Origin of the sequence: Pseudarthrobacter raffinosi (assembly GCF_023913735.1) — a bacterium.
Classification (GTDB): Bacteria; Actinomycetota; Actinomycetes; order Actinomycetales; family Micrococcaceae; genus Arthrobacter; species Arthrobacter raffinosi.
Genome location: NZ_JAMXBH010000027.1, coordinates 1 through 56,362, shown reverse-complemented (window position 1 = coordinate 56,362; position 56,362 = coordinate 1). Strand labels below are relative to the sequence as shown.

General features: G+C 62.8%; 61 protein-coding genes (1 of these 61 cut by a window edge). 28 read left to right on the top strand and 33 right to left on the bottom strand.

Annotated elements, in window-relative coordinates; all coding sequences use genetic code 11:
* The 6 genes from NG698_RS19775 to NG698_RS19750 form a co-directional block, all read right to left on the bottom strand.
* Positions 1–706 carry the start of a hypothetical protein gene (locus NG698_RS19775; protein ID WP_252611850.1) on the bottom strand. The gene continues 1,580 nt to the left of window position 1, outside the view, so 706 of the gene's 2,286 nt are visible here — the first part of the coding sequence; the start codon lies at positions 704–706; its stop codon lies off the left edge, out of view.
* A gap of 128 nt (positions 707–834) precedes the next feature.
* Positions 835–2,625 (bottom strand): malto-oligosyltrehalose trehalohydrolase, encoded by a 1,791-nt coding sequence (gene treZ, locus NG698_RS19770; protein WP_252611848.1) that lies wholly within the window; start codon positions 2,623–2,625, stop codon positions 835–837.
* Positions 2,622–4,976, bottom strand: coding sequence for a malto-oligosyltrehalose synthase (gene treY, locus NG698_RS19765; RefSeq protein ID WP_252611846.1), 2,355 nt, complete (start codon positions 4,974–4,976; stop codon positions 2,622–2,624). The genes treZ and treY overlap by 4 nt, the downstream gene beginning before the upstream one ends.
* Positions 4,973–7,228: a glycogen debranching protein GlgX gene (gene glgX, locus NG698_RS19760; RefSeq protein ID WP_252576151.1), complete on the bottom strand. Its 2,256-nt coding sequence runs from the start codon at positions 7,226–7,228 to the stop codon at positions 4,973–4,975. The genes treY and glgX overlap by 4 nt, the downstream gene beginning before the upstream one ends.
* Positions 7,229–7,294: 66 nt before the next feature.
* Positions 7,295–8,914: an NAD(P)H-hydrate epimerase gene (locus NG698_RS19755; protein WP_252611844.1), complete on the bottom strand. Its 1,620-nt coding sequence runs from the start codon at positions 8,912–8,914 to the stop codon at positions 7,295–7,297.
* 37 nt (positions 8,915–8,951) lie between these two features.
* Positions 8,952–9,299: a holo-ACP synthase gene (locus tag NG698_RS19750; RefSeq protein ID WP_252567578.1), complete on the bottom strand. Its 348-nt coding sequence runs from the start codon at positions 9,297–9,299 to the stop codon at positions 8,952–8,954.
* A 136-nt stretch (positions 9,300–9,435) separates the two neighbouring features.
* Here NG698_RS19750 and NG698_RS19745 point away from each other — a divergent pair, with 136 nt between their 5' ends.
* A complete protein-coding gene (locus NG698_RS19745) occupies positions 9,436–9,663 on the top strand; it encodes a helix-turn-helix domain-containing protein (RefSeq protein WP_200950725.1) in 228 nt (75 codons plus the stop codon).
* Positions 9,656–10,951, top strand: a complete 1,296-nt coding sequence (locus tag NG698_RS19740) for a type II toxin-antitoxin system HipA family toxin (protein WP_252611842.1) — start codon at positions 9,656–9,658, stop codon at positions 10,949–10,951. The genes NG698_RS19745 and NG698_RS19740 overlap by 8 nt, the downstream gene beginning before the upstream one ends.
* On the opposite strand, the gene NG698_RS19735 is transcribed toward NG698_RS19740, so the two are convergent.
* Together NG698_RS19735 and glmS are read right to left on the bottom strand one after the other, a co-directional pair.
* Positions 10,944–12,098: a hypothetical protein gene (locus tag NG698_RS19735; RefSeq protein ID WP_252611840.1), complete on the bottom strand. Its 1,155-nt coding sequence runs from the start codon at positions 12,096–12,098 to the stop codon at positions 10,944–10,946. The two genes, NG698_RS19740 and NG698_RS19735, sit on opposite strands and share 8 nt — an antisense overlap.
* A gap of 10 nt (positions 12,099–12,108) precedes the next feature.
* Complete coding sequence (gene glmS, locus NG698_RS19730; RefSeq protein ID WP_252611838.1) at positions 12,109–14,001, bottom strand: glutamine--fructose-6-phosphate transaminase (isomerizing); 1,893 nt, start codon at positions 13,999–14,001, stop codon at positions 12,109–12,111.
* A gap of 43 nt (positions 14,002–14,044) precedes the next feature.
* On the opposite strand from glmS, the gene coaA reads away from it, so the two are divergent.
* From coaA to mscL, 3 genes are all read left to right on the top strand, one after another.
* On the top strand, positions 14,045–15,055 hold the full coding sequence (gene coaA / locus NG698_RS19725; RefSeq protein ID WP_252611836.1) for a type I pantothenate kinase: 1,011 nt from the start codon (positions 14,045–14,047) through the stop codon (positions 15,053–15,055).
* A gap of 5 nt (positions 15,056–15,060) precedes the next feature.
* Complete coding sequence (locus NG698_RS19720; RefSeq protein WP_252611835.1) at positions 15,061–15,924, top strand: M15 family metallopeptidase; 864 nt, start codon at positions 15,061–15,063, stop codon at positions 15,922–15,924.
* A 65-nt stretch (positions 15,925–15,989) separates the two neighbouring features.
* A complete protein-coding gene (gene mscL / locus NG698_RS19715) occupies positions 15,990–16,379 on the top strand; it encodes a large conductance mechanosensitive channel protein MscL (protein ID WP_104062597.1) in 390 nt (129 codons plus the stop codon).
* Between the two features lie 59 nt (positions 16,380–16,438).
* Here the strand turns inward: mscL and glmM are convergent, their stop codons facing one another.
* The 3 genes from glmM to rplM form a co-directional block, all read right to left on the bottom strand.
* Positions 16,439–17,800: a phosphoglucosamine mutase gene (gene glmM, locus NG698_RS19710; protein WP_252611833.1), complete on the bottom strand. Its 1,362-nt coding sequence runs from the start codon at positions 17,798–17,800 to the stop codon at positions 16,439–16,441.
* Positions 17,801–17,940: 140 nt separating this feature from the next.
* Entirely contained in the window at positions 17,941–18,447 is a 507-nt protein-coding gene (gene rpsI / locus NG698_RS19705; protein ID WP_056344277.1) for a 30S ribosomal protein S9, read from the bottom strand.
* 38 nt (positions 18,448–18,485) lie between these two features.
* The gene (rplM, locus tag NG698_RS19700) at positions 18,486–18,929 is read right to left on the bottom strand and encodes a 50S ribosomal protein L13 (protein ID WP_058931751.1); all 444 of its coding nucleotides are present in this window, start codon (positions 18,927–18,929) and stop codon (positions 18,486–18,488) included.
* Between the two features lie 339 nt (positions 18,930–19,268).
* Between rplM and NG698_RS19695 the strand changes: the two genes are divergently transcribed.
* The 19 genes from NG698_RS19695 (at position 19,269) to NG698_RS19605 (ending at position 35,447) form a co-directional block, all read left to right on the top strand.
* Positions 19,269–19,892 (top strand): prepilin peptidase, encoded by a 624-nt coding sequence (locus tag NG698_RS19695; protein ID WP_252611832.1) that lies wholly within the window; start codon positions 19,269–19,271, stop codon positions 19,890–19,892.
* A 275-nt stretch (positions 19,893–20,167) separates the two neighbouring features.
* On the top strand, positions 20,168–20,371 hold the full coding sequence (locus NG698_RS19690; protein WP_252598373.1) for a Flp family type IVb pilin: 204 nt from the start codon (positions 20,168–20,170) through the stop codon (positions 20,369–20,371).
* Between the two features lie 102 nt (positions 20,372–20,473).
* On the top strand, positions 20,474–20,677 hold the full coding sequence (locus NG698_RS19685; RefSeq protein ID WP_252598375.1) for a Flp family type IVb pilin: 204 nt from the start codon (positions 20,474–20,476) through the stop codon (positions 20,675–20,677).
* Positions 20,678–20,772: 95 nt separating this feature from the next.
* On the top strand, positions 20,773–21,120 hold the full coding sequence (locus NG698_RS19680; protein ID WP_252598376.1) for a TadE/TadG family type IV pilus assembly protein: 348 nt from the start codon (positions 20,773–20,775) through the stop codon (positions 21,118–21,120).
* Positions 21,108–22,187: a pilus assembly protein TadG-related protein gene (locus NG698_RS19675; RefSeq protein ID WP_252598377.1), complete on the top strand. Its 1,080-nt coding sequence runs from the start codon at positions 21,108–21,110 to the stop codon at positions 22,185–22,187. Before NG698_RS19680 ends, NG698_RS19675 begins: the two co-directional genes overlap by 13 nt.
* 47 nt (positions 22,188–22,234) lie before the next feature.
* Complete coding sequence (cpaB, locus tag NG698_RS19670; RefSeq protein ID WP_252598378.1) at positions 22,235–22,993, top strand: Flp pilus assembly protein CpaB; 759 nt, start codon at positions 22,235–22,237, stop codon at positions 22,991–22,993.
* On the top strand, positions 22,990–24,186 hold the full coding sequence (locus NG698_RS19665) for a CpaE/TadZ family protein (protein ID WP_252598660.1): 1,197 nt from the start codon (positions 22,990–22,992) through the stop codon (positions 24,184–24,186). The genes cpaB (NG698_RS19670) and NG698_RS19665 overlap by 4 nt, the downstream gene beginning before the upstream one ends.
* On the top strand, positions 24,183–25,628 hold the full coding sequence (locus tag NG698_RS19660; RefSeq protein ID WP_252598379.1) for a TadA family conjugal transfer-associated ATPase: 1,446 nt from the start codon (positions 24,183–24,185) through the stop codon (positions 25,626–25,628). Before NG698_RS19665 ends, NG698_RS19660 begins: the two co-directional genes overlap by 4 nt.
* Positions 25,625–26,572 carry a type II secretion system F family protein gene (locus NG698_RS19655; protein ID WP_252611828.1) on the top strand — a complete coding sequence of 316 codons (948 nt, stop codon included), beginning with the start codon at positions 25,625–25,627 and terminating at the stop codon, positions 26,570–26,572. The genes NG698_RS19660 and NG698_RS19655 overlap by 4 nt, the downstream gene beginning before the upstream one ends.
* Positions 26,573–26,583: 11 nt before the next feature.
* A complete protein-coding gene (locus NG698_RS19650; protein ID WP_252611826.1) occupies positions 26,584–27,474 on the top strand; it encodes a type II secretion system F family protein in 891 nt (296 codons plus the stop codon).
* Positions 27,475–27,755: 281 nt separating this feature from the next.
* Positions 27,756–27,986, top strand: a complete 231-nt coding sequence (locus tag NG698_RS19645) for a Flp family type IVb pilin (protein WP_252598382.1) — start codon at positions 27,756–27,758, stop codon at positions 27,984–27,986.
* A 104-nt stretch (positions 27,987–28,090) separates the two neighbouring features.
* Positions 28,091–28,465, top strand: coding sequence for a TadE/TadG family type IV pilus assembly protein (locus NG698_RS19640; RefSeq protein ID WP_252598383.1), 375 nt, complete (start codon positions 28,091–28,093; stop codon positions 28,463–28,465).
* A complete protein-coding gene (locus NG698_RS19635; RefSeq protein ID WP_252611824.1) occupies positions 28,453–29,484 on the top strand; it encodes a pilus assembly protein TadG-related protein in 1,032 nt (343 codons plus the stop codon). The genes NG698_RS19640 and NG698_RS19635 overlap by 13 nt, the downstream gene beginning before the upstream one ends.
* A gap of 43 nt (positions 29,485–29,527) precedes the next feature.
* A complete protein-coding gene (gene cpaB, locus NG698_RS19630) occupies positions 29,528–30,298 on the top strand; it encodes a Flp pilus assembly protein CpaB (protein WP_252598385.1) in 771 nt (256 codons plus the stop codon).
* On the top strand, positions 30,295–31,500 hold the full coding sequence (locus tag NG698_RS19625; RefSeq protein ID WP_252598386.1) for a CpaE/TadZ family protein: 1,206 nt from the start codon (positions 30,295–30,297) through the stop codon (positions 31,498–31,500). Before cpaB (NG698_RS19630) ends, NG698_RS19625 begins: the two co-directional genes overlap by 4 nt.
* The gene (locus NG698_RS19620) at positions 31,497–33,068 is read left to right on the top strand and encodes a TadA family conjugal transfer-associated ATPase (protein ID WP_252598387.1); all 1,572 of its coding nucleotides are present in this window, start codon (positions 31,497–31,499) and stop codon (positions 33,066–33,068) included. Before NG698_RS19625 ends, NG698_RS19620 begins: the two co-directional genes overlap by 4 nt.
* Complete coding sequence (locus tag NG698_RS19615; RefSeq protein WP_252611822.1) at positions 33,065–33,997, top strand: type II secretion system F family protein; 933 nt, start codon at positions 33,065–33,067, stop codon at positions 33,995–33,997. The genes NG698_RS19620 and NG698_RS19615 overlap by 4 nt, the downstream gene beginning before the upstream one ends.
* Before the next feature lie 8 nt (positions 33,998–34,005).
* On the top strand, positions 34,006–34,890 hold the full coding sequence (locus NG698_RS19610) for a type II secretion system F family protein (RefSeq protein WP_252611819.1): 885 nt from the start codon (positions 34,006–34,008) through the stop codon (positions 34,888–34,890).
* A gap of 92 nt (positions 34,891–34,982) precedes the next feature.
* Complete coding sequence (locus tag NG698_RS19605; RefSeq protein WP_252598391.1) at positions 34,983–35,447, top strand: Hpt domain-containing protein; 465 nt, start codon at positions 34,983–34,985, stop codon at positions 35,445–35,447.
* 4 nt (positions 35,448–35,451) lie between these two features.
* Here NG698_RS19605 and NG698_RS19600 read toward each other — a convergent pair whose 3' ends face one another.
* Positions 35,452–36,255: a response regulator transcription factor gene (locus tag NG698_RS19600; protein ID WP_252598393.1), complete on the bottom strand. Its 804-nt coding sequence runs from the start codon at positions 36,253–36,255 to the stop codon at positions 35,452–35,454.
* Between the two features lie 252 nt (positions 36,256–36,507).
* Here NG698_RS19600 and NG698_RS19595 point away from each other — a divergent pair, with 252 nt between their 5' ends.
* Positions 36,508–38,175 carry a sensor histidine kinase gene (locus NG698_RS19595; protein WP_252611817.1) on the top strand — a complete coding sequence of 556 codons (1,668 nt, stop codon included), beginning with the start codon at positions 36,508–36,510 and terminating at the stop codon, positions 38,173–38,175.
* A gap of 73 nt (positions 38,176–38,248) precedes the next feature.
* On the opposite strand, the gene NG698_RS19590 is transcribed toward NG698_RS19595, so the two are convergent.
* From NG698_RS19590 to NG698_RS19555, 8 genes are all read right to left on the bottom strand, one after another.
* On the bottom strand, positions 38,249–39,142 hold the full coding sequence (locus NG698_RS19590) for a tRNA pseudouridine synthase A (protein WP_252611815.1): 894 nt from the start codon (positions 39,140–39,142) through the stop codon (positions 38,249–38,251).
* A gap of 32 nt (positions 39,143–39,174) precedes the next feature.
* Positions 39,175–39,858, bottom strand: a complete 684-nt coding sequence (rplQ, locus tag NG698_RS19585; RefSeq protein WP_252611813.1) for a 50S ribosomal protein L17, sunset domain variant — start codon at positions 39,856–39,858, stop codon at positions 39,175–39,177.
* A 77-nt stretch (positions 39,859–39,935) separates the two neighbouring features.
* A complete protein-coding gene (locus tag NG698_RS19580; protein ID WP_056344331.1) occupies positions 39,936–40,946 on the bottom strand; it encodes a DNA-directed RNA polymerase subunit alpha in 1,011 nt (336 codons plus the stop codon).
* A 132-nt stretch (positions 40,947–41,078) separates the two neighbouring features.
* Positions 41,079–41,480 carry a 30S ribosomal protein S11 gene (gene rpsK / locus NG698_RS19575; RefSeq protein WP_018769149.1) on the bottom strand — a complete coding sequence of 134 codons (402 nt, stop codon included), beginning with the start codon at positions 41,478–41,480 and terminating at the stop codon, positions 41,079–41,081.
* Positions 41,481–41,531: 51 nt separating this feature from the next.
* Positions 41,532–41,906, bottom strand: a complete 375-nt coding sequence (rpsM, locus tag NG698_RS19570) for a 30S ribosomal protein S13 (RefSeq protein WP_028275004.1) — start codon at positions 41,904–41,906, stop codon at positions 41,532–41,534.
* A 176-nt stretch (positions 41,907–42,082) separates the two neighbouring features.
* A complete protein-coding gene (gene rpmJ, locus NG698_RS19565) occupies positions 42,083–42,196 on the bottom strand; it encodes a 50S ribosomal protein L36 (RefSeq protein ID WP_009358722.1) in 114 nt (37 codons plus the stop codon).
* 69 nt (positions 42,197–42,265) lie between these two features.
* On the bottom strand, positions 42,266–42,487 hold the full coding sequence (gene infA, locus NG698_RS19560; protein WP_009358723.1) for a translation initiation factor IF-1: 222 nt from the start codon (positions 42,485–42,487) through the stop codon (positions 42,266–42,268).
* A gap of 179 nt (positions 42,488–42,666) precedes the next feature.
* Positions 42,667–43,626: a P1 family peptidase gene (locus NG698_RS19555; RefSeq protein ID WP_252611811.1), complete on the bottom strand. Its 960-nt coding sequence runs from the start codon at positions 43,624–43,626 to the stop codon at positions 42,667–42,669.
* Between the two features lie 221 nt (positions 43,627–43,847).
* Between NG698_RS19555 and NG698_RS19550 the strand changes: the two genes are divergently transcribed.
* The 3 genes from NG698_RS19550 (at position 43,848) to NG698_RS19540 (ending at position 47,141) form a co-directional block, all read left to right on the top strand.
* Complete coding sequence (locus NG698_RS19550) at positions 43,848–44,807, top strand: carbohydrate ABC transporter permease (RefSeq protein ID WP_252567634.1); 960 nt, start codon at positions 43,848–43,850, stop codon at positions 44,805–44,807.
* On the top strand, positions 44,804–45,724 hold the full coding sequence (locus NG698_RS19545) for a carbohydrate ABC transporter permease (protein WP_252611809.1): 921 nt from the start codon (positions 44,804–44,806) through the stop codon (positions 45,722–45,724). The genes NG698_RS19550 and NG698_RS19545 overlap by 4 nt, the downstream gene beginning before the upstream one ends.
* 70 nt (positions 45,725–45,794) lie before the next feature.
* The gene (locus tag NG698_RS19540; RefSeq protein ID WP_252598400.1) at positions 45,795–47,141 is read left to right on the top strand and encodes an ABC transporter substrate-binding protein; all 1,347 of its coding nucleotides are present in this window, start codon (positions 45,795–45,797) and stop codon (positions 47,139–47,141) included.
* Between the two features lie 99 nt (positions 47,142–47,240).
* On the opposite strand, the gene map is transcribed toward NG698_RS19540, so the two are convergent.
* The 13 genes from map to NG698_RS19475 form a co-directional block, all read right to left on the bottom strand.
* Entirely contained in the window at positions 47,241–48,068 is an 828-nt protein-coding gene (map, locus tag NG698_RS19535; protein WP_252611852.1) for a type I methionyl aminopeptidase, read from the bottom strand.
* A 70-nt stretch (positions 48,069–48,138) separates the two neighbouring features.
* Entirely contained in the window at positions 48,139–48,708 is a 570-nt protein-coding gene (locus tag NG698_RS19530; RefSeq protein WP_181037244.1) for an adenylate kinase, read from the bottom strand.
* 5 nt (positions 48,709–48,713) lie between these two features.
* A complete protein-coding gene (secY, locus tag NG698_RS19525; protein WP_252598402.1) occupies positions 48,714–50,024 on the bottom strand; it encodes a preprotein translocase subunit SecY in 1,311 nt (436 codons plus the stop codon).
* 220 nt (positions 50,025–50,244) lie between these two features.
* Positions 50,245–50,727, bottom strand: coding sequence for a 50S ribosomal protein L15 (gene rplO / locus NG698_RS19520; protein ID WP_104062629.1), 483 nt, complete (start codon positions 50,725–50,727; stop codon positions 50,245–50,247).
* Positions 50,728–50,934, bottom strand: coding sequence for a 50S ribosomal protein L30 (gene rpmD / locus NG698_RS19515; protein ID WP_056344352.1), 207 nt, complete (start codon positions 50,932–50,934; stop codon positions 50,728–50,730).
* A 3-nt stretch (positions 50,935–50,937) separates the two neighbouring features.
* A complete protein-coding gene (gene rpsE / locus NG698_RS19510; RefSeq protein WP_252598403.1) occupies positions 50,938–51,666 on the bottom strand; it encodes a 30S ribosomal protein S5 in 729 nt (242 codons plus the stop codon).
* On the bottom strand, positions 51,663–52,046 hold the full coding sequence (gene rplR / locus NG698_RS19505; protein WP_056344358.1) for a 50S ribosomal protein L18: 384 nt from the start codon (positions 52,044–52,046) through the stop codon (positions 51,663–51,665). Before rplR ends, rpsE begins: the two co-directional genes overlap by 4 nt.
* Positions 52,047–52,048: 2 nt before the next feature.
* Positions 52,049–52,585, bottom strand: a complete 537-nt coding sequence (rplF, locus tag NG698_RS19500) for a 50S ribosomal protein L6 (protein WP_056344361.1) — start codon at positions 52,583–52,585, stop codon at positions 52,049–52,051.
* An 18-nt stretch (positions 52,586–52,603) separates the two neighbouring features.
* The gene (gene rpsH, locus NG698_RS19495; protein ID WP_056344363.1) at positions 52,604–53,002 is read right to left on the bottom strand and encodes a 30S ribosomal protein S8; all 399 of its coding nucleotides are present in this window, start codon (positions 53,000–53,002) and stop codon (positions 52,604–52,606) included.
* A 78-nt stretch (positions 53,003–53,080) separates the two neighbouring features.
* A complete protein-coding gene (gene rplE / locus NG698_RS19490) occupies positions 53,081–53,662 on the bottom strand; it encodes a 50S ribosomal protein L5 (protein WP_056344366.1) in 582 nt (193 codons plus the stop codon).
* Complete coding sequence (gene rplX, locus NG698_RS19485) at positions 53,662–54,021, bottom strand: 50S ribosomal protein L24 (RefSeq protein WP_056344369.1); 360 nt, start codon at positions 54,019–54,021, stop codon at positions 53,662–53,664. Before rplX ends, rplE begins: the two co-directional genes overlap by 1 nt.
* Positions 54,022–54,024: 3 nt before the next feature.
* Complete coding sequence (rplN, locus tag NG698_RS19480; RefSeq protein WP_024366126.1) at positions 54,025–54,393, bottom strand: 50S ribosomal protein L14; 369 nt, start codon at positions 54,391–54,393, stop codon at positions 54,025–54,027.
* A 530-nt stretch (positions 54,394–54,923) separates the two neighbouring features.
* Positions 54,924–56,192 carry an IS110 family RNA-guided transposase gene (locus NG698_RS19475; RefSeq protein ID WP_252611807.1) on the bottom strand — a complete coding sequence of 423 codons (1,269 nt, stop codon included), beginning with the start codon at positions 56,190–56,192 and terminating at the stop codon, positions 54,924–54,926.
* Between the last annotated feature and the right edge of the window lie 170 nt (positions 56,193–56,362).

Sequence of the window (56,362 nt, the reverse complement as noted above, 5' to 3'; positions counted from 1 at the left end):
CCAGGACGGCCACCGACACGATGGGCATCAGGGCAAACATGACGACGCGTTGTCCGCGGGTCCTGCCGGCCAGGCCGTCCAGGAAGGCCGGCAGCGCGGAGCAGACGCGGCGTTCCTGGTCCGGGACGTCGGCGGGAAAACACTGGACCGCGATCAGGTCCATCGAGACCACGGCCGCCGTCACCACAAAGTACAGGGTCAGACCCAGCGCGAAGAGCCTGATCCGTCCCGCTCCGTCGTGCCCGCGAGGCTTGTTGTCCGCGTAGTCGATGCGCGGTTCCGCCTGCCTGGTCACTGGATCGGTAACCGCCTGCTGCTTAACGGCGGGCAGCGGCCGGCTCCAGTAGGCGGCGTTGGTCAGCCCGAAGGGCATCAGCAGGAACCAGGCCGTCCGTACCGCGGCGTCGGCGACCTTCCCGGCCATTCCTACTCCAGTGAAGCGAGCCAGCCGCCCCCACGAATACGCCTCCACCACTCGGCGGCTGCCACCGTTTGCCGCGGCACCGGCACCTGCGCTTGCACCGGCATCGGAGTCCACAACGGCGCCTTCGGCCCCGGCGCCCACCCCGACTTTGGCCCGGTAAAAGCCCGCGAGCTCGTCACCCCAGGAGAGCTCCACGTCGTCGGGCTTGAGTGACCGCTTCCCCGATCGGAGGAGCTCGTGGGGCGGGGTGTTGCGGATGCCATGGATCCGCAATTCAAGCATGGGCGGAACCTTCGACGCGCTATTCGCTGGGTCACCCATGACGGCCTCCATCGCCCGCACACCACCGAGCCGCCCATCACGGCTGGTCAGTACGCGAATAGTACGCCCGGGTAACTCCAGTGTCTACGTTAACTCGAGGTTACTTCTGCCCCAGTAGTCAGAACCGCCCCACTGTGTGCCGAAAGCAGGAACGCATCCCCGTCCAGCAAAGTGTCCTGGTCCGTTGAAAACAGCACCGTGCCCCGCACACCGTCCACGCGCACAGGCGACGCCGAGAAATTCAGCAGCACCTCCACGGACCCTCGCCGGAAGCGCAGCCAGCCGGCGTCGTCGTCGAACGTCACGTCCGTTTCCGCGAACCCCAGGCCGGCCAGCTCGGGATAAGCGCGCCGCAGCGCGGTCAACGAGCGGTAGAGCGAGAGGAGGCGCGCATGGTCACCGTCAGCAGCCTCCGCCCAGTTGAGCTTGGAGCGCCGGAACGTTTCGGGATCCTGCGGATCGGGGACGACGGCGGGATCCCACCCCATGCGCTCGAACTCGCGGATCCTGCCCTCCGCCGTCGCCTTGCCCAGCTCCGGCTCGGGGTGCGACGTGAAAAACTGCCAGGGCGTGGAGGCACCGAATTCCTCACCCATAAACAGCATGGGCGTAAACGGCGAGGTCAGCGTCAGCACTGCGGCCACGGCCAGCGGACCGTACGGCAGGGACTGGGACAGCCTGTCCCCGATGGCCCGGTTGCCGATCTGGTCGTGGTTCTGGCTGCACACCACCAGGGCAGCAGGGTGGACCAGCGAGGTGTTGATGGGCCGGCCGTGATGGCGTCCGCGGAAGCTGGAGTAGCTGCCGTCGTGCAGGAAGCCGTCCTTGAGGACCTTGGCCAGGACGCCGAGCGACGCGAAGTCGCCGTAGTACCCAGCGGTCTCGCCGCTGACGTTGACGTGCACCGCGTGGTGGAAGTCGTCGCTCCACTGCCCGGCGAGGCCGTAGCCGTTGGCGTCGCGGGGGTAGATCAGCCGCGGATTGTTCAGGTCCGATTCCGCGATGAGGGTCTTGGGAAGCCCGGTCTCCGCGGAGATCGCATCGCCCAGCGCGCCGAACTCTTCCAGGAGGTGCACGGCCCGCTCGTCGCGCAGCGCGTGGACGGCATCCAGGCGCAGGCCGTCCACGTGATAGTCGCGAAGCCACAGCGCGGCGTTGTCCAGGATGTATTCACGCACGACGTCGGACCCCGGGCCGTCGAGGTTGACCGCATCGCCCCACGTGTTGGCGTCGCCCTGCTTGAGGTACGGGCCGAATCTGGACAGGTAGTTGCCGCTGGGTCCCAGGTGGTTGTAGACCACATCCTGGATGACGCCCAACCCGGCGGCGTGGGCGGCGTCCACAAAACGCTGGTAGGCCGCAGGACCGCCGTAGCCTTCGTGGACCGCGAACCACTGGACGCCGTCGTAGCCCCAGTTGTGGGTTCCGTTGAATCCGTTGACCGGGAGCAGCTCCACAAAATCGATGCCGAGGTCCGCGAGGTAGCCGAGTTTGTCCGCGGCTGCATCGAGTGTTCCCGCGGGCGTGAAGGTTCCCACGTGGAGTTCGTAGATGACCGAGCCGCGCAGTTCCTTTCCCTGCCAGCCAGCGTCCTGCCAGGCGTAGGAGGCGGGATCGTACGTGCGGGACAGCGCGTGGACGCCGTCCGGGAGGCGGCGGGACCGGGGGTCGGGCAACGGGTGGGCGTCGCCGTCGAGCAGGTAGCCGTAATCCACGTCGGCGTCAGCCGGCGCGTCCGGCGCGGACCACCAGCCATCCGCGCCGGGGGCTCCCGCCACCTGCTTCATGGGGTAGTGGTGCCCGTTGGCGAGCAGCGAGACGGCCGAGGCGTCCGGGGCCCATACGTCGAACCGGCCGGAACCGTGGTGCGTCAGGCTCATGCGTTGTCTCCGTTCACGGGCGCGAGCAGCGCCACAGGGTATTGCTGGAGGATGCCGGCCACCGGCACCGGGCCGGGGCCGTGCGTCCGTCCCGTGAGTTCGTCCCGCATGGCGGTGGAAAGTTCGACGGCGGTATCCCGCCACCCGCCAGCGCGTTCCAGTCCGACGGGAAGCCGCGTCGCAAGGGTCAACGCACCGGGCGCGCCGCCAGTTCTGCTGCCGTCCGCCCCGCGGTCGAAGGCCACCAGGTGGTCCGCCGCAGCGTGGGAAGCCAGAACGGGCCGGTAGCCCTGGAAGAGGTCCGGCCGGTTCCGGCGGAGCCGGAGCGCCCGGGAGGTCACCAGCAGTTTGGTGGCCTCGTCCCGAAAGTCCGCCGGACTCGTGCCGGCATCCAGTGCGGCCAGGGCGGTTTCGCGGCGTTCGAAGTCAAATGCCCGCCTATTGTCCGGATCCGCCAACGAGCGGTCCCAGAATTCGGTGCCCTGGTAGACGTCCGGCACTCCCGGCATGGTCAGCTGGAGCAGCTTCAGGGACAGCGAGTTGGCGGCGGCAAACCGATCCGTCCTGGCGACGAAGTCCTCGATCACCGTGGCGACCCGAGCGTCGTCGAACACTGCATCCACCGCTGCCTTGACCCGTGATTCGAACTCCTCGTCCGGATCCGTCCAAGTGGTGGAGTTGGCTGCTTCCCGCGCAGCCTTCTCAGCATAGGCCTGCAGGCGCTCCCGCGACGCTGGCCACGCACCGATGACCGCCTGCCACAGCAGGTTCTCGAATGGGCCGTCGGGCACCGGGGCTAGCCCGCGAAGGGTGTCCAAAGTCGCTGCCCACTGGTCCGGCAGCTCGGCGATGACGGAGATCCGTGCCCGCGTGTCCTCGCTGCGTTTGGTGTCGTGGGTGGTCAACGTGGTCATGGACAGCGGCAAAGACTCCTGGCGCTCGGCCATCCGCCGGTGGAATTCGTCCGGGGCGAGCGAGAAGTGGGACGGGTCCGCTCCCACTTCGGTCAGTGTCCCCAGCCGGGTGTAGCGGTAGAACGCCGTATCCTCAACGCCCTTGGCCATCACCATGCCGGACGTCTGCTGGAAACGTCGGCCCAGTTCAGTCTCGGGCTTCAGCAGCAGGGGCATCAGCGCGTCCAGCACGTCGGCCAGGTCAGGGCGCTGGCGAGCCGCAGCCGCGCAGGCCTCGCGCAGCACTTCCTCACCCGTGGGCAGGTACGTGCGGTACACGGGGAAGGCCGCGATGACCTGCGCCAGGGCATCCGCTGCGACGTCAACGGGCAGGCCACCCGACAGGTCTGCGAAGGCAGGGACAAGCCGCGCCAGCCGCAGGATTTCGGACCGCAGCATGCCGTCCGCCACGGCGCGCTTGGTCCCCAAAATCATGGCCGCATAGTCGGCAGGCTCGCCGGAGCGCAGCCGTGCATCCAACGCGTCCAACGCAGCCTCGCCGGCCGGGTCCACCAGCAGGCGGTCCAGGTCGGCCAGAGCGTCGTAGCCGGTGGTGCCTTCGCAGGCGAATTCCGCCGGCAGCTCCTCGCCCGGCTCCAGGATCTTCTCCACCAGGACGTAGGCTCCGCCGCTGAGGTCCTTGAGCCAGCGAAGATAGCCGGCAGGGTCCGCCAGGCCGTCCGGGTGGTCCACACGCAGCCCGTCAACCAGGCCGTCGTCGAACCAGCGCTTCACCTCTGCATGGGCCTGGCCGAAGACCCAGGGGTCCTCCACCCGGATGCCCGCCAGGGTGTTGACCGCGAAGAACCGGCGGTAGTTCAGCTCGCTGTCCGCCCGGCGCCAGGAAACCAGTTCGTAATGCTGCCGGTCATGCACAGCCCGCGGCGAGTCGCCCTCGGAGTATGAACCTGCGGCCAATGGAAAGCGGTGGCCGTAATAGTGGAGCTCGCCATCTGCAACCTCCAGAAGTCCGAGGTCGTCATCGCTGCCCAGGACGGGGATTCGGATCCGGCCGGCACCAAAGTCCCAGTCGACGTCGAACGCTTCCGCGTAAGGCGAGCCACGCCCTTCCTGCAGCAGCGACCACCACCACGGGTTCTGCGCCGGCGAGGCCACGCCCACATGGTTGGGGACGATGTCCACCAGCACGCCCATCCCATGGGCGCGGGCAGCCTCGGAGAGTGCCCGCAGCCCTTCCGGTCCGCCCCGCTCCGGATCCACCGACGACGGATTCGTCACGTCATAGCCGTGATCCGACCCTTGTTCCGCGGTCAGGATCGGAGACAGGTAGACCCAGTCAACGCCGAGTGATTTCAGGTACGGAACGGTCGCAGCAGCATCAAAGAGCGTGAAGCTGCTGCGGATCTGGAGCCGGTAGGTGGACGCCGGAGCCTTCACTTTGCCTGGTCTTTCGGTTTGCTGACCTTTTTCGTTTTCTTGGGCTCGGGCACGGTGGGCGTACTGAGGGCCTCAGTTTCACTGGTGCTGGTCTGCGTCAGGGCAGCCAGCGATGCAGCTACTGAGTGGTCCGGCTCCGCTTCCTGCATCATGTGCGCTCTGAGGACCACCAGTGACTTGGCATCCACAGGAAGGGTCTGGCCGGCTTTCACCGGAGCAGTGTCCGCGTTATGCCCGGCGGTGTCGATGATGATGTCCCACGCCGGTGCGTACTCGTCGTTTGGAAGGGTGAAGTCCACCATGTCGTCGTGCGCGTTGAAGTACAGCACGAAGTTCACATCGGTAATCCGGCGGCCTCGGGCGTCCTTGCCCTGGATGCCGTCGCCGTTGAGGAATACACCTACCGAGCGGCCGAAACCGCTGTCCCAGTCCTCCGGCTTCATGGTGTCGCCGTCGAGGTCCAGCCATACGATGTCCGGCAGCCGCTCACCTTCGCCTCTGCGGACAGGGCGGCCGTCGAAGAACCTGCTCCGGCGGAAGGTGGGGTGCTTGGCGCGGAGCGCGTTGACGGCGGCGGTGAATTCGACGAGCGGCTGGTCGATGTTCTCCCAGTTGATCCAGGTCAGTTCCGAATCCTGGCAGTAGCCGTTGTTGTTGCCCTGCTGGGTGCGGCCCAGTTCGTCACCGTGCAGCAGCATGGGCACACCCTGGGACAGCAGCAGCGAGGCGATGAAGTTCCGCTGCTGGCGGGCGCGCAGCCCCAGGACAGCCGGATCGTCGGTGGGGCCTTCGGCGCCGCAGTTCCAGGACCGGTTGTGGGATTCGCCGTCGTTGTTGTCCTCGCCGTTGGCGTCGTTGTGCTTCTCGTTGTAGGACACCAGGTCCGCCAGGGTGAAGCCGTCATGGGCGGTGACAAAGTTGATCGATGCCACGGGCCGGCGGCCCGAGTGCTCGTACAGGTCAGCGGACCCGGTGATGCGGGAGGCGAATTCGCCCAGGGTGGCCGGTTCACCGCGCCAGAAGTCGCGGACGGTGTCGCGGTACTGGCCGTTCCACTCCGTCCACTGCGGCGGGAAGTTGCCCACCTGGTAGCCGCCGGGACCCACATCCCAGGGCTCGGCGATGAGCTTGACCTGGGAAACCACCGGGTCCTGCTGGATGAGTTCGAAGAAGGTGGAGAGTTTGTCCACATCGTAGAACTCGCGGGCCAGGGTGGACGCGAGGTCGAAGCGGAAGCCGTCGACGTGCATCTCGGTGACCCAGTACCGCAAGGAATCCATGAGCAGCTGCAGCGAGTGCGGCTGGCGGACATTGAGCGAGTTGCCCGTGCCCGTGTAGTCCATGTAATGCTTCTCGTCGCCCTCCATGAGCCGGTAATAGGAGGCGTTGTCGATGCCCTTGAAGGAGAGCGTGGGGCCCAGGTGGTTGCCCTCGGCGGTATGGTTGTAGACCACGTCCAGGATTACCTCGATGCCCGCACGGTGCAGGCTGCGGACCATGGCCTTGAAGTCCTGGACCTGCTGGCCCGTGTCGCCGGTGGAACTATAGGTGTTCTGCGGCGCGAAGAAGCCGATGGTGTTGTAGCCCCAGTAGTTGCTCAGGCCCTTGTCTTTCAAGGTGCCCTCGTTGACGAACTGGTGCACGGGCATCAGTTCGATGGCGGTGACGCCCAGCTTCTGCAGGTGCGAGATAACCGATGGGTGCGCAACGCCGGCATAGGTGCCCCGCTGCTCCTCGGGGATCTCGGGGTGGAGTTGGGTCAGGCCCTTGACGTGGGCCTCGTAAATGACCGACTTGTGATACGGAATGCGCAGGTTATGGTCGCCGTCCCAGTCGAAGAACGGGTTGATCACCACGCCCATCATCATGTGCGGCGCGGAGTCCTCATTGTTGATAGAGTCCGGCTCGCCCAGGTTGTAGGAGAAAAGTGCCGGCTCCCAGTCCATCTGCCCGTGCACGGCCTTGGCGTACGGGTCCAGGAGCAGTTTGTTGGGGTTGAAGCGGTTGCCGGAGTCCGGGTCGTAGGGCCCGTGGACGCGGTAGCCGTATTTCTGGCCGGGCTGGACCTGCGGGACGTAGCCGTGCCACACATAGCCGTCCACCTCATCGAGCCTGAACCGGGTTTCCACGCCGTCGTCATCGAAGAGGCACAGCTCCACCTTTTCGGCGCGTTCGCTGAACAAAGCGAAGTTCGTGCCGGTCCCGTCAAAAGTGGCGCCAAGCGGATATGCCGTTCCGGGCCAGATTTCCATGCGTGCTCCTCATCGTTGTTCGACAGCGGGTGTGTGGACACAAAACCGCCCCTGCCGGTACAAAACCTATGCCCACGGTAGCGGGTGGGTGTGACTATTACGTTTCCGGCCCGCCGGTTTACTAAGCAGGCTGACTTTATACCAAACGTCTGGTATTGCGTCCGCAATCCGGCCGGCCGTCAGCGGCCCGCTGCCGGAGGCGGCCGCTCCCGCGCGGCCGTGGAGGCTGGCCCCGAGGGCGGCAATCGCCGCCCAGCGCTCGTCCGGATCGATGCCCGCATCACGGAAGCGCCCGACGTCGGACCCCAGTTGGGCGAGCAGCGCACCGATGATCCCGGCCAGGACGTCGCCGCTTCCGGCGGTGGCGAGCCACGCCGTGCCGTCCGCCTGGCTGTAGAAATCCTGGAAAGGCGACGCGACCAGGGTGGTGGCACCCTTCAGCAGGACGGTGGCCTCGGTCAGCACGGCGGCGTGCCGGGCAGCACCAAGGGTGGAAGCCTCGACGGCGGTACGGCTCGGGGCGGGATCAAAGTCCGGGCTGTCGGGGGACGAGGCGAGCCGCTGGAGGAGGGCCGCCAGCTCGCCGGCGTGCGGCGTGAGAATCACCTGCGGCGCCAGGACCGCAGGCAGGGCGGGTAGCGCCCCGGCGTCGGCGATCACGGGCAGGCCGGATTCCACGGCGTCACGGGCGCGCCGGAGCTGTTCGGTGTCGCCAGGACCCATGCCCGAACCCACCAGCCACGCCTGGACGTGCGTCTCCGCGACAGAGCCCGTGCTGCACACCACTTCCGGGCACGACTGCCGCACGAGGTCGGCCACTTCAGGCGGGCCCAGGTAGCGGACCATCCCGGCGCCGGCAGCCAGCGCACCCCGGCAGGCGAGCACGGCGGCGCCTGGATAATCGGCGGATCCGGCCACGACGCCCAGGACGCCGCGGGAATACTTGTGCGAGCGCCTCCCGGGCTGGGGCAGGAGCCGGGCCAGGTCCACCGGCTCAAACCTGCGCAGCGCCGGCCAGGGCAGCTCGTCTTCGATGCCGATAGGCACCACGTGGATGCGGCCGGCGTGATCGGCGCCCGGGTCCGCCAGCAGCCCCACCTTGGCTGCGCCGAAAGTTACGGTCGCATCTGCGGACAGCACCGGCGCATGGGCTTCCCCGGTGTCGGCATCAACGCCGCTGGGGGTATCGCAGGCAACCACAATCCCCGGATCCCCGGCCGACAGCCGCAAATCCGAAAGGCCGCTCACCAGGCCGGCTGCAGCTCCGCGAAGGCCGCCGCGGGCGCCCGTCCCCAGGATTGCGTCAATTACGACGTCGGCACCCGCCACGTGTGCGGCCAGCTGGCTGGCGTTGGATTCGGTGAGGAGGTGTACGCGCCCGCCGGCGCGCTCAAAGGCAGCCAGCGCCCCGGCGTGGGCCGTTCCGGCGGTGAGTACCGCCGTCGTACGCATTCCCCTGGCGGCCAGGAACGAGGCGGCGAAGAGGCCATCTCCCCCGTTGTTACCCTTGCCTGCGAGGACGGCCACGCTGGCGCCGTAAAGCCGCCGGCTGCGTGCTTGAAGCTCGTGGACCACTGCGTTGGCGAGCCCGTAGGAGGCACGTTGCATCAGAACATCGCCCATCCCGGCAGCCAGGAACGGCTGTTCTGCCGCCCTGATCTGGGTTCCGGTATAGGCGCTGATCATGGTGTCAGGTCCGTCGTAGGGCGGAGCAGTAAGTGACTCAGCCTTCGGCCAGGACCGTGGCGGTGGCGATCCCGCCGTCGTGACTCATGGAGACGTGCCAGCGTTTGACGCCCTTGGACTCGGCCACCGCAAGGACGGTGCCTTTGACCTGGATGATGGGTCCGTGCTGGTCCAGGCCGATCCAGCAGTCCTGCCAGTTCATGCCGGCCGGCGCGCCGAGGACTTTGGCCACGGCTTCCTTGGCGGCGAACCTCGCGGCCAGCGAGCGGGTGTTCAGCTCGCGTTCCGCGGGTACGAACAGCCGGTCCCGGAGCCCCGGGGTCCGCTCAAGCTGGCGGCCGAACCGCTCGATGTCTACAACGTCTACGCCAATGCCAACGATCATGGCGCTATTCTACGGGGACGCTCACCGCCTGCCGTGCACACAGGGCCCCGCCATTACGTTTTCGTAATCACGCTGGTATGATTACGAAAAGGTAATCGATCCTCACCTATTACGAATAGCTCATCAGGGAGGCCGTGTGCACGGCGTCATGAAGTCAGTGGCCGACCTGGGCCTGATGGTCTACGGCGTCCGCCAGCGCAGCGGGCTCTCCCAGCGCGAGCTGGCCAGCCGGCTCGGAGTCAGCCAGCGGTACCTCTCCGAACTGGAGACGGGCAAGCCCAAGGTGCTCAACGACCAGTTCTTCGCCGTCATGGAAAAACTCGGAATCGAACTGACGTTCCGGGAAGGCGCCGACCGTGGCTGAAGTGCAGGATGTCCACCTCTACGGCACCGTCGTCGGGCGCATGGTCCGCCACGGCGCGACCACAGTGACATTCGAATCCTCTGACGCCGGGATGGCCCGGTTCGGGATCGGATCGCGGATCCTGTCCGCCAACCTGCCACTTGGGCCCCGCCCCTCGACCCCGGAGGCGGCCACTGCGTTCTTCGGTGGACTGCTGCCGGAAGGATCTGGCAGGTCGAACCTTGCCAAACAGGCGCAGGCCAGCCGCGATGATGTCTTCGCACTGGTGTCGTATGCCGGCCGCGACGTCGCCGGTGCCATTCGCATAGGGGGGAAACCTGGGGAACCGGCCGAATCCTATGAGGCACTGACCGATGAGCAGGTCGCCGAGCGGTTAACCCTTATCAACGACTACGCGCTTGGCGCCGTGGGCGGCGGCGGCTCTCTGGCCGGATACCAGCCCAAAACCACGCTTGCCCTGCTGGACGGGGTGTGGCACGCGGGGGTCGACGGCGCCGCCTCCACCCACATCCTCAAGCCGGTGGCGGGCGGAAACGAAGGCGCCCTGCACGCCGAGGCGTTCTGCCTGGAGCTTGCGCGGCGGATCGGGCTGACCACGTTCGCCAGCGACGTGCGCACCTTTGCAGGCCGGACCGTCCTCGTCCTGGAACGCTACGACCGCCGCGTCTCTGGCCGGAGCGTGGAGCGTATCCACCAAGAGGACGGCGCCCAAGCCCTTGGCCTGGCTTGGGACACGGACAGCAAGTTCGAAGGTGTCAATGCCGCCGCAAACCTGAAGAACCTCGCCGGACTTCTGCGACGACGCCGGGACATCCTCGGCGCCGGGCCCGACGACCGCGAGACGCTGCTCGCGCACACGGCCTTCAACACCGCCATCGGCAACACCGACGCCCACGCCAAGAACTTTTCCACCCTCCGAAGCCCCGACGGTGCCGTCAGGCTGGCGCCGCTCTACGACGTGTCAACGCACGCCCTGGCGCCCAACGGCCAGCTGAACATGTCCCTCCGGATCAACTCCCGCGCCTATCAGCCGTCGTTAACAATGGAGGACCTGGTTGCAGAAGGCGTCTCCTGGGGACTCGATGAACGGCATGCATGGCGCGCAGTCACCGGAACGCTCGAAGAGCTGGCGCACGCCCTCGAACAGGCCGACGGATCGGCCGTCGGGGAAAAAGTGGCACGGTACATCGACCACGGGACGAGGAATCTTCTGGACGGCAAAGCCGCCGGGATCGGCGGCGTACACCCGTCTTTGGTCACACTCGGTCCAGTTCCTGGCTCTAGCTGAGCCGGCGGTATTCATCGATCAGCGATGAAGGCACCGGCGAGACGCCGGGAACGTCCTTACCGGGGCCAGAATTCGGCCTGTGACGGCGGAGCAGAGCTGCGCCATCAAGTTCCCATCGGAATCCGGGGTTGGACAAGGCAGCCTGGTACGCGGCGTCGACCGTGTCCGGGTATTTCGCTGCGAGGTCCTCCAGGACGTAACCGGGAACCGTCTTGTCCTCCACGTAGCCACGCAGGAGTTCCGCAGCCGGGTCCTCCGCATCGGCCGGCGGCGTACGGTATGCGCCCTCGACCTGCCCGTAGCAGACGAGGAAGGACACACCCATCTGCGGATGATGGTACAGCGCTACGTCGTCGGACTCTGCCAAATCCGGCGGGAAGGAATCATCCGGTGCGATCTGTTCGGCCGCGGTCACCAGTGCGGAAGCCTCGGAATCTCCAGCCACGGACGCCTGGTTGCATGCATTCAGGAAACCGCGATACGCCGCGATGATGTCGGCCCCGGTACCGCTCACGATATGCGCGCCAAAGAGGTTCAGGAACGTGGTGTGGTGCTCTCCGACGATCCTGCGTCCCTGCTCGACGTTCGCCGGATTATTGAATACCAAGGTGGGAAAGCGTTTGAGCAGGGACGCCGCAAGCGTCTTGACCCCGGGGAGGTCTCGCGGACCGAACAGGCGTATGGTCCCGCTGATGGTCCAGATATCCCCGATGGGCACCAGGCGCGTCATGACGTAGCCGCCTCGCTGGACGACGCTGATCGCTTCCGCCCCGACTGTGGCGTAGGCCGGGTAATCCATCTCATCGATGAGGTTATGCAGGCTAAGCCGGGCACCCTTGCGGGCATCGACGCGGAAGACGCCGATAACATTACGCTCCCGCCAACCCTCGTAGACGAGTCGCTCCTCCGGCGCAATGGTCTTATTGGTGCGCAGATAGCGGTCGAGCAGCGGCTCGCGTCCGTCCTGGTCTGGATCATAGAGCAGCGACTCGACTGCCTCCGCCCATTGATCATGCGCCGCACTCCCGAGCCCGGAGAAGTCTGACAACGCCTGCGAAAGGCGCCGGGCGAACCCCGGTGAGGATGCGTAGTCGACCAGCGCTTCCTTGAGGTTCCCCGCCTGGTCCAACAGTTCGTCGACGCCCATCGGTCCGCGGTTACTCTACGGTGACGCTCTTGGCGAGGTTGCGCGGCTGGTCCACGTCGTAGCCCTTGGCCGAGGCGAGGGCCAGGGCGAAGATCTGCAGCGGGACGGTGCTGAGCAGCGGGGCCAGCAGCGTGGGGGTTTCGGGGATGTAGAAGACGTGCTCGGCGTAGGCCTTGACTGCCTCGTCGCCCTCTTCGGCGATCACAATGGTCTTGGCGCCGCGCGCCCGGACTTCCTGGATGTTGGAGACAACCTTGGCGTGCAGCGAGTCGCGGCCGCGCGGGGACGGGACCACCACGAAGACGGGCTGGCCCTCCTCGATCAGCGCGATCGGACCGTGCTTGAGTTCACCGGCGGCGAAGCCCTCGGCGTGGATGTAGGCGAGTTCCTTGAGCTTCAGCGCACCTTCCATGGCCACCGGGAAGCCGACGTGGCGGCCCAAGAACAGCACAGACTTCGCATCCGCCATGGACACGCCGAGCTCCTTGATCTCCGCCTCGTTGTCCAGGATCCGCTGGATCTTGGCCGGGATCTTGTTCAGGTCCGCCAGGATGTCCTTGATCTCGCCCTGGAATTTGTTCCCGCGCAGCTGCGCGAGGTACAGGCCCAGCAGGTACGCGGCCGTGATCTGCGCCAGGAACGCCTTGGTGGAGGCGACGGCGATTTCCGGGCCGGCGTGCGTGTACAGCACGGCGTCGGATTCGCGCGGGATGGTGGAGCCGTTGGTGTTGCAGATCGAAACCGTCTTGGCGCCCTGTTCCTTGGCGTAACGGACAGCCATCAGCGTATCCATCGTCTCCCCGGACTGGGAGATGGAAACGATCAGGGTGTTCTCGTCCACGATCGGGTCCCGGTACCGGAACTCGTGGGAGAGCTCCACCTCGGTGGCAATCCGGCACCAGTGCTCGATGGCGTACTTGGCCACCTGCCCCGCATACGCCGACGTCCCGCAGGCCAGCACAATGATCTTGTCAACGTTCTTGAGCAGCTGCGGATCAATGCGGAGCTCATCCAGGGTCAGCTTCCCGTTGACGTCCGAGCGGCCCAGCAGGGTCTGCAGCACGGCGTCGGGCTGGTCATGGATTTCCTTCTCCATAAAGGACGGGAAACCGCCCTTTTCCGCCGATTCCGGATCCCAGTCCACGTGGTATTCCTTGCCCTCGGCCGGGGCGCCGTAGAAATCGGTGATCTCCACCGTGTCCGCGGTGATGGTGACAATCTGGTCCTGGCCCAGCTCCACGGCACGGCGGGTGTAATCGATGAACCCGGACACGTCCGAGCCCAGGAAGTTTTCGCCCTCGCCCAGGCCCACCACCAGGGGTGAGTTACGGCGGGCGGCAACCACAACGTCGGGCTGGTCCGCGTGGACCGCCAGCAGCGTGAAAGCACCCTCAAGGCGCTGGCAGGCGAGCTGCATGGCCTCCGTCAGGCCGCCGTCGGACGCCACACCACCCAGCTTGTTGCGGAAGATATCGCCCAGCAGCACGGCCGCGACCTCGGTGTCGGTCTCGGACTCGAAGGCGTAGCCCTTGGCCACGAGCTCCAGCTTCAGCTCGGCGAAGTTCTCGATGATGCCGTTGTGGATCAGGGCCAGCTTGCCGCCGTCGGACAGGTGCGGGTGCGCGTTCTGGTCCGTGGGGCCGCCGTGCGTGGCCCAGCGGGTGTGCCCGATACCGGTGAACGTCTCCGGCAGCGGGTGCGCCTCCAGCTCGGCGAGGAGGTTGCTCAGCTTGCCGGACTTCTTCCGGGACTCGATTGAGCCCTCGGAGACCACCGCCACCCCCGCAGAGTCGTAACCCCGGTACTCCAGACGGCGCAATCCCTCAAGGACTACATCCAACGCACTGTGACCGGCATTCACACGGCCAGCAGAATGGCCCACATATCCAACGATTCCACACATGGGCTCCAGCTTATCGGCAGCCGGGTTGAGTTCTAAACTTAGGATGCTCCATTTCGCTCTCAGCCGCGCGAGGGGCAGAATCTCTAAAGTGACTTTGCAACGCAATGAAGCGAACGGTGAGGGTGTCTCCCCGTTCGTTGAGCTGGACCGCCAGACTTGGTCCCGGCTCGCCGCCCAGATGGAGCAGCCCCTTAACGAAGAGGACATCGTCCGCCTGCGTGGCCTCGGCGATCCCCTGGACATGAAGGAGATCCGCGAGGTCTACCTGCCCCTGTCCCGGCTCCTGCACCTTTACGTGGAGGCCGCGGGCCAGCTTCATTCGGCCACCACCACCTTCCTGGGTGAGCAGACCCAGCGCACTCCCTTTGTCATCGGCGTGGCCGGCTCGGTGGCCGTGGGCAAGTCCACCATCGCCCGCGTACTCCGGGAGATGCTGCGGCGCTGGCCCGGCACACCCAACGTTGAGCTGATCACCACGGACGGTTTCCTTTATCCACTGGCCGAGCTCAAGCGCCGCCAGCTGCTGGAGCGCAAGGGCTTCCCCGAGTCCTACGACCGCCGCGCGCTGCTGCGTTTCGTGAGCGAGGTCAAAGGTGGCGCGGAGGAAGTCCGGGCGCCCTGGTACTCCCACGTTACGTACGACATCGTTCCGGAGAAGGAAGTGGTGGTCCGCCGCCCGGACGTGCTGATTGTGGAGGGCCTGAACGTGCTGGCCCCGGCCCGCCCGCGCCACGACGGCAAACAGGGGCTGGCAGTGAGTGATTTCTTCGACTTCTCCATTTATGTGGACGCCAAGACGTCCTACATCGAGGAGTGGTACGTGGAGCGGTTCCGCCGGCTCCAGAGCACCGCGTTCGCGCAGCCGGAGTCCTACTTCCACCGCTACGCAACGCTCTCCCCCACCGAGGCCGAGAGTACGGCCAGGGACATCTGGAAGCGTATCAACGAGCCCAACCTGGAGGAAAACGTCCTCCCCACCCGTGGCCGCGCCCAGCTGGTTCTGACCAAGGACGCGGACCACACCATCCGCCGCATGCTCCTGCGGAAGGTTTAACACACGTGTGCCACGACTGCGTGGCAGGCGGCCGCTCGGGGGCCAGCCGCCGCTCCTTCGCCCGCTTCCTTGCCGCCGGAGTCGGGCTGACGGTCCTGGCAGCGTGCACGCCGGAGGCACGGTCCGGGGTGGCGCCGTCGTCGTCCTCCCCAGCGGTGACCTCCGCATCCCCGTCCGCCGTCGCGGTCCCTTCAGTGGAAAGCACGACGGCGGCAGCTGAGCCGCCGCCGCCGGCTCCCGTGCCGCCGTCGGCAGCGCTGCCCCGTCAGTTCTCGCTGACGGATCCGGCCAGCCCGTGGCTGGTGGTCAACAAACACCGTCCACTGGCGCCGGCGGACTACGTTCCGGCGGATCTGGTCCAGCCCAACGTCACGCTCGCCGTTTCGGGCGAGGCGGCCCTGCTGAACAGCACGACGGCGGTAGCCGCGGAAGCGATGTTCGCCGCGGCCGCGCTGGACGGCGTGAGCATGACGCTGGCCAGCGGTTACCGCTCGTACGGCACCCAGGTGGCCACCTACGACGGCTATGTGGCGGCCCGCGGCCAGGCCGATGCCGACTCCGCCAGCGCCCGGCCGGGATATTCGGAGCACCAGACCGGATGGTCCTTCGACATCGGCGACGGCGGCGGGGCGTGCGGTTTCGAGCCGTGCTCCGCCGATCAGCCGGCGGCGGTGTGGGCGAAGGCGAACGGCCACCGCTTTGGATTTGTGGTGCGGTATCCGTGGATGCAGCACCCGATCACCGGCTACTACTACGAGCCGTGGCACCTGCGGTACATCGGCGTGGAGGCCGCCACCGACATGGCGACCCGGGGCATCAGCACCGTGGAGGAGTACTTCGGGGTGGAAGCGGCGCCGGGGTATGCCTGAACACCGTGCTGATGTGTTGCAGGGGCGTCATCCCCTGTTAACGGCGATGCGCTAGCTTGATACTCATGCTGACAGGATTCAAGAATTTCATTATGAAGGGCAATGTCGTTGACCTTGCCGTAGCCGTTGTGATGGGTGCCGCATTCAGCTCCGTCGTGACCTCTATCGTCCAGGGCCTGCTGACGCCCCTGATCGGACGTCTGTTCAGTGCCAAGGGCGTTGAAGAGATGCAGTGGGAGGGATTCATGTATGGGTCCGTCATCTCCTCCATCATTTCTTTCGTGCTGGTGGCCGCCTCCATCTACTTCGTGGTGGTACTTCCCATGAACCACATGATCGAGCTCCGTAACCGCAAGCTGGGAATCAACAAGGACGTCAAGGAAGAGGCTGCGGAAGATCCGCAAATCGCCCTGCTTACAGAAATCCGGGATGCGCTGAAGGTCAGCGACCGCTGACCAAGGAGAATGGCCAGTCTCCCTGCGGAGGCCGGCCATTCTTTTTGGTGCTTTCCGGGTCAGTCCGCCACGAGCTCGAGGGCAAGTTCGGTCCTGACCACCTGGGCAAGGCGCTCGGCGACGGACTGGGCCGTGGCTTCGTCGCCGGCCTCCACCATGACCCGGACAACGGGTTCGGTGCCTGACGGGCGGAGCAGGACACGTCCGGTGTCACCCAGCTCGGCTTCAGCAAGGACCACGGCCTGAGCCAGCGCGTCGGAACTACCCACGCGCGTGCGGTCCACGCCCTTGACGTTGATGAGTACCTGCGGGAGCTTGATCATCACGGTGGCGAGCTGCTTGAGCGTCCGGCCCGTCAGGGCGACCTGCGCAGCCAGCTGGAGCCCGGTGAGGACTCCGTCGCCTGTGGTGGCGTAATCAGCGAAGATCACGTGGCCGGACTGCTCGCCGCCGAGGTTGTATCCGCCGTCGCGCATCTCCTCAAGGACGTAGCGGTCCCCGACACCTGTTTCGCGGATCGTGATGCCTGCTTGGCGCAGTGCGATCTTGAGGCCGAGGTTGCTCATGACGGTAGCCACCAGGACGTCGTCGATGAGCTTGCCTGAGGCTTTGAGTGCCACGGCCAGGATCGCCATGATCTGGTCACCGTCCACCTCTGTGCCTTCGTGGTCTACGGCGAGGCAGCGGTCGGCGTCGCCATCGTGGGCTATGCCGAGGTCGGCTCCGTGCTTCAGCACGGCGGCCTTGAGCGGACCGAGGTGCGTGGACCCGACACCGTCGTTGATGTTGTGTCCGTCCGGCTCGGCGCCTATCACTATGACGTCGGCACCGGCGTCCTTGAAGACCTGGGGTGAGCAGCCGCTGGCGGCCCCGTGGGCGCAGTCCAGCACTACCTTCAGCCCGTCCAGTCGGTGCGGGAGGGTGCGCAGGAGGTGCACAATGTAGCGGTCCTCGGCGTCCGAGAAGCGCTGGATCCTGCCCACGTCGCTGCCGACCGGCCGCACGGGTTCCTTGCTCATCTGTTCTTCGATGGCGTTCTCGACATCGTCGGGGAGCTTCTGGCCGCCGCGGGCGAAGAACTTAATGCCGTTGTCCGGTGCCGGATTGTGAGAGGCCGAGATCATGACACCGAAGTCAGCGTCAAGGTCTGCCACGAGGTAGGCCGCGGCCGGGGTCGGGAGGACACCGGCGTCGTAGACGTCAATACCGGAGCTGGAGAGACCCGCCTCAACGGCAGCGGCGATGAATTCCCCGCTGGCGCGGGGGTCGCGCGCCACCACGGCACGGGGCCGAGTGCCGTTTGTATTGCGGTCATGACCAAGCACGACGGCGGCCGCCTGGGCCAGGTTCATCGCCAGCTCGGCAGTCAACAGGCCGTTAGCCAAGCCCCGGACACCATCTGTTCCAAATAATCTAGACATCGGGTCAAGTCTAGGCGATGCAGGCACAGGGCTTTGAACTGGCTGGTCAACCCGACGCCGGCATCGACATAGATAGCACGCGTGCTTAACGGCAGAAGCCCGCCCCACCAACGGTGGGACGGGCTTCTGTGTAAGCGGGTTTAGCGCTTGGAGTACTGCTGAGCCTTACGGGCCTTCTTGAGACCGGCCTTCTTACGCTCGATGACGCGTGCGTCACGGCGCAGGTAACCGGCCTTCTTCAGGGTGGCGCGGTTGTTCTCGGTGTCGATCTCGTTCAGTGAACGGGCGATGCCGAGGCGCAGGGCACCGGCCTGGCCGGAGATGCCGCCACCGTGGATGCGGGCAATGACGTCGTAGGCGCCATCAAGATCGAGGATCTTGAAGGGCTCGTTGACGTCCTGCTGGTGCAGCTTGTTCGGGAAGTAGTTGTCCAGCGCACGGCCGTTGATGGTCCACTTGCCGGTGCCGGGGACGATGCGCACGCGGGCAACAGCTTCCTTGCGGCGGCCAACTGCGGCGCCGGCAACGGTCAGTGCCGGGCGTTCCTTCTTCGGCGCTTCTGCTTCTGCAGGACCGCTCTCCGAGGTGTAGCTGGTCGGGTTTTCCTCAGCCACAACGGCCTCGGTGGTCTCTTCGTTCTGAGCCACGATTCTCCTTGTATAGATAAGTTGTTTGGTGGCCAGGACTACTGGGCGACCTGGGAAATTTCGAACGTCTTGGGCTGCTGGGCGGCGTGGGGGTGCTCTGCACCGCGGTACACCTTCAGCTTGCCCAGCTGCTGTGCAGCGAGGGAGTTCTTGGGGAGCATGCCCTTGATGGCCTTCTCAACGGCGCGGACCGGGTTGGACTCCAGGAGTTCCGCGTAGTTGACAGAGGTCAGGCCGCCCGGGTAGCCGGAGTGGCGGTATGCGCGCTTCTGCTCGAGCTTGGCGCCGGTCAGGGCTACCTTCTCTGCGTTGATGATGATGACGAAGTCGCCCATGTCCATGTGGGACGCAAAGGTGGCCTTGTGCTTGCCGCGCAGCAGGATTGCGGTCTGGCTCGCGAGGCGACCAAGGACAACGTCTGTGGCGTCAATGACGTGCCACTGGCGGTTGATATCGCCGGGCTTCGGGGTGTACGTACGCACGGTTTTTGCCTCGTTCTTGTTCTGGCGTTCTTGTTTAGGTGCCACTCAAGCGTGTGCACCTACTATCTATGCGCTACCGGAACAGAGGTGAGGGCTCCATGTAACCAGTCATCCTGAAGTCCCGAATGTGCTCGTTGAGTAGTTATCCTGCAACCGGATTCTCAAGCGGGCACGCATCATCGAGAAAGGACACGCACAACGACTACCAATGTTAGCTTGAACCGGGCCTCAGGGTCAAAATGAGGTAGCCGGACGCTCAGCCTTCAATCCGCCGGCCCGACGTAAGCAGGGGATGCAGTGACTTCTTGGGGCGACGCTGGCTCAGCCGGACCACTGTTCGTGGCCAGCATCGGCCTCGTAGGACTCATACTTTCACCGCTAGCCGAACTGCTTATTGCCAGACTTCTCCCCCGCGTCGGCCCGATGCCTGGCATGCGGGCAAGGATCACGACGGCGGCCATCACCGCCGCCCTTTGCGCCGCCTTCGCGTTCCAGTTCGGCGTCGACCCAGAATTGCCGGCATTCCTACTCCTCGCCGTTCTTGGCGTGCAGCTGGCGAGAATTGACGTCTCGCTCCATTTGCTGCCGAACCCTTTGGTTCTTGCCCTATTAGCAGGTGGGCTTTTGTGCCTCTTAGCGGTCACGTTTGGTGGGCAACCGTGGCCTGACCTCCTGCGCGGACTGGCCGGCGCCGCAATTCTCTTCGTCACCTACCTGATTCTGGCGTTAATTTCGCCGGCGGGCCTGGGAATGGGCGACGTCAAGCTTGCCGCTCCCGTGGGCCTCTACTTGGGATACCTAGGTTGGACACAGCTTCTTTATGGTGGCCTGTTGGGGTTTGTACTGAACGGCGTTGTTACCTTGCTTGCAGTACGCAGGAACCGTGCTGAACGGCCTTCAGAGGTGGCCCACGGGCCCTCCATGCTCGCCGCGACTGCGGGTGTCGCGCTCTTTATGCTCTAGCCCAGAGCCGCTGTCACACGCCAGTTCTCCGGGCTTTACCCGGGGAAACCAAGTAGTGGTTCTCTCCTTTCCCCTCCTATCTGAGTACTCAGGCGATCGCTCCGAGTACTCACTCAAAACGCCTTTCAGAAAGTCGAGTACAACTACGCATTGTTGCGTTGGAATGTGGATGACAATCTCTTCTTAGCGAAGTCCAGCCGCTAAGGAACTATGGGGGCAGCTGGAAATTCGTTGAAAGTATCCAAATCAATTTCATCGAATTAAGGAAAATAAAAATGACTTCTCTTATGGTCTCTATGATGGCCTTTGTCGCCGGCGTAAAGAATCGTCTCTCGTCCGAAAAGGGCGCAACCGCAGTGGAGTACGGCCTGATGGTTGCCCTCATCGCCGTGGTTATCATCACCGCCGTCGCCCTTGTTGGCACCAACCTGGATCTGATCTTCGACAAGGTCGGCGCCAAGCTCGCTCCCGTCGCGTAATTATCCACCGTATGGTCCTGGAGCGGGGACGGTTTAGTTCGAGCATTTGCTCCACTACGACCGTCCCCGCTTTTAGGTTACCGCCATCTGCAAGGAGGGGTTGTGCAAGGCCTGAAATCCAATGTGAACATCATCGTGCAGCGGTTGAATCACGGTTTTCGTTCTGTGCAGTCACTGCAGAAAGGCGCCACAGCAGTGGAGTACGCGCTTCTGGTCGGCTTTATTGCCACCGTCATAGTTGTCTCCGTCGGATTTCTCGGCAAACAGCTAATCCCGGGTTTCCAAAATGTGCTGGCCGGCCTGTGATGGCTGTCAATACTAGGGCCGCACTACGCTCCGGATCCCTTAGTGAAAAAGGTGCGGTCGCCGTCGAATTCGCCCTGATTCTCCCAATCTTTCTGATGCTTGTATTCGGAATCGTCGAGTTCGGCAGGGCTTTTAACATCCAGGTCTCGCTGTCCGAAGCAGCCCGCGAAACAGCCAGGTATACGGCGATTCACTCCTCGAAGGCAGGCTTCTCTGCAGCCGACGCCAAGGCAGTAGGAGTCAGCGCCGCGCCTTCAGTGGCATTGGGGCCCTCAGACATTCAGATTGCCTACTCCGGCGGATCGGCCTGTGCGGCCGGCGAAACCGTTGTCGTCACCATCAAAGTGGTGACTCCCTACCTGACCGGCCTGCCGGGCCTCATCCCAGGGCTGCCGGCCAACCTCGACATTTCAAGCAAAGGCGTAATGCGATGTGGCGGATAGATCACGACGAACGCGAGCGCGGAGTCATCGCTCCATTGAGCGCCGTCCTCATGGTGGTGTTGATTGGGATGGCGGCGTTTGCCGTCGACGTGGCAACTATGTATTCCGAACATGCCCAGCTCCAGAACGGCGCGGACTCCGCCGCCCTGTCAATTGCGCAGGCGTGTGCCGCCACCCCACCAACCGCGGCCTCAATTGCCGCCTGCGCAGCACCCAAAGAGGACGCGGCTCCACTTGCCAAGGGCAACGCCATCGACGGTTCGAGCCACGTACTGAAGGCCACCGTGACTGGCGCAACAGTGGATGTCACCACACAAACTGAGAATGGCGCTGGCGACAAGCACTTCTCGCTTGCGTTTGCCCGGGTCCTGGGCATCGATACAGCGGACATAGTTGCCTCCGCGCAGGCACAGTTTGGTGGCATTGCGGCGGCAGACGTTGTCCCCCTGACATTCTCCCAATGCGAGGCAGACCCCACATTTGTCGAGGGCCTGCAATTCTTCCCAACCCATGGTTCCTCGATTTCAGAGAGCCCTCCGTACAACTGCACGCATCAGTCATCCTCTGGACACGAGCTTCCGGGCGGCTTCGGCTGGCTCCAGGACCCGAACGCTAACTGCAGCTTGCGTGTCGACGTGAACAATCCCTGGGTAGAAGCAAGGCCAGGGAACAGCCCCGACGGTTCCTGCGTGACCATGCTCAACGGATGGGGTGCGCGTCTTGACACCGGAAAAACGGTGGAGATCCTGATCCCGATCTTCGACACGGCATGTCCTGACAAGGGTGGTACGGGTGTCGATCCCTGCGCTGACTCGCCATATGGAAAATCCTTCCGCGTCGAGGCCTTTGCACAGATTTCGCTTCGCGGTTGGAACCTATCGGGCAGTAACACTCTGCCGTGGTACTACATGACGCCGGATGCAAAAGTCCTGGAGAAGGATCTCAAGCTCAAAGGCAGCGATCGCGGCATCTTCGGCGAGTTTATCCGAAAGGTAACTCTGACCGAAGCAGCCACCCTAGGTGGGCCCATAACGTACGACGCACTCGGCGTCCAACTGACCAAGTAGCTAGCCGCAGAAATCCTTCATTTCTAACAACTAAGGAGAAAGACAAAGTGAAAACTCGCCTACTGGGAGGCATCGTCGCACTCGTGCTGGCATTAGTTGGCACGCTGCTACTGGTCTCATATGTTCAAGGATCCGAGGCCAGGGCCCAAGAGGACCTAAAGCCCGTCGAAGTGCTAGTCATCCAAGAACAGATCCCGCAGGGTTCTGATCTTGAGGAAATCAAAGCTGCAGTCAAACTCACCTCGCTACCTTCAGCTTCGGTCCCCAATGGGGCATTGAAAAGCCTGGAGGGGCTGAACGGCAAGGTAGCCGCCGTGGAACTCCTGCCCGGAGAACCGCTGCTCGGTGTCCGCCTCGCCGATCCAAGCAGCCTATCCGCGCCGGGCTCCGTACCCGTTCCAGAGGGGATGCAGGAAGTCTCGGTTCAGCTGGAGGCAGAGCGGGCGGTTGGGGGGCGTATCGCCGCCGGCGATACGGTAGGCATCGTAGTCCTGTTCGACAAGGGCGCCTTGAAGGATTCGCCGGAGCTCGAGTCTGGCCAGCAGGTCTTTCATAAGGTTCTGGTGACGAGCGTACAGCGCCCGTTGTCTGAGGCGCCTGCTGAGCCGAAGGCGACCGATGCGGCCGAACAGTCCAATACGGCGTTGCCAACCGGACAGATGATCGTAACATTTGCCCGCAACGACGCTGACTCGGCCAAGATCGCATTTGGGGCCCACTTTGGGACCTTGTGGCTCACCAAGGAACCTTCAACTGCCACAGAGGGCGCACCGGTAGTGGTCAAGAAGCCGGAGCTGTACCGATGAGCCGCTACGTACTGATCACGTCAGATCAGGATTTTGAAAAGCGCGTAAGGCAGGCGGCCTCCGGATTGCACGGCACCTTCCATCCAATCACAGCAGACTACCTTCCGCCTGGTCCCGACGATTTGCTCCAGGTGCTAAGTGGCGACCCGGTGGAAGTTATCTTGCTTGGGCCCGGCTTGCCAATGGATGACTCCATCCGGCTGGCCAGTCTCTTCGACCTTCAATATCCGGAAATCAGCGTAGTGCTGGTGACCGAAAGTGAAGACGAGATTGCGCTTCCCGCCATGCGGGCCGGCATCAGGGATTTGCTACACCCCGGTTCGAATGCTGACACCATTCGAAAGCTGCTGGAGCGGGCAAGTCTGGCAGCCGCCGGCCGCCGCCGTGGATTGGGCAACTCCGTCGAAGGACAGCCAAGGAGCGGCCGGATTATCGCGGTCATGTCTCCCAAAGGCGGTGTCGGCAAGACAACCATTACAACGAACCTTGCCGTCGGATTGGGCAAGGAAGCTCCAATGGGCGTTGTGGTGGTTGACCTCGATCTCCAGTTCGGCGACGTTGCTTCCGGGCTGATGCTGGATCCCGAGCGGACATTGGCTGATGCGGTGGTTGGGGCAGCAGTCCAGGACAGCGTGGTGCTGAAGTCTTATCTGACGCTTCACCCATCGGGCATCTACGCCCTTTGCGCCCCGTTCCGGCCCGCTGATGCCGACCAGATAACCGGCGAACAAGTGGGAAGGCTGCTGAGCCAACTGGCCAACGAGTTCCAATATGTCGTTGTTGATTCAGCCCCGGGACTCGGTGAACATGTTCTGGCCACGCTGGATCAGGCCACAGACGCAGTGTGGGTCTGTGGCATGGATATTCCGAGCATCCGGGGGCTCCGCACCGGATTCAGCATCCTCACCGAACTCGACCTCGTGCCTCCGAATCGACACGTCGTTCTCAACTTTGCGGACCGGCGGTCAGGCCTGACGTTGCAGGACGTTGAGGCCACCATCGGCTGTCCTGTAGATGTTGTCCTCCAGCGATCGCGGGCCGTGCCGTTTTCCACAAACAAAGGCGTTCCGCTGCTGCAAGAAGGCACCAGGGACCCCGTGACCAAAGGGCTGCGCCAGCTTGTAGAACGGTTCAGCGCCACCTGGGAGTCACGCCCCCACAAGAAACTTCACAGAAGGGCAGTAGTCCAATGAACCTCAGCAAGCGTCTGGAGTCCCTCCGGGGCGTCGACACCGAAACCGCCAAGCAGCCCGTAGCTACGAGCGGCCCTTGGGCCGGTGGCGCAGGATCGCAAGTCGAGCCCCAGGGAATCACCAGCGAGCCGAGGAGCCGCGGCGCGGATGCCAACGAGGCCTTGAACGCGATAAAAGATCGCGCAAGTGCGGCCCTCTACGAGCGGATGGGCAGCCGGATCACTGATTCGTCCCTGGACGAGTCAGAGCTCCAAAGTTATGTCAAGGATGAGCTTCGGGCCATCATTGACGAAGATGAGATTCCGCTCTCGGCGCCCGAACGGCACCGTCTCGTTCAGGAAATCATCGACGATGTCCTGGGGCTCGGCCCGCTTCAGAAGCTCCTGAACGATGCTGCGGTTACAGAAGTCATGGTGAATGGACCCGACAAAGTGTACGTGGAGCGGGGAGGCAGGCTGTTCCTCGCCGATGCACGGTTCAGCTCCGAGGAGCACCTGCGCCGGATCATCGAACGCATCGTGACCAAAGTGGGACGGCGCATCGACGAATCCTCTCCGATGGTCGACGCCAGGCTCTCAGATGGCTCGCGTGTGAACGCGATCATCGCGCCGCTTGCCGTCAGCGGATCATCGCTAACGATTCGAAAGTTCGGGCAGGTGCCATTGACCGTCGACAATCTGATTTCATTCGGTACTCTGTCACCGGAGATGGCGGAACTGTTGAATGCCTGCGTCCACGCCCGACTAAACATCATCGTCTCCGGCGGTACGGGCACGGGAAAGACCACTCTACTGAATGTCTTGTCATCCTTCCTCCCAGCCGATGAACGCATCGTCACCATCGAGGACGCCGTGGAACTCCAACTACAACAGGAACACGTGGTCCGGCTTGAAAGCCGGCCACGCAACATTGAAGGCAAGGGAGAGATCTCCATCAGGGACCTGGTTCGGAATTCGCTTCGTATGAGGCCCGACCGGATCGTTATCGGCGAAGTGCGCGGCGGTGAATCACTCGACATGTTGCAGGCGATGAACACAGGCCATGATGGTTCAATATCCACGGTGCACGCCAATTCGCCCCGGGATGCCATTGCGCGGCTTGAAACCTTGGTGCTAATGGCCGGGATGGACTTGCCGCTGAGGGCCATTCGCGAACAGATTGCCTCCGCGGTCAACTTGATCGTTCACATCTCCCGGCTTCGGGATGGCACCCGCCGCGTCACCCATGTGACAGAGGTTCAGGGGATGGAAGGGGACATAGTCACTCTCCAAGATGCATTCACTTTCGACTACAGTGCCGGCGTTGACGCCAACGGCAGGTTCCTGGGCCGCCCCATCCCAACCGGCGTCAGGCCTCGATTCGTTGACCATTTTGCCGAACTGGGCATCCCCCTGTCACCGGCCGTCTTCGGAAGCATGCCCACAGGAGGTGGTTACAGGTGAACACAACAGACCCCATCTTCTTCACGGTCGGCGTTGCCTTGTGCTTTGTTTCCCTCGCGATCCTGCTGCTTTCCACGCTTGGGACAGGCAAGTCCGGCATCGCACTGTCCCGACGACGACCGGGCGTCATCGATGAGCCGTCCCTCCTGACCCGCGCGGCGGAGTCTGCCGTCTCCTTCGTGGACCGAAATGTCAGCAAAAACGCCCGCTTCGGCACCCGGGAATCGCTTGAGCAGGCCGGTTTGCGTCTGCGGCAGGCGGATTTCATCCTGCTGGTGTGCTGTGTCGGGGTCACGACTGGCGTTGTCGGGTTCATCTTGGGAGGCATCTTCATCGGGTTGCTCTTTGTTGTGCTCACACCGTTCAGCGCGATGCTATTCCTCAGGATCATGACCAACCGCCGTCGGGCAAAGTTTGACGCGCAACTCGGGGACACCATACAGATGCTGGCAGGGGGATTGCGGGCGGGCCATAGCCTTTTGCGTTCAGTTGATGCCGTCTCCCAGGAGGCAGATTCACCCACCTCCGAGGAATTTGCCAGGCTAGTCAATGAGACACGATTGGGACGCGACCTAAGGGACTCGATGCTGGACGCTGCCCGACGGCTGAAGAGCGAGGATTTCGACTGGATAGGCCAAGCCATCGAAATTCACCGAGAGGTGGGTGGCAACTTGGCAGAGGTACTCGACCAAGTAGGTGAAACTATCCGGGAGCGCTCCGAGATCAAAGGACAGGTCAAGTCTCTGAGCGCCGAAGGCAAGCTTTCCGCCTACATCCTGGTTGCCCTGCCTGTGGGGATATTTCTCTACCTGAGTATTGCAAATCCCGTATACACAGGGTCGTTCTATACCAGTGTCCTTGGTTGGATCATGATGGGATTTTCGGTGATCCTGCTGGCGCTCGGTTCCTTCTGGCTCAGCCGCGTCGTCAAGATTAAGTTCTAGGGGGTATCGCAATGACTGCAATGGCGTGGCTGATCGTGGGACTAATTGTTGTTCCGTGTTCTGTGATGGTCTGGTCGCTCATATCCATCGACCGAAGTGGTTTGGCTGCCGTTCAAAACAACCTGGGGCGCGGCGGCCGGGTCAAGGACGAAGGCCCCACAGCGACTGATACCAGAAGTTTGGCTGGGCTCGGTCTACGAATGACGCCGAAGGGATACACGGGGTGGCTGGACAAACTTCTGTCTAGGGCTGGCCGGCCTGCAAACATGCCCCTCGAGCGCCTACTGATAGCCAAGCCCGCCTTGGCATTCATAGTAGCCATGGTCGGCATCGTGCTCCTTGTGAAGTCTCCGACGGGACCGATCCTGTTGCTCGCGATCGCCTTGACGGCGCTGGCGTACTTCATTCCAGATCTTCTGATCCACAGCCGCGGCGCCAAGCGTCAAAAGGCCATTCAACTGGAGCTGCCCAACACCTTGGACCAGATGCTTATCTCGGTAGAGGCAGGACTCGGATTCGAAACGGCTATGGCGCGAGCAGGCCAGAACGGCAAGGGACCGCTTGCTGAGGAGCTTGTCCGCACGCTTCAGGATTTGCAGGTGGGTCGAAGTCGTAAGGATGCCTATCTGGCCATGGCTGAAAGGGCTGATGTGCCTGACCTGCGGAGCTTCGTCCGCTCTGTGGTGCAGGCAGACGCCTATGGCATAGCACTGGCGAGTGTACTCCGAATCCAGGCGAAGCAAATGCGTGTCAGAAGGCGCCAGCGCGCAGAAGAAAAGGCTATGAAGCTACCTGTGAAGGTTCTTTTCCCGTTGATCTTCTGCATTCTGCCTGTACTGTTCACAGTTATCCTCGGCCCGGCTGTCATCAGCATCGTTGCAATGTTTTCTAAGGGGCTCTAGGGCCGTTAGCTTTGCCGGTCACCCTGCCTCCAGAAACCCGCAACCCAAATACCGGACCCCCTCGGAACCCAGAACCGAGGGGGTCCGTTTGTGTGCTCAGACATTCCTGATTCCAAGGTTCAGCACAGTGCCCGCGAAGGAAAAGCGCAGGATGAGGGCATCTTGGGAAGGCCTAGCACAGGATCCTGCAAGTTCCGGTCAAGACCCGGTCAAGACTTGCTATGTTCCTGTCAGAGCTGGTGCTGGACCAGCCTCCCCAAAACTCGCTCAGGAGTCTCAAAATGCTTTCTCTCTACACGAACCTCGCAGCCCGCCTTCAGCGCAACGAACAAGGCGCCACGGCCGTCGAATACGGCATCATGGTCGGCCTCATCGCCGTTGTCATCATCGTGGCAGTGTCCCTGCTCGGAACCACACTGCAAGACATGTTTGTCCAGGTGCAGTGCAAAATTGGCGGCGGCGTCTTTACTCCCGGCGTCGGGGCTGCCTCAGGCACCTGCGTCCAGTCATAGCCCGCAGACGTATTCGACACATCAACCACCAGTAAAGTGGCGGCGGCGGTCAGGCCGCCGCCACTCTGCGGTCACGCACCATTGGCCTGAACGAAAGGCAGCACATGTCCAGGGCCTCCGAGCGCGGTGCCGTTGCCGTCGAGTTCGCCATCCTGGCACCCGTCCTTGTCATGATCCTGCTGGGCACCATGGAATTTGGCCGTGCCTACAACGCTCAAATCTCCCTGACCAATGCCGCCCGAGAGGGCGTGCGGGTCATGGCAGTTTCCAACAACCAGACCTCAGCCCGGACAGCGGCCAAGAACGCTGCCGTTTCTCTCAACCCAGGCATTGCTGACGCAAACATCATATTCAGCACAGCCAACTGCACCGCCACCGCGCAGATGACTGTGACCGTCAATTACACGCTCAGCACATTGACCGGAATCGCCGGTCCGTTCACCATGAAGGGCAAGGGGGTAATGCTGTGCGGCGGCTGAACGTGGAGCAGGAAAGGGAACGCGGCGGCATCAGCGTTATTGTGGCTCTTCTCATGGTGGTGCTCTTGGGATTCACGGCCATTGCCGTGGACGTCGGGATGCTCTATTCCGAGAAGGCACAGCTCCAGAATGGCGCCGACGCCGCGGCCCTGCTCGTGGCCCAGAAATGCGCTACTAGCAATGCCGACCCAAACTGCGCCGCTACTTCTACCCTCGCTGCCTCCGTTCTGAGCGGTAACGCCCTAGATGGCAGAAGCAATATTAAGTCCCTTGGGCTGGATTTACCGAACCGGACGGTCAGCGTGACGGCGGGAGCCCAGGAACAGGGCAAGGATCCAAACCGGGTAACGCTCCTCTTCGCAAACGCCTTGGGAATCGCCAGTGCGGAGGTCATAGCGAGCGCCACCGTCCGCTGGGGCAGTCCGCTGGAAGGAACCACCCCCTTCCCCTTGGCTTTTTCGGTGTGCCAGGTTGCGGGGATGGTGGGTGGTGCAAGCCAACTGCTCCAGAACCACAGCTCAAATGCAAACACCGATTGTGGTCCGATGGGTTCGGCAGGAAGCACCGTGCCCGGCGGCTTCGGGTGGATTGTTCAAGATCCGGGCAGCTGCGGCGGCAGCGTCAACCTGGCGATCCTTGAAAGTGGGAGCGACACAGGCAATGACGGTCCCTCGAACTGCGACGCCATCCTCAACAAATGGGCCGCCGAACTCACTGCAGGACGCGACATCACAGTTCTTCTTCCGGTGTACGCAGCAGTGACGGGCACCGGCTCCGGCGCCTCGTATGTCCTCACTTCGTTCGCGGCCTTCAATGTCAAGGGCTGGAAGTTCAGTGGCGGATCTGACCTCCCCCTTGTCTTCCACAACGAGGCAGCCCACGTAGGAAGCACCATGGCCTGCACAGGAAACTGCCGAGGAATTATCGGAAGCTTCGTCAAATACGTGTCACTGTCTGACGGTTACGTGCTCGGTCCCGTCAGTCCCTACGGCGCCACCGTCGTCGAATTCACCAGTTAGCCGCCATGAATAACCTTGGCCCGGAATACTACAGGAGCAGTCAGTGAAGTCACGCTTGTTGGCAGGAGTCGCGGCAGTGGTGCTGGCTATCATCGGCGCTGTGCTGATGTTCACCTACGCCCAAGGAGCCGACCAGCGCGCGGTGCAAGAGTTGGAGCCCGTCGGCGTGCTGGTGGTAAAACAGGCAATCCCTGCCGGCACTCCGGTGGAGGCCTTCAAGGCCTCCATCGCCACAGAGCAGCTTCCCGGTGCATCGGTTGCAAAAACATCGCTGACCACCCTCGACAGTGAAGCCGGGAAAGTAGCGGCAGTGGACCTCGTGCCTGGTGAACAGTTGGTGGCCGAGCGCCTGGTCGCACCGGAAGACCTCAAGACATCCGGATCGGTTAACGTGCCTGCCGGCCTCCAGGAGGTGTCATTCCAGTTGGAACCCCAGCGCGTCGTCGGCGGGCGGCTTGCTCCGGGCGACCACGTAGGCGTGTTTATCTCTATGAAGCAAGGTGGGCTGGAAGCGAAGACAGATAAGGAAACAACCCAGCTGTCCGTCCACAAGGCACTCGTGACAGCAGTCCAACGGGCACCCGAAGCAGCTGCCGCGAAACCGGCACCCTCTGAGAGCGCAGAACCGGCAACAGATCCCCGTGATTCAACCCTTCCCACAGGATCGCTGATGCTCACGGTGGCCGTGAACGACGTCGACGCCGCCAAGATCATTTTCGCCTCAGAGTTTGCCAGCATCTGGCTAACCCGTGAACCGCTCGATGCCCAGGACAACGGTCCGCGGGTCATGCAGCGGCCGGAGGTATACAAGTGAGCCGCTTTGTCCTGGTGACTCCCGACGTCAATTTTGACGGCCGCCTGCGCCAGGCTGTGGCAGGGGGCCTCCAGGGAGGCGTCCAGACCTTCTTCACGAGTGTCTTGCCCGCGGATCCGCATGAGCTGTTCGCCCAACTGGATCAGGAATTTCCCGAGGTACTCATCCTTGGCCCTGAGGTTCCCGTTGATGACGCGCTCCGCCTGTCGACGGTATTGGCCGTTGGCTTTCCCGAGTTGAGCGTCGTCCTCGTTAATGAACCGGATCCGTCGTTCATCCTGCAGGCCATGCGCGCCGGCATCCGGGACATCCTTAGCCCCGCGTCGGACCCAGCCCAGATCCGGGTACTGCTGGAGCGTGCCTGCCAGTCCTTCGCCAGCCGCCACAGGTCCCAGGACCCAAAACAGCCCGGGGCTCCTGGCACTCCCAAGGGCCTGGTGATCGGTGTGTTTTCGCCCAAAGGCGGGGTCGGTAAAACGACCATTGCTACCAACATCGCCATTGGCCTGGGGAAGATCGCGCCCATGAGCGTAGTGATTGTGGATCTTGACCTGCAGTTTGGCGACGTCGCCTCAGGGCTTTATCTCAATCCCCAGCACACTGTGACGGACGCGGTCTCACCGGCCGCAGCCCAGGATTCCCTGGTCCTGAAAGCGTTTCTTACTGTCCATCCTGGGAGCATCTACGCCTTGTGTGCTCCGCCGAGCCCGGTTGAGGCTGACGAAATCGCCCCGGAACAGATCAGCCGGCTGCTTGAACAGCTGGCTGAGGAGTTTCAATACGTCGTGGTGGATACAGCGCCCGGCCTCCCGGAGATCGGCCTGGCAGCCATGGAACGTTGCACCGACGTGGTGTGGGTCAGCGGCATGGACATCCCCAGTGTCCGTGGACTGCGATCCGGACTTGACGTCCTCCGCCAGCTCAACATCCTCCCGGAGACCCGCCACGTGGTCCTCAATATGGCCGACACTAAAGCAGGGCTGACAGTGCAGGACGTTGAGTCCACCATCGGGGCGCCTGTGGACGTGAATATCCCCCGTTCACGAGCTATCGCGCTTTCCACCAATCGGGGCATCCCTGTCCTTCAGGAGACGGTGAAAGATCCGGCCACCAAGGGGCTGCGGCAACTGGTGGACAGATTCAATCCGGCCTGGCGGGCCCAGGCCCAACGGAAGCTGCATCGAAGGGTGGTCGTCCAATGAAACTTTCAGAGCGTATCCAAGCTGCGCAGGTCAAGGGTCAGCCCCAGCAGTCCGCCGTCGCCCTGGCCCCTGCCCGGCAGGCCAAAGCCGCTCCGGAGACACCCTCAGCGCGCATCCGAGCTGGCGAATCCAAGCGGGCGGAGGTCAAGCGGCCTGAAGCTAAAACCGCGACTGGCGGCCTGCCCACCCTCCGCCCGACGCCCGCGAACGACGGCGAAAGCTTCTCCGACCACCTTGAGCCGCCCAAAGCGAAAACCCAACAACCCGTTGACGTCTTTGCCGCTCTCAAGGAACGCGCTGCCACCGCCCTGTTCGAGCGCATGGGAACCCGCTTCAATGATTCGGCGGTCACCGAACATGAGCTCAGGACCACAGCCCGCGAAGAGCTGACTAGGATCATCGATACGGAACAGGTCCCGTTGTCAGCCGACGAGCGAACGCGGCTTGTTCGCGACGTCGCAGACGACGTCCTGGGGTACGGACCGCTTCAGCGGCTGCTTGACGATCCCGAAGTCACCGAGATCATGGTGAACCGCATGGACCAGATATATGTGGAACGTAAGGGCCAGCTGACGCTGACGGAATCACGCTTCAGTTCCGAAGCCCATCTCCGGAAAGTGATTGAACGCATCGTGTCCAAGGTGGGGCGTCGCATTGACGAGTCTTCACCCCTAGTTGATGCCCGCCTCGAGGATGGCTCACGTGTCAACGCGGTGATCCCGCCCCTGGCGGTCGGCGGGTCCTCCCTCACCATTCGTAAGTTCAGCAAAGTGCCCCTGACGGTTCGGAACCTCATCGATTTCGGGACGCTCACCCCGGAAATGGCGGAGCTGCTGAACGCCTGTGTGAAGGCGAAGCTGAACATCATCGTCTCGGGCGGAACGGGGACGGGAAAGACCACCCTGCTGAATGTGCTGTCATCTTTCCTGCCGGCGAACGAACGGATCGTCACCATTGAGGACGCCGTCGAACTCCAGATCCAGCAGGACCACGTGGTGCGCCTGGAAAGCCGGCCGCCTAACACCGAGGGCAAGGGCGAAGTGACGATACGCGAGCTGCTCCGGAACTCGCTCCGTATGCGCCCTGACCGCATTGTTGTGGGTGAGGTACGTGGCGGCGAATCGCTGGATATGCTCCAGGCCATGAATACTGGCCACGACGGTTCCCTGTCCACCGTTCACTCCAACTCGCCCCGCGACGCCGTGGCCCGTTTGGAGACGCTTGTCCTGATGGCAGGCATGGATCTCCCCCTGCGCGCTATCCGGGAGCAAATTGCCTCAGCCGTTAATCTGATTGTGCAAATCTCACGATTGCGCGACGGCACCCGGCGGATTACCCATGTCACCGAAGTCCAGGGCATGGAGGGCGATATCGTCACCCTTCAGGACGCTTTTGTATTTGACTACTCAGCGGGTATGGACGCACACGGCCGCTTCCTTGGCAGTCCGGTTGCCACTGGTATCCGCCCGCGTTTCATCGACCGTTTTGAGGACCTTGGAATCCACGTCTCGCCGGGAGTGTTCGCCACACCGGCGGCTCCTGCAGTTCCCGCTGTGAACCGGCCATGATGCTGACAGCCGGAGCGGTCCTCTTCCTGGCTGCTGCAGTCCTGCTGGGTGTTGCGTTCATCCGCCGGCCCGCTCCTGAGGTCCCCCTCGACAGACGGCGTCCCTATGAACCCGAGCCGGCTTCCCAGCTGACCCGCATCGCTGGTTCGACAGTACGGATTTTTGACAAAGCCCTTGACGGCGGAAGCCTGCGCCTCTTCAGCCGGGACGCGTTGGAGAATGCCGGAGTCCGCATGACGCAGGCTGAGTTCCTCGTTTTGGTGGGGGCCGGAGCCGTGGTGGGGGCCCTGGTGGGGCTGATCGTGCTCGGCCCCATCCTCGCGATCCTCCTGTTCGCCGCGGCACCCTTCATAGGGCATGTTGTCCTCAATTTCCGCGCAGGCAAGCGACGTAACCGCTTCGATCAGCAGCTCGGCGACACCCTGCAGTTGCTGGCTGGAGGCCTCCGTGCGGGCCACAGCATCCTCCGTGCCATCGATGCCGCGGCTGAAGAATCGCAGGCCCCGACGTCGGAAGAAATGCGCCGCGTCATCACGGAGACCAGTTTGGGTCGCGATCTCCTCGCGTCACTGACGGATACTGCCGAGCGGATGAAGAATGAAGACTTCGTCTGGGTAGCCCAAGCCATCCAGATCAACCGGGAAGTGGGTGGCAACCTCGCGGAGGTCCTCGACCAGGTGAATGAAACCATCCGGGAGCGGTCTGAAATCAAAGGCCACATCAAGGCGCTGGCAGCAGAGGGTAAATTCTCCGCGTATATCCTCATCGCGATGCCGTTTGGAATCGTGGTCATGCTCATGGGGGTAAACCCGGGGTACATGAACTCAATGTTCACGCATCCCCTGGGCTGGGGAATGATCGGGCTCTCCGTCATCCTAATGACGATCGGCAGCTTGTGGATGCGCAAAATCATCGATCTGAAGTTTTGAGCTGAATCATGAATGCCTTGGCATTTTCCTCGCTCCTCATGGTGGCCCTGCCGGTTGGTTACCTCACCTGGTCCCTCCTCGCTGTGGACCGAAAGGGCCGCACCGCCACAGTGGAGATCCTCACGCGGGGCAGGCAGGATGCCCAAGCCCCGGAAAAAAACAACAGCGGATTCCTCTCCGGCATCGGCTACCGGCTGACGCCGGCAGCCTATGTCCGCAAACTCGACCGCCTGCTGTCACTCGCAGGCCGGCCCGTCGCCTGGCCGCTGGGCCGCATCCTTGCAGCAAAGCCCGTGCTCGGGCTAATCGGGGCGTTGCTGGGGCTGCTGATCAGCACCAGCAGCCCGGCGCCGCTCATCAAGCTCACGGGTTTGTTTGTACTGTTCCTGGGGTATTTCATTCCCGACCTGATGCTGTACAGCAAAGGCACGGAGCGCCAAAAGCTCATGCAGCTGGAACTGGCGAACACCCTGGACCAGATGCTCATCTCTGTGGAAGCCGGGCTTGGATTCGAGGGAGCAATGGCACGCGCGGGTGCAAACGGCAAGGGACCGCTGGCAGAGGAATTGGTCCGGACTCTGCAGGACATGCAAGTGGGGCGTAGCCGCCGGGAATCCTATCTGGCCCTCGCCGAACGGACCAGCCTCCCGGAGCTCCGCAGCTTCGTCCAGGCCATTGTCCAGGCAGACAAGTACGGCATTGCCATCAGCCGCGTACTGCGGGTCCAGGCGAAGGTGATGCGGGTAAAACGCCGCCAGCGTGCTGAGGAAAAGGCTATGAAGCTTCCGGTGATGATCCTCTTTCCGCTGCTGTTCTTTATTTTTCCCGTGCTCTTTATTGCCATTCTGGGGCCGGCGGTTATCAACGCGGTTGTCACATTCAGCGGGCAATGACGGCAGATACGTCAAGTCAAGGATGACTCAAGGTTTCCACAGGTTCTACTCAAAACGGACTCACAAGTAACTACAGAAAGTAGCCTTGAAGCATGGATAGTCCACGACTCACCTCCAGCAGCGGGGGTGTCCCTGCCGAACCGTCGGCTGCGGGGGCTGCTGCGGGCGTGGGCGCTGGCCTGCCGATGATGGGCGAAGAGCCAGCGCGCTGGGTCGAACCGGACATCCTGGCAGAGCTGGAAGCAGAACTGGACGGCCCCGAACTTGCCCTTGGATTCGCCCGCGATTACGCGTCTTTGTGGGACCAGCGCTTCAGCCGGCTGGCGGCAGCGGTCCACACCGAGGACCGCCCCATTGCTTTGGACGCCGTCATCAGCCTGCGGATCGCTTCAGCCATGGTGGGCGGGATCCGTTTGTCAGTCCTGGCTCAAGCACTGGAGGATGCCATCCGCCGCAGCGACTTCGTCCAAGGCCAGGCACTGCTGGCAACGCTGGCCGAGCACGGAGTGCGTACAGTCTCAGAACTCCAGACGAACTACATCCTGAAAAACGACTAACCCTTCAGTGACCAGCCCCCGGCCAGCCCTGCAGGTCGGTCCTTGTTGGTGCGAGCCGGTAGCCCACTCCCCGCACAGTCTGAAGCCAGCGCGGTGACTGCGGATCCTCCCGGAGCTTACGGCGAAGGTTGCCGACGTGAACCTCAACAGCCCGTTCGTCGGCCTCACTGATATAGGCATCCGGCTCGTAAAGGTCACCGCGGACTGCTCGCACCAGATCGGACCGCGTACACACCTCCCCCTCGCCGCGGAGCAAAGTGTGCAGGAGGTCGAACTCGCTGCGCGTGAGCCCAAGGTTGACCTCTCCAATCACCACCGTGCGGGTCCGGTAGTTCAGAATGAGCCCGTTGTGCTGGAGAACCCCCGTGTGGGTGAAGCTCGCCGGCGCGGCCGGAGGCTCGGCCCATGTAGCCGCCTGGGGTGGACTGGCGACCTCATGGCGCGGCCTGCGCATCATGGCCGCCACCCTGGCCCGAAGTTCACGCGGCCTGAAGGGCTTCGCAATGTAGTCGTCCGCCCCGGCGTTCAGGGCCGAGAGCAGATCGGGCTCCTCGGTCCGGCCGGTCAGCATTACTACATAGGCATCACTGAAATTCCGGATGCGCCGCAGGACCTCAAAACCGTCAATGTCCGGAAGGCCGATGTCCAGCGTGACCACCTGGGCCTTGTTATGTCGCACCACCTCAACGCCCTCCCGCCCCTCGGCGGCGGTATGGACCTCAAACCCGGCCTGACGGAGGATTCCCTCAAGGAGGTTCCGCACATCGGCGTCGTCCTCGATTACTACTGCTACCCCAAGATCTTCCATGTCTATCCCCGATGCCAGGTGGAAGAGGCCCCCATCAGCCCAGCGCCAATCCCTCATCCACTCCAACTCTCTATACGGTACAAGTATGAACGTCGGATGACACGCCTTCCCGCGTTTAGTTTTGGAAAGTCAATTACCATGACAACACATGCATATCCGGATTCTGAAGATAGACCGCGTCAGCCTTCAGATATTCGGTTGCATCAATTCATTGGGGACGGAATGGGGGCCGTCAGAAAAGGTGGAGATCCTATGCCCATACGTCCCTCGCCCCGGGCGGTGGCGCTCTATTTCAAAAAACTTGGCCCCCGGACCCAGGTTGCTTTGTGCCAGCTTCCGCTGTCGCTCATTGTCACCATCCTCGGCGTGATGACACCCTTCACCTGGCCATCTCTGCTGGTCAGTCCCCTCTACATGGCTGCAATCGCCCTTCATCTCATTCTTTTCGTGGCCTGTTTCCTCACTCCCTGGGAGCGCCTGCACCATAGCTCCTACCTGTTAATTCCGGTTCTTGACCTGCTGGCGATCGCGCTGCTCCGCAACGGAGCCGCGCCCCTTCTGCCGGGCCTGGCAATTCTGGTCGTCTTTCCGGTCATCTGGCTGGCCGCTGCCGGCATCATGGTCCGCACAAGCCTCGTGCTCAGCGCAGTAGGGCCACTGCTGATCATGCTCCCGTCAACGGTTGGAAAACTCCCCAACCTCACGGCAGCGGATATCACTTCACTGATCCTATTCCCACTCATGATGCTCGCCGTCTCGCTCGCAATCCGGTTCGCCAGCGTCAATATGCGCGTCCAGCAGCGCGAGCTGCAGGCCATGGGCGAGGAACTGCGGGAGCTGCTCGCCGCGAGCCGGGAACGCGAGAAACTCCTGATGACCATCCTGGACGCCACCGACGTCGGCATTGTTGCCGTCGATTCGAACGGTGACCAGCTGCTGGCCAACAACATGATGCGCCGGTGGCAGCAGGCTGCAGCACCCGCCGGCGTCGTGCCTGCCGACCACAGCGAACAGCGGGTCTTCGCCCAGGACAAAGTGACTCCACTCCCGCCGGACAAGCGTCCCCTCCAGCGCGCCATCGAGGGTGAATCGTTCGCGGACTATCTCGTCTGGATCGGCGATGTCCCGCAGCAGCGCGCTGTGTCCACAGCCGCCAGGCCCTTAATGGACGACGACGGCCACCTCACCGGGGCGGTGGTGGTCTTCAACGACGTCACGGGCCTGGTCGAGGCCATGGCTGCGAACGAAGAGCTGGTCGCGAATGTCTCCCACGAGTTCAGGTCCCCGCTCAATTCCATCCTGGGCAACATCGACCTGGTCCTCGAGGACAGCGACGGGCTCTCCGCCCTCACGTTCCAACGCCTGGACGTGGTGCAGCGCAACTCCGAACGGCTGCTGGCCCTGGTCTCGGACCTGACGCTCGAGGCGTCCGCCGCCCTGAACGTCCACCCGAAACGCACGGACATTTCCGGCCTCGTCGAGACCAGCATCGGCTCAGCCCAGGCGCACGCGGAGCGGTCAGCGGTAGCCCTCGTGGCCAACGTTCCCTCCCCGCTCTGGGCCTACGCCGACCCGCTGCGGATCGGCCAGGCACTGGACAACCTGGTGTCGAACGCCATCAAGTACTCCCCGGACGGCGGGACAGTGACCATCAGCGCGGCCGGCACCGGGGACTGGGTCAAGCTTGTGGTCCGGGACACCGGGATGGGCATGGCGCCAGAGGATGCGGCCAAGGTTTTTAGCCGGTTCTTCCGCGCCGAGTCGGCCCGGGATGCAGCCATCCCCGGAGCCGGGCTGGGCCTCTCCATCACCAAGACCATTCTGGAACGCCACGGCGGGGCCATCGCCTGCGCCAGCGACTTAGGCGGCGGCAGCACCTTCACAATGACCCTGCCCACCCCTTCATCGATTGCTCCGTAGAAGCCCTTTTCGAGGCCCAAAAGGGCGCTCACGGGGCAGTCGATGGGGTCAGGGGCTCGACCACCGGACCGGACTAGTGCTTGCGGACTGCCCTTGTCAGCTCGGCACGGGCCAGCATCTCGTCGTCTGACGGGTAGGCCACTTCTTCAAGGACCAGAGGGTGCGGGGCGGCCAGGACGGACTTGGCGTCACGCTTCTTGGCCAGCAGCCGCTCATGCAGCCACCCCGGCTCCTCGATGCCCTCCCCCACGAACAGCGCCGAACCAACCAGGGAGCGCACCATGTTGTGGCAGAAAGCATCGGCCTGGACGGTGGCCACAATAACGCCGTCCTCACCGCGGTGGAATTCGAACCGCTGCAGCTCGCGGACGGTGGTGGCACCCTCCCGCGGCTTGCAGTAGGACAGGAAGTTCTGCAGCCCCAGCAGCTGCGCTGCACCTTCGTTCAGCAGGTCCACGTCCAGGGGGCATTGGTGCCAAAGCGTGAAGTACCGTTCGAGCGGATCCCAAAGGGCAGGACCGTCCGCGATGCGGTAGCTGTAGCGCCGCCACAGCGCAGAGAAGCGGGCGTCAAACCCCACAGGCGCCAAGGACACCAGGTGAACCTCGATGGCACCGGTCAGGTCGCCCAGCCCCCTGCTGAGGGCACCGCGAATCCGCCGTTGGAACGCGACGGCGGGATCCAGTTCGTGCCCGCGCGGCAGCTTCAGCCACTCGGCCTCGGTCAGGTCCAGGTGGACCACCTGGCCGCGGGCGTGCACGCCCGCGTCGGTACGCCCCGCCACCGTGACCCGGATAGGCCGGCGGATCAACAGCGCCAGCGCCTCTTCCAGGATCCCTTGGACGGTCCGCAATCCCGGCTGCACTGCCCACCCATTGAAGGGGCCGCCGTCGTACGATAAATCAAACCGGACACGCAAAAACCCGCCGTCCCCCAAAATGGGGGCAGCGGGTTTTTGGTGGTTCATAGACATAAGTCTACTGGAGCGTCAGAGCCTGATTACTCAGCTTCGACGGCCTGTGCAGCATCGCCACCGGCAGGCACGAAGCCTGCGGCTGCGGCGGACTCGGCAGAGTCGAACCAAACTTCAGCAACCGTGGCGTCGTACCAGCGTGAGCCGGGAACGTGGTACTTCATGGAGTCCTCGTTGCCCTTGACCTCGAAGCCCTCAGGGGCAACGTTGTCAGCCGTAGCAGGCTTGGAGCCGGCGTACTTGGCTTCAGCAGCTTCGGTCTCGGCAGCTTCGGTTTCGACAGGCTCAGCAACCGGAGCAGCCTTGGCGGCAGCCTGGGTAGCCTCGGCCACAACGGCCTGCTTGGCGGAAACCGGCTCGAGAACCAGTTCGATGACAGCCATGGGAGCGTTGTCGCCCTTACGGTTGCCGATCTTGGTGATGCGGGTGTAGCCGCCGTTGCGGTTCTCCACTGCCTGTGCAATGTCGGTGAACAGCTCGTGGACGATGCCCTTGTTGCTGATCAGGCCGAGTACACGGCGGCGGGAAGCCAGGTCGCCACGCTTGGCGAAAGTCACCAGACGCTCGGCGTACGGCTTCAGTCGCTTGGCCTTGGTCACCGTGGTGGTGATCCGCTTGTGCTCGAACAGTGCGGCGGACAGGTTCGCGAGCATAAGACGCTCGTGAGCCGCTCCGCCTCCGAGGCGCGGACCCTTAGCGGGGGTAGGCATAATAGTTTCTCCTCATATGGAAGCCAGTGGGCTGCGCACACCGTGGTGCATCCAGCCAGCCGGCCAAGATCTGTTTGTTAGAGTTCGTCGTCGCCGAAAGCGGCGTCGTCCTCTTCAATTGCTGCGGCGCGTGCTGCGAGGTCAAAACCGGGAGGCGAGTCCTTGAGGGACAGGCCCAGTTCAACCAGCTTTGCCTTGACCTCGTCAATGGACTTCGCACCGAAGTTACGGATGTCCATGAGGTCAGCCTCGGAGCGTGCAACAAGTTCACCCACGGTGTGGATGCCCTCACGCTTGAGGCAGTTGTAGGAACGGACGGTGAGGTCCAGATCCTCGATCGGCAGTGCCATGTCTGCTGCCAGGGCAGCATCCGTCGGCGACGGGCCAATCTCGATACCTTCAGCTGCGGTGTTCAGCTCGCGGGCCAGACCGAAGAGTTCCACCAGGGTGGTACCTGCGGAAGCAACAGCATCGCGCGGGGCGATGGCCTGCTTGGTCTCGACGTCGACAATGAGCTTGTCGAAGTCGGTGCGCTGCTCAACACGGGTTGCTTCCACGCGGAAAGTAACCTTCAGTACCGGCGAGTAGATCGAGTCGACCGGGATACGGCCGATCTCGGAGTCGCCGGACTTGTTCTGAGCTGCCGAAACGTAGCCGCGGCCGCGCTCGATGGTCAGTTCGAGTTCGAACTTGCCCTTCGAGTTCAGCGTGGCAATGTGCAGATCCGGGTTGTGGAATTCGACGCCGGCCGGCGGAGCGATGTCCGCGGCGGTGACGACTCCGGGGCCCTGCTTGCGCAGGTAAGCCACAACCGGCTCGTCGTGCTCGGAGGAAACCGACAGGCTCTTGATGTTCAGGATGATCTCAGTGACATCTTCCTTGACACCCGGAACCGTGGTGAACTCGTGCAGCACGCCATCGATCCGGATGCTGGTTACAGCGGCACCGGGGATGGAGGAGAGCAGGGTACGGCGGAGGGAGTTTCCGAGGGTGTAGCCGAAGCCCGGTTCCAGCGGTTCAATGATGAAACGCGAGCGGTTATCGGAGACTACCTCTTCGGAGAGGGTGGGGCGCTGTGCAATGAGCACTTAGGTTTCCTTTCGGCGAGCATCCGCTATATGACGCAACACAGGTGGTGGAAATTCGGTCTGAAGACTTAACGCGGCTGGGCTTGCCCGGACCATTGACGGTCCGGGCAAGCTCAAACTGCTGGAAAAGCCTTAGACGCGGCGGCGCTTCGGCGGACGGCAGCCGTTGTGCGCTGCGGGGGTGACGTCCTGGATGGAGCCAACCTCCAGGCCAGCGGCCTGCAGCGAGCGGATTGCGGTCTCGCGGCCTGAACCCGGTCCCTTGACGAAAACGTCAACCTTGCGCATGCCGTGCTCCTGCGCGCGCTTGGCAGCAGCTTCGGCAGCCATCTGGGCTGCGAACGGGGTGGACTTGCGTGAGCCCTTGAAGCCAACCTCACCTGAGGAAGCCCAAGAGATAACAGCGCCGTTCGGGTCCGTGATGGACACGATGGTGTTGTTAAAAGTGCTCTTGATGTGCGCCTGGCCCAGCGCGATATTCTTTTTGTCCTTCTTACGCGGCTTGCGAACCGCGCCACGAGTCTTCGGGGGCATTTTTTCTCCTACAGAAAGTTATTGGGGGAAGACGAGTCAATCCCGAGGGATTTAACGAGCCTTCTTCTTGCCTGCAACGGTGCGCTTCGGACCCTTACGGGTACGTGCGTTCGTCTTCGTACGCTGTCCGCGCACTGGCAGGCCCTTGCGGTGGCGAATACCTTCGTAGCTGCCGATTTCAACCTTGCGGCGGATATCAGCTGCTACTTCGCGGCGAAGGTCACCCTCAACCTTGTAGTTGCCTTCAATGTAGTCACGAAGTTCTACCAGCTGGGCATCGGTGAGGTCCTTAACGCGGACGTCAGCGCTGATGCCAGTGGCAGCCAGGGTTTCGTGTGCACGGGTCTTGCCCACGCCGTAGATGTAAGTAAGCGCAATTTCCAACCGCTTTTCGCGGGGAATGTCTACGCCAGCGAGACGAGCCATAGAGGCAGTGCTCCTTGAATAAACCGGAGGTCGTAGGCAGTACACCCGCACGTTCTGTGCGGCCCCAGCCTCCGACCGGGGGTTAGCTGTCCGGGCTCATACGTCCCAGTTCAGCTTGTGCTGCCTTTTATTTACTTGCGTGGGTTAGCAACCCAGGATTTCCCTCAGGAGGGAAATTAGCCCTGGCGCTGCTTGTGGCGCGGGTTCTCGCAGATCACCATGACCCGGCCATTACGGCGGATCACTTTGCACTTTTCGCAGATCTGCTTGACGCTCGGCTTGACCTTCATGGCATTCCTTTGCGTGTGGCAGTTGGTCAACTGGAGCAGCCGTCAACTCATGCTGAGGCCGCCCAGAATTTACTTGTAGCGGTAGACGATACGACCCCGAGTGAGGTCATAAGGGCTCAGTTCCACCACTACCCGGTCCTCAGGGAGAATCCTGATGTAGTGCTGGCGCATCTTGCCTGAGATGTGCGCGAGTACGATGTGCTTGTTGGTCAGCTCAACGCGAAACATCGCGTTAGGCAGCGCCTCAGTCACAACGCCTTCGATCTCAATGACCCCGTCCTTCTTGGCCATACCCTCCGCTAACTGTTGTTGCCGCAGCCCTGCCGGATTGCACCGGACATGACCACGAACGTTTTTGTTGGATCGGTTATCGCCTCCGGCCCCAAACAGGGCACAGCTGGGCAGACAACCAACAAACCACTTTACTGTAAGTGGGTAGAAAGTCCAAACCAAATATGAAAGTAGACACCTTACCCGGAAATTGGACTTCCCGAAATCCCGTCGAGGATCGCCAAGCGTACGACGTCGGCTGCCGCACTCTGCAGGGTAATGAGACTCACCTGCCGGGCAGTTTCAGTACTCCGGTCCAAAGCCACCTCACCAGTGGCGAGGCAAAAGACAGTATCCCCGTCGGCCAACGTGTGCGACGGATTGAGCGCCCGGGCCAGCCCAGCATGCGCAGCAGAAGCAGTCCGATAGCACTCGGCCACATCGAGCAGGGCGTTTGTGGCCACTACTACAAGCGTTGTGTTCAACGCAGGCGGGCCGGCATCCGCTGACGGGGAATCGGGAACCCGGAAGCGCGCGTCTAAGGGAGGCACGACCGAGCGCGCGGAGGGTTCGGGATTTCCCGGAAGCACCACCGGAAATCCCAAGGCGTTCACTACGGCCAGCGCCCCTACAACCACGCCGTTCTCGAGCGTGACCGATGCCGTACCCACCCCACCTTTGAACTGTCCGCGTCCGATCATCGCGCCAGTGCCGGCGCCCACGCTGCCGCGTCCGACGTCGTGCCCGTCCTTTTCGGCAGCAGCGGCAACGGTGGCCGCGTACCCCATGTCCGCCGTCGGGCGCGCTGAGAAGTCGCCTCCCCGGCCCAGGTCGAAGATCGCGGCGGCGGGCACGATGGGCACTACTCCCCCGGCGACAGCGAAGCCCCGGCCGTTCTCCTCGCACCAGCGCTGTGCACCGTGGGCCGAGACGAGACCGTACGCGCTGCCGCCGGTGAGGACCACGGCGTCCACCGTGGACACCAGCGTGGTGGGATCCAGCGCGTCAGTCTCATGCGTGCCCGGGCCACCGCCACGGACGTCCACCGACCCGACAGTGCCCCGCGGCGGCAGCACCACGGTGACTCCTGTCAGCCAGCCGTCGCCGGACTTCTGCTCATGGCCAACCCTGATCCCAGGCACATCCGTGATTGCTCCCATGCGATCCATTCTGCGCTATCGCAGTACAGCACTTCCTGCCCGTCAGGCAAACACTATGCAATACTGCAAGCAACACAGCGTTAATGGGCAATGAAGCCTTCAATAACTATCCTCTGACGAGGGCTTATGCGGGATTCTGCCCACCAGCCGTGTGGTGAAGTATGCCTAGATCCCCTGCCCATCGGCCAGCCATTGCAGGCCCCGATCCGTTAGAGACACCAATGACCCGGCAACTCGCTTCCACGTCACCGGCCAGTCCGCCCGACCAATCCGGTCCGCCCGGCAAACACCAGACCCGGCGCTGGTCCGGCCGGGCCCGGCGGGACTTCTTCGTCTTCCTCGCCCTGGCACTCCCCAACCTGATACTGATCGCAGTATTCACGTACCGGCCCCTCATCAGCAACATCTACTACTCAACCCTCGACTGGACCCTTGGCTCCGCATCGGCCACCGTGGTGGGAATCGACAACTACGTCACGTTCTTCACCAGCGACGACGCCCCCAAGGTACTGGGCACCACCGCCGTGTTCACACTGGTGACCGTCGGCGGCTCCATGCTGCTGGGGCTTGTCATCGCGTTAGCGCTGAACTCCAAGGTACGGGGCACCACGTTTGCCCGGTCCGCTGTCTTCGCTCCTTATGTGCTCTCCGGGGTGGGGGTTGGCCTGGTCTGGCTTTTCATCTTCGATCCGGGATACGGCGTCCTGGCCTGGATTCTCCGCGGCATCGGCCAGCAGAGCCCGCAATGGATCAACGATCCCCAGCTGTCGCTGGTGATGGTCATCCTGGTTTATGTCTGGAAAAACCTTGGCTACTGCGCCGTGGTATACCTCGCGGGCCTGCAGTCACTGCCGCAGGACGTCATGGAGGCTGCCTCGCTGGACGGGGCGAACGGATTCAGGCGCTTCCTCAGCATGTCCATCCCGCTCCTGTCCCCCACCACCTTCTTCCTCCTGATCACCACCATGCTGAGCTCACTCCAGGCGTTCGACCTGATCCGGATCATGACACCCCTCGGAACCGGCACCAGTACCCTGATCTACGAGGCCTACCTGCAGGCGTTCGGCGCGTTCAACAGGGCAGGGTACTCCGCAGCGATTTCCGTGGTCCTCTTCGCCATCCTGCTGGTCATCACTGTCCTGCAGTTGCGTTTCGTGGAACGGAAGGTGCACTACTCATGACTTCGCTCTCTCCGGTCAACCCTGACCCAACGGCTCCCCCTGTCGCACCGTCCGAAACTTTCATCCCCCGGGACCGGCCCTTCTCGGCACGGAACCTCATCCAGACCATCGCCGGCGGCTACGTTCCCCTGCTGCTGGCAACGCTGGTGGTTTTCCTGCCCTTGCTGTGGATGATCCTGAGCTCCTTCAAGCTGCCCGGGGAAATCATCACCATGGACCTTAAAATCCTGCCGGCGAGCCTGAACCCGGAGAACTACAACATTGCGATGACTACCGTGCCGTTCGCGCAGTTCTTCATCAACAGCACCATCGTCACGGTGGTGGGCTCAACTATTAAAGTCCTGCTGGCCATCCTCACGGCCTACGCACTGGTATTCGTGCGCTTCCCCTTCAGGAACGCCATCTTCATCCTCATCCTTGTGGCCCTGATGGTCCCGCCGCAGGTCTCCATCCTGCCGAACTACATCCTGATCGCCGGGCTAGGCGGCAAGAACACCCTGTGGGGCATCATCCTGCCGGGGCTTGGCACAGCGTTCGGGACGTTCCTGCTGAGGCAGCACTTCCTGACGCTGCCTGCCTCCATCCTCGAGTCCGCCGAGATCGACGGCGCCGGGCACTGGCGCCGCCTGTGGCAGATCGTGGTCCCCGTGTCCATTCCCTCCATTGCCACCGTGGCGCTGGTGACGGTGGTCAGCGAATGGAACGAATACATCTGGCCGCTGATCATCACCGACCGTCCGGAAACCATGACGTTGCCCGTTGGCCTGACGCTGCTGCAGAACTCCGAAAGCAACGCCTCCGGCTGGGGCATCCTCATGGCCGGCGCCGTGCTGGTCATCGTGCCCATCCTGGTGGTCTTCGCAGCGCTCCAGCGTTACATCGTCGCGGGCCTCACCCAAGGCAGCGTGACCGGCTGACCCCGGCTCCGCCGTCGTTCTTCCACCCCAACAGCAAGACCTTCCTAGGCAACAACCGAAAGGAACCATCATGGCAACAAATCTGGACCGGAGGCATTTCCTGGGGCTGGCTGGCGTAACGGCCGGCGCCGCAGCGCTTTCCGCCTGCGGGGGGCCTGATACCGGCGGCACCACCACCTCAACGGAAGCCGCGGAAATCGACTTCAGCGGCGTGAAGCCGGCGGCGAAGATCGACTTCTGGACCAACCACCCGGGCAAGTCCCAGGACGTCGAGAAGGCCATCATCGAAAAGTTCCACGCGAAGTACCCGGATATCCAGATCAACCTGGTAACGGCCGGCGCGAACTACGAGGAAATCGCCCAGAAGTTCCAGACGTCCCAGGCCGCCAAATCGGGACTGCCCGGAGTAGTCGTGCTGTCCGACGTCTGGTGGTTCCGCTACTTCACCAACGGCAGCATCATTCCGGTCGACGGGCTCATCAAGGAACTGGACATCAAGGTTGACGATTTCCGCCAGTCCCTGGTGGATGACTACAAGTACGATGACCGGCAGTGGGCGCTCCCGTACGGGCGGTCCACGCCGCTGTTCTACTACAACAAGGACCACTTCGCCGCCGCCGGCCTGCCGGACCGGGCACCGGCAACATGGCAGGAATTCGGCGAATGGGCCCCCAAGCTGAAAGCGTCCTCCGGGGCGCAGTACGCCTACATCTATCCCGCCCTGGCTGGCTACGCCGGCTGGACACTGCAGAACAATCTCTGGGGCTGGGGCGGCGCGTGGTCCAAGGATTGGGAGATCACGTGCGATTCACCCGAAGCCGTGGAAGCCCTGCAGTGGGCCCAGGACTCGATCTACAAGCACAACTGGGCCGGCGTCTCGTCCAAGGAAGCCGCTGACGACTTCTCTGCCGGCCTGACGTCCTCCACCATTTCCTCCACGGGCTCGCTTCTGGGCGTCCTGAAGTCCGCCACGTTCAACGTCGGCGTCGGCTTCCTGCCAGGCGGGCCTAAGGAGACCAGCGGCGTGTGCCCCACCGGCGGCGCAGGGCTGGGCATCCCCAGCGGCATTAGCAAAGAGGAACAGCTCGCCGCAGGAACGTTCCTGAAGTTCATGACCGAGCCGGAAAACACGGCAGCGTTCTCCGCTGCCACCGGTTACATGCCCACCCGTACGTCGGCGGACATGGCCACGGTGCTGGCACAGACTCCCCAGATCAAAACCGCCATGGACCAGCTCGCCGTGACCAAGGTCCAGGACCGGGCCCGCGTGTTCCTGCCCGGGGCTGACCAGGAGATGGCCAAGGCCGCCGCCAAGATCCTCACCCAACAGGGCGACGTGAAGGCCACCTTGACCGAGCTGAAGAAGACCCTCGAAGGCATCTACACCAAGGACGTCAAGCCCAAGCTCAAGGCCTGACCCTCCCCTCCACCTGCGACACGCAAAATCCTTGCCGCTACCGGCATTCAGGTAGCGACAGGGATTTTGCGCGTCGGGAGCGCATTAGCGCGTCGAAACCTACGGGATCGGAACCGGTACGACGCCGAGCGGCACCAGGTGCTCCGCTCCGCCGTCGGGGGCTGAGAGTACCCAGATCCCCTTTTCGTGGACCGCAACCGAGTGCTCCCATTGGCAGGAGCGCTTGCCGTCGGTGGTCACCACGGTCCAGTCGTCCTCCAGCACGGCGGTGTCGATGCTGCCGCAGACCAGCATGGGCTCGATCGCCAGGCAGAGTCCGGGCTTGATCTTGGGACCGTGGTGGCTCGTGCGGTAGTTCAGGACATCCGGGGCCATGTGCATCTCGGAGCCGATGCCGTGGCCCACGTAGTCCTCCAGGATGCCCAGCGGCTTGCCCGGCACGGAGGAGACGTAGTCGTCGATGGCGGCGCCGATGTCGCCCACATGGCTTCCCGTGGCCAAGGCGGCGATGCCGCGCCACATGGCTGCCTGAGTGACGTCGGAAAGCCGCTGGTCCTCGGGGTCGGCCTGGCCCACAATGACGGTCCGTGCAGAATCGGAATGCCAGCCGTCAACAATCGCGCCGCCGTCGATCGAGATGATGTCGCCGTCCTTGAGGACCTTGCCGCCGGGGATGCCGTGCACCACTTCCTCGTTCACTGAGGTACAGATAGTGGCGGGGAAGCCGTGGTAGCCGAGGAAGTTCGACTTGGCGCCGGCCTCGTTCAGCACTGCGGCGAAGACGTCGTCCAGCTGCTTGGTGGTAACGCCTGGAGCGGCTGCGGCCACCGCTGCGTCCAGCGCACGGTTCAGCACCAGCCCGGCGTCGCGCATGATGCGCATCTGGGCGTTGGTCTTGTATTCGATACGGGGCTGGCCGAAGGCCATGGTGTGTCCTCTCAATGGCTGAGGCTCCTCCCGGATGCCGGGAGGAGCCTCGGAAAAGCATGTTGCGGGCTTAGGCGGCCTGGGCTGCCTTGATGGCCTGCATCACGCGGTCGGTGACCTCGTCGATGCCGCCGATGCCGTCAACCTGGGTCAGGATGCCGCGTTCGGCATACTTGGCCACAACGGCCTCGGTCTGCTCGTGGTACAGGTCCAGGCGGTGGCGGATAACGGCTTCGTTGTCGTCGCTCCGGCCGGTTTCCTTGGCACGGCCCAACAGGCGCGAGACGAGTTCCTCGTCGTCGGCCGTGAGCTGCAGGACGACGTCGAGCTTTTCTTCGCTGTTCGCGAGGATCCCGTCCAGGTAGTCCACCTGCGCCGTGGTGCGCGGGTAGCCGTCCAGGAGGAAGCCGTTCTCGACGTCGGACTCGCTGAGGCGGTCGCGGACCATCTTGTTGGTGACGCTGTCCGGAACAAAGTCCCCGGCGTCCATGTACTTCTTGGCCTCGATGCCAAGAGGAGTTTCGCCCTTCACGTTGGCGCGGAAGATATCACCGGTGGAAATCGCCACGACGCCGAGGCGCTCCGAAATACGTTCCGCTTGCGTTCCTTTTCCGGAACCGGGGGGTCCAATAATCAACATTTTCGTCATCGCAAAAGCCCTTCGTAGTGACGTTGCTGTAGCTGCGCATCTATTTGCTTGACGGTTTCAAGGCCAACGCCCACCATGATCAGGATCGAGGTGCCACCGAACGGGAAGTTCTGGTTCGCGTTGATCAGTACCAGCGCCACCAGCGGAATCAGTGCCACGAAGCCCAGGTACAGGGCTCCGGGCAGCGTGATCCGGGAGAGCACGTACTGCAGGTAATCCGCGGTCGGTTTTCCGGCACGGATACCCGGGATGAAACCGCCGTACTTCTTCATGTTGTCCGAGACCTCTTCAGGGTTGAAGGTGATCGCGACATAGAAGTAGGTGAAGAACACGATCATGGCGAAGTACAGCGCCATGTAGATCGGGTGGTCTCCTCGGGTCAGGTTGTTGTTGATCCACTCAACCCACGGCGCGAGCGCCTCGCCCGCTTTGGGCTGGTTGAACTGTGAGATCAGTCCCGGCAGGTAGAGCATGGAGGATGCGAAGATCACGGGGATCACGCCTGCCATGTTCACCTTGATGGGGATGTAGGTGTTGGTGCCGCCGACGGTCCGGCGTCCGATCATTCGCTTGGCGTACTGCACCGGGACACGGCGCTGGGACTGCTCCACGAAGACCACCAGGGCAACCGTCACCAGGCCGATGACCAGGACCATAAAGAACGTGCCCGGGCCTTGTGAGCTCCAGATGGCGCCCAGGGACGTGGGGAACGTTGCGGCGATGGAGGTGAAGATGAGCAGCGACATGCCGTTGCCCACACCCTTTTCGGTGACGAGTTCGCCCATCCACATGATGAGTCCGGTACCGGCGGTCAGCGTGATGATCAGCAGGATGGTGGTGATGATGCTGTCGTCAGGAATGATCGGCAGGGCACAGCCCGGAAGCAACTGGCCTGAACGTGCCAGCGACACCAGCGTCGTGGCGTTCAGCAGGCCTAGGGCAATGGTGAGGTAACGCGTGTACTGGGTGAGCTGGGACTGCCCGGAGGCGCCCTCCTCGTACAGCTCCTGGAACCGGGGAATGACCACCCGGAGCAGCTGCACGATGATGCTGGCCGTGATGTACGGCATGATGCCCAGCGCGAAGATGGACACCTGAAGCAAGGCACCGCCGCTGAACAGGTTGACGAGCTGATAAAGCCCGCCAGCGGTCTGACCGTTCTGCAAGCATTGCTGGACATTCTGGTAGTTCACACCAGGCGAGGGGATGAATGCACCCAAGCGGAAGATTGTGATGATTGCCAGCGTGAACAACAACTTGCGTCGCAGGTCAGGCGTGCGAAAGGCCCGGCCAAATGCGCTAAGCAAGCGTCCTCCTGTGTTGTTTATAAGCGTGGTGTGATGGGGGACAATAATCCCAACAACAGAGTCTAACGGGTGGATTGGCCATGCGAACAATCCAAGAACCCGCGCTTGCGGCGAACGGCCGGAAATGGTCGGCCAGTGGATGTGAAAAAAACTCCCAGCGTGCAGGGCCCTGGGGGCCTTGCACGCCGGGAGTTCACAACGGGCGTTCGCCCACCGTCTACTAGAGAGCGGTGGTGCTTCCGCCTGCTGCTGCAATCTTTTCTGCGGCGCTGGCCGAGAATGCGTGGACGGTGACGTCAACCTTGACGGTGATGTCGCCGGTGCCAAGCACCTTGACGGGCTGGTTCTTGCGAACGGCACCCTTCTCGACCAGGTTCTCCACGGTGACTGTGCCACCTTCGGGGAACAGCTCGTTGAGCTTGTCCAGGTTTACAACCTGGAACTCAACCCGGAACGGGTTCTTGAAGCCGCGCAGCTTCGGCAGGCGCATGTGCAGCGGCAACTGGCCGCCGGCAAAGCCAGCCTTGATCTGGTAGCGGGCCTTCGTACCCTTGGTACCGCGACCAGCGGTCTTACCCTTGGAACCTTCACCACGACCAACTCGGGTCTTGGCGGTCTTGGCACCCGGGGCGGGACGCAGGTGGTGAACCTTCAGTGTGTTCTGCTTCTCAGCAGTCTCTGCGGCGATCTTTTTCTCTGCCATTTACTTCGCCTCCTCTACCTTTACCAGGTGCGGAACCGTGTTGAGCATTCCAACAGTCACGGCGTCGGCGGTGCGGACAACGGTATGTCCGATCCGCTTCAGGCCGAGGGACCGAAGGGTGTCGCGCTGGTTCTGCTTGCCGCCAATGGCGGACTTGATCTGAGTGATCTCCAACTGAAGGTCGGAGGGAATCAGGTTCTTAGCCATGGCTTAGACACCCGCCTTCTGGTTCAGGATTGCCTTCACCATTGCCGGCGGAGCAACCTCGTCCAGCGGCAGGCCGCGGCGTGCTGCCACTGCTGCCGGCTCTTCGAGCTGCTTCAGCGCAGCAACAGTCGCGTGAACGATGTTGATGGCGTTGGAGGAACCCAGCGACTTGGAGAGGATGTCGTGGATGCCCACGCACTCCAAGATGGCGCGGACCGGACCACCGGCAATAACACCGGTACCGGCGGAAGCCGGACGCAGCATTACGACGCCGGCAGCGGCCTCACCCTGAACGCGGTGCGGGATGGTGTTCCCAATCCGGGGAACGCGGAAGAAGGACTTCTTGGCCTCTTCAACGCCCTTCGCGATTGCGGCGGGAACTTCCTTAGCCTTGCCGTAGCCGACGCCGACCATGCCGTTACCGTCACCAACGACGACCAGAGCGGTGAAGCTGAAGCGACGACCGCCCTTGACCACCTTGGAAACGCGGTTGATGGTGACAACGCGTTCAATGAACTGGCTCTTCTCGGCTTCGCGGCCGCCGTCGCGGCCACCACGGCCACCACGGCCGCCGTCGCGACCGCCCTGGCCCTTGTCGCCACGCTCGCCACGACGAGCGCCACCACGGCGGTCATCGGCAGCAGCTGCGGGCGCAGTGGCCGGAGCAGCTACGGCTTCAGTAGCCTTCTGATCTGCAGACACAGTGTCCTTTTCCTTGTTTGCTTCCGTCACAGTGACAGCCCACCTTCACGTGCGCCGTCAGCGACAGCAGCAATCCGGCCGTGGTACTTGTTACCACCGCGGTCGAAGACAACAGCTTCGATACCGGCAGCCTTGGCACGAGCGGCAACGAGCTCGCCAACGCGCTTGGCCTTGGCGGTCTTGTCGCCTTCGAATGCACGAAGGTCGGCTTCCAGTGTGGAGGCGCTTGCTACGGTCAGGCCCTTGGTGTCATCGACAACCTGGACGAATACGTGGCGTGCGGAGCGGTTGACGACCAGACGAGGACGTACAGCCGTGCCGGAGATGCGCTTGCGGATACGAAGCTGGCGGCGGCTGCGCGAAGCAGACTTGCTCTTGTTCGTACGCTTCTTGTTAATTGAGATGGCCATGGTTACTTACCAGCCTTTCCGACCTTGCGGCGGATGACTTCGCCTGCGTAGCGGATGCCCTTGCCCTTGTAGGGGTCCGGCTTCCGCAGCTTGCGAATGTTGGCAGCAACCTCGCCGACCTGCTGCTTGTTGATACCTGAAACAGAGAGCTTGGTCGGGGTCTCAACTGCAAAGGTGATGCCGTCCGGTGCGGTGACATTTACCGGGTGGCTGTAGCCGAGAGCGAACTCAAGGTCAGATCCCTTGGCCTGAACGCGGTAACCAGTACCAACGATTTCAAGCTTCTTCTCGTAGCCCTTGGTAACGCCCTCGATCATGTTGGAGATCAGGGTGCGGGTCAGGCCGTGGAGTGAACGGGAGGCGCGCTCGTCGTTCGGGCGGGCGACAGTCAGGGTCTCTGCTTCCAAGGAAACCTCGATCGGGCTGGCCACAGTGTGGTTCAGCTCGCCTTTGGCACCCTTGACGCTGACGACAGAGCCGTCAACCTTGACCTCAACGCCGGCAGGAACGGTGATGGGGAGACGTCCAATACGTGACATTATTCTCTTCCTTTCCCGTTACCAGACGTAGGCGAGGACTTCGCCGCCCACGCCCTTCTTGCCGGCTTGCTTATCAGTCAAGAGGCCGGAAGAGGTGGACAGGATTGCGACACCCAGGCCACCGAGCACGTGCGGGAGGTTGGTGGACTTTGCGTAAACACGCAGGCCCGGCTTGGAAATACGGCGAACGCCAGCGATTGAACGCTCGCGGTTCGGTCCGAACTTAAGGTCCAGGGTCAGCTTCTTGCCAACCTCTGCGTCTTCTTCTTTCCAGGAGGCGATGTAACCTTCAGCCTTCAGGATGTCGGCAACGCGTGCCTTGAGCTTGCTGTACGGCATGGACACGGAATCGTGGTAAGCCGAGTTTGCATTGCGCAGACGCGTAAGCATGTCTGCGACCGGATCAGTCATTGTCATTTGGGCTCTTGCCCTTCCTCATAACGGTTTCCTCGCTGCTGCATGAAGCATCAGCGAAGGACCTGTTACGTAGTTAGATTAGTCTTCGGCCTTGAACGGGAAACCAAGCGCCTTGAGCAGCGCGCGGCCTTCGTCATCGGTCTTGGCGGTGGTTACAACCGTGATGTCCATGCCGCGAACGCGGTCAATGGAATCCTGGTCGATTTCGTGGAACATAACCTGCTCGGTCAGACCGAAGGTGTAGTTGCCGTTGCCGTCGAACTGCTTGCCACTGAGGCCGCGGAAGTCGCGGATACGGGGCAGAGCCAGCGTGACCAGACGATCCAGGAATTCCCACATGCGGTCTCCACGCAGAGTTGCGTGTGCGCCGATGGGCATGCCTTCGCGCAGCTTGAACTGTGCGATCGACTTGCGGGCCTTGGTTACCTGCGGCTTCTGGCCGGTGATCAGGGTCAGATCGCGGACAGCGCCGTCGATCAGCTTGGAGTCCTTAGCGGCATCTCCAACACCCATGTTCACAACGACCTTCACCAGGCGGGGAACCTGGTTAACGTTGCTGTACTTGAATTCCTCAACGAGCGTGCTCTTGATGGAATCGGCGTACTTGGTCTTCAGACGAGGAACGATCTTCGCTGCCGGAGTCTCGAGAGTCTCAGTCATTAGATGTCCTTCCCGGAGCTCTTGGCCACGCGGACACGCACGTCGCGCTTCACGCCATTGCGCTCCACGGTCTCGGTGCGGAAACCAACGCGGGTGGGCTTCTTGGTGGACGGGTCAACCAGAGCCACGTTGGAGATGTGGACCGAAGCTTCTACGACCTCGATGCCACCAGTCTTGGTGCCGCGCTGCGACTGACCGGCCTTCGTGTGCTTGGTTACGCGGTTAATGCCTTCGACCAACACGCGGTTGGTCTCCGGGAATACGCGCAGAACCTTGCCCTGCTTGCCTTTGTCGCCGCCGCGCTCAGCCTTGGCGCCAGTGATGACCTGAACGAGGTCACCCTTTTTGATCTTAGCCATGGACTAGAGCACCTCCGGAGCCAGAGAAACGATCTTCATGAACTTCTTGTCACGAAGTTCACGACCAACCGGTCCGAAGATACGGGTACCGCGGGGGTCACCGTCAGCCTTCAGGATCACAGCTGCGTTCTCGTCAAACTTGATATAGGAACCATCCGCACGGCGGCGTTCCTTCTTGGTACGGACGATGACTGCCTTAACAACATCGCCCTTCTTTACGTTGCCGCCCGGAATTGCATCCTTGACGGTAGCGACGATGACGTCGCCAATGCCTGCGTAGCGACGGCCAGATCCACCGAGAACGCGAATGGTAAGGATTTCCTTAGCACCCGTGTTGTCGGCGACCTTGAGTCGCGACTCCTGCTGAATCACTATTTACTCCTTGCGTCGCGCCGGTTCTCAGACCGAAAATCTTCCTACGGAATGAGCCTTGCGGAACGGTTGATCGGGGTGTCTCTTGACCTGCCTGGATTTTGCCAGACCAGGCCTAAACGCCCGTGCCAAAAACATTTGCTTCCCAAGCGGATCCGGACAGGTCCGAAGCACGAGGGGGCACTATGCCGTGGCACGATTGTTTACGAGGTTGATGACGGCGCACAGAGGGCGCCATACAAACTCAATATCCTAGCACAGTTAGGGCAATCTCCCATATCACACGGCGGCAGCCAGAGCACAACTGCTGGACACCAGTAAGCGCCGCAGAGCCGGCAACGCACGACGGCGTCACGCACGGCACGCTTTCGGCCCGCCGGCGGTGCCGCTCCCCCGGAAACCCGGCCTCCCGCCGTCGGACGCTCTCTCACTAGTCCGAAAATGGAGGGGACGTGACCGCGGTCGGTGCGCACTGGTGCACCCCGTCGTGGTCTGGCGGGTGTTGGTGTTGGTATGAAGACGGGTAGGGGTCAGGCTGCGGGTGCGAGAGTGACGGTGTAGCCGAGGGCTTCGAGCTGGCGGATGTGGTTGCGTTTGCTGGTCTCTGGGTTGGTATGGCGGCTGAAGTAGTCGGGCCCGAGGTCGTTGAACCGTGCGTCCGGGTTCTCCAGCAGGTGCCAGATGATCACGAGGATGGAACGTCCGGTGGCGACGATGGCGCGTTTCTTGCCCCGCCGCCGCGCGAGCCTCTGGTGGCGTTCGCCCAGAAAGGTGTGAGTTTTGCTGGCCCCGACGGCGGCCTCGCCTAGGACCCGGGCGAGATAGCGGTTACCGTGACCGGTCGAACCGTTTCCCTTGGTCTTGCCTGCGGAGGAGTTGATGCCCGGGGAGAACTTTGCCCAGGAACACAGGTGCCCCGCGGTCGGGAACCGTGACATGTCTACCCCGATTTCGGCGATAATAGCGGCAGCAGCGACGGGGCCGATGCCCGGGATCTCATCCAGGCATTCCGCTGCCGCCGCGAAAGGGGCCAACTGCGCCTCGATCTGTTCATCGATCGCGGCGATATCGGCATCGATCCCGTCGATCCGTGCCAGCATCCGGGCCAGCAGGAACCGGTGATGGTCATCAAAGCGGCCGGTGAAGGCCTCCTCAAGTTCGCTGATCTTCCCCCGCATTCTTGACCGGGCCAGCTGCGCGAGCCTACTCGGGTTCCGTTCGCCGGCGATGAGCGCTGCCATCATCTCCCGCCCGGACACCCCGAAAATATCCGAGGCCACCGAGGAGAGCTTGATGCACGCGTCCTCCAGGAGTTTCTCGACCCGGTTCTTCTCCGCCGTCCGGGTCCCGACCAGATCAGCCCGGTACCGGGTCAAATCCCGCAGCCGGCGGATCGGGGCAGGCGGAACGAAACTGGGCCGGAGCATCTGCCGCTCGGCGACCTTGCACAGCCATACGGAATCGAGCACGTCCGTCTTCGGCCGGCCCGGCAGGTGCTTCACGTCGCGGGCGTTGACCAGCCACGGCTCGAGCCCGTGCGCCTCGAGGAGGTAAAACACCGGCTTCCAATAGTCCGAAGTCGCCTCCATCACGACCCGCTCGATCCGGAGGTCCACGAGATGGTTGGCCAGCTCCATCAACGACCGGGTCATAGTGGAGTGCGTGGACACCTCCTGCAACCGTTTCTTCCGGTCCCCTTCCGCGGGGACCCGGACACAACACACGAGTTCAGCCTTGCCAATGTCGATCGCGGCGACTCTGGCAATGATCTGATCCTCATCCTGGGTTTCAGCCAACATGATCGTGTTCATCTCCTCACGAAAAACACCCGCTCTGATTGCATAGGCGGCCGCCCGCGGGGATCACTGAGTATTTGATGCCTTGAGAGCCACCCAATCTTGCGCTTCAGAGCCACCGATCGTGCGGAAGAGAGCCAGTGGTGGTGTGCTTGGGAGCCACTGGCCCTCGA

Coding starts and splice junctions, on each gene's coding strand:
- treZ (WP_252611848.1), bottom strand. CDS start 2,625: ATGAGCCTGACGCACCACGGTTCCGGCCGGTTCGACGTATGGGCCCCG.
- glgX (WP_252576151.1), bottom strand. CDS start 7,228: ATGGAAATCTGGCCCGGAACGGCATATCCGCTTGGCGCCACTTTTGAC.
- NG698_RS19755 (WP_252611844.1), bottom strand. CDS start 8,914: ATGATCAGCGCCTATACCGGAACCCAGATCAGGGCGGCAGAACAGCCG.
- NG698_RS19750 (WP_252567578.1), bottom strand. CDS start 9,299: ATGATCGTTGGCATTGGCGTAGACGTTGTAGACATCGAGCGGTTCGGC.
- NG698_RS19735 (WP_252611840.1), bottom strand. CDS start 12,098: ATGGGCGTCGACGAACTGTTGGACCAGGCGGGGAACCTCAAGGAAGCG.
- glmS (WP_252611838.1), bottom strand. CDS start 14,001: ATGTGTGGAATCGTTGGATATGTGGGCCATTCTGCTGGCCGTGTGAAT.
- coaA (WP_252611836.1), top strand. CDS start 14,045: ATGCTCCATTTCGCTCTCAGCCGCGCGAGGGGCAGAATCTCTAAAGTG.
- mscL (WP_104062597.1), top strand. CDS start 15,990: ATGCTGACAGGATTCAAGAATTTCATTATGAAGGGCAATGTCGTTGAC.
- glmM (WP_252611833.1), bottom strand. CDS start 17,800: ATGTCTAGATTATTTGGAACAGATGGTGTCCGGGGCTTGGCTAACGGC.
- NG698_RS19690 (WP_252598373.1), top strand. CDS start 20,168: ATGACTTCTCTTATGGTCTCTATGATGGCCTTTGTCGCCGGCGTAAAG.
- NG698_RS19680 (WP_252598376.1), top strand. CDS start 20,773: ATGCTTGTATTCGGAATCGTCGAGTTCGGCAGGGCTTTTAACATCCAG.
- NG698_RS19675 (WP_252598377.1), top strand. CDS start 21,108: ATGTGGCGGATAGATCACGACGAACGCGAGCGCGGAGTCATCGCTCCA.
- NG698_RS19665 (WP_252598660.1), top strand. CDS start 22,990: ATGAGCCGCTACGTACTGATCACGTCAGATCAGGATTTTGAAAAGCGC.
- NG698_RS19660 (WP_252598379.1), top strand. CDS start 24,183: ATGAACCTCAGCAAGCGTCTGGAGTCCCTCCGGGGCGTCGACACCGAA.
- NG698_RS19650 (WP_252611826.1), top strand. CDS start 26,584: ATGACTGCAATGGCGTGGCTGATCGTGGGACTAATTGTTGTTCCGTGT.
- NG698_RS19645 (WP_252598382.1), top strand. CDS start 27,756: ATGCTTTCTCTCTACACGAACCTCGCAGCCCGCCTTCAGCGCAACGAA.
- NG698_RS19640 (WP_252598383.1), top strand. CDS start 28,091: ATGTCCAGGGCCTCCGAGCGCGGTGCCGTTGCCGTCGAGTTCGCCATC.
- NG698_RS19620 (WP_252598387.1), top strand. CDS start 31,497: ATGAAACTTTCAGAGCGTATCCAAGCTGCGCAGGTCAAGGGTCAGCCC.
- NG698_RS19615 (WP_252611822.1), top strand. CDS start 33,065: ATGATGCTGACAGCCGGAGCGGTCCTCTTCCTGGCTGCTGCAGTCCTG.
- NG698_RS19610 (WP_252611819.1), top strand. CDS start 34,006: ATGAATGCCTTGGCATTTTCCTCGCTCCTCATGGTGGCCCTGCCGGTT.
- NG698_RS19605 (WP_252598391.1), top strand. CDS start 34,983: ATGGATAGTCCACGACTCACCTCCAGCAGCGGGGGTGTCCCTGCCGAA.
- NG698_RS19600 (WP_252598393.1), bottom strand. CDS start 36,255: ATGGAAGATCTTGGGGTAGCAGTAGTAATCGAGGACGACGCCGATGTG.
- NG698_RS19595 (WP_252611817.1), top strand. CDS start 36,508: ATGCCCATACGTCCCTCGCCCCGGGCGGTGGCGCTCTATTTCAAAAAA.
- NG698_RS19590 (WP_252611815.1), bottom strand. CDS start 39,142: ATGAACCACCAAAAACCCGCTGCCCCCATTTTGGGGGACGGCGGGTTT.
- rplQ (WP_252611813.1), bottom strand. CDS start 39,858: ATGCCTACCCCCGCTAAGGGTCCGCGCCTCGGAGGCGGAGCGGCTCAC.
- rpsK (WP_018769149.1), bottom strand. CDS start 41,480: ATGCCCCCGAAGACTCGTGGCGCGGTTCGCAAGCCGCGTAAGAAGGAC.
- rpsM (WP_028275004.1), bottom strand. CDS start 41,906: ATGGCTCGTCTCGCTGGCGTAGACATTCCCCGCGAAAAGCGGTTGGAA.
- rpmJ (WP_009358722.1), bottom strand. CDS start 42,196: ATGAAGGTCAAGCCGAGCGTCAAGCAGATCTGCGAAAAGTGCAAAGTG.
- infA (WP_009358723.1), bottom strand. CDS start 42,487: ATGGCCAAGAAGGACGGGGTCATTGAGATCGAAGGCGTTGTGACTGAG.
- NG698_RS19555 (WP_252611811.1), bottom strand. CDS start 43,626: ATGGGAGCAATCACGGATGTGCCTGGGATCAGGGTTGGCCATGAGCAG.
- NG698_RS19550 (WP_252567634.1), top strand. CDS start 43,848: ATGACCCGGCAACTCGCTTCCACGTCACCGGCCAGTCCGCCCGACCAA.
- NG698_RS19545 (WP_252611809.1), top strand. CDS start 44,804: ATGACTTCGCTCTCTCCGGTCAACCCTGACCCAACGGCTCCCCCTGTC.
- NG698_RS19540 (WP_252598400.1), top strand. CDS start 45,795: ATGGCAACAAATCTGGACCGGAGGCATTTCCTGGGGCTGGCTGGCGTA.
- map (WP_252611852.1), bottom strand. CDS start 48,068: ATGGCCTTCGGCCAGCCCCGTATCGAATACAAGACCAACGCCCAGATG.
- NG698_RS19530 (WP_181037244.1), bottom strand. CDS start 48,708: ATGTTGATTATTGGACCCCCCGGTTCCGGAAAAGGAACGCAAGCGGAA.
- rplO (WP_104062629.1), bottom strand. CDS start 50,727: ATGGCAGAGAAAAAGATCGCCGCAGAGACTGCTGAGAAGCAGAACACA.
- rpmD (WP_056344352.1), bottom strand. CDS start 50,934: ATGGCTAAGAACCTGATTCCCTCCGACCTTCAGTTGGAGATCACTCAG.
- rplR (WP_056344358.1), bottom strand. CDS start 52,046: ATGGCCATCTCAATTAACAAGAAGCGTACGAACAAGAGCAAGTCTGCT.
- rplF (WP_056344361.1), bottom strand. CDS start 52,585: ATGTCACGTATTGGACGTCTCCCCATCACCGTTCCTGCCGGCGTTGAG.
- rpsH (WP_056344363.1), bottom strand. CDS start 53,002: ATGACAATGACTGATCCGGTCGCAGACATGCTTACGCGTCTGCGCAAT.
- rplE (WP_056344366.1), bottom strand. CDS start 53,662: ATGACTGAGACTCTCGAGACTCCGGCAGCGAAGATCGTTCCTCGTCTG.
- rplX (WP_056344369.1), bottom strand. CDS start 54,021: ATGGCTAAGATCAAAAAGGGTGACCTCGTTCAGGTCATCACTGGCGCC.
- NG698_RS19475 (WP_252611807.1), bottom strand. CDS start 56,192: ATGTTGGCTGAAACCCAGGATGAGGATCAGATCATTGCCAGAGTCGCC.